This is a genomic window from Embleya sp. NPDC020886, from assembly GCF_044333915.1.
In the GTDB taxonomy this organism is placed as follows: Bacteria; Actinomycetota; Actinomycetes; order Streptomycetales; family Streptomycetaceae; genus Embleya.
Map to the genome: position 1 here is coordinate 1 of NZ_JBIRRX010000029.1, position 54,335 is coordinate 54,335.

Sequence of the window (54,335 nt, forward strand, 5' to 3'; positions counted from 1 at the left end):
ACCACTTTTTTGTTCCGTCGCGGGCTCCTCCACAAAAAAGTGGCCCCTCGCTCGTGACTTCGTGTCCCTGCGCTTCGCTCCGGGCCACGAAGTCTGTGTTTTGCGGCTCCGCCGCTCTCCGCGCTGCGCGCGTCGATCACCGGGGTGAGCCGGAGTCGGGGGCGCTGACGCGCCGGTGGGGGGTGTGGGGGTGGGGCTGGGGCGTGGGTTGGTGGGTGGTCTGTTGTCGTTGACGTCGGCTGCGCGTTGGCGTTCGGCTTCGGGGCGGTGTCGTGTGTTCGACGCTGCCGTGTGTCTGCCAGGCGTCGGCTGCGGGCTTGCCGCCGCTTGTTCGTTGTGGGGCGATTGCCTGGCTGATGCCGAGCGCTGGATGGTCGTTCGTGTGGGACCGATGCCGTCCGCTTATGTGCCTACCGCCGCCGGGCCTCGTGGTGTCGAGTGCCCGTTGTCTGTTTGGCCGTGCGGGCCGGCGGGTTGCCTGGTTGGGGTGATGGGGGTGAGGGGAGTCCCTCGGGTTAAAGTGATATCACTTTGCTATGGTTGTGATGACAGGTTGAATCAAGGGGAGTGATCGCATGGGTGACATCGGTTCCGAGTCCATAGTGGTGATGCCGGCGCCTCAGGTGCGGGAGCGGCTGGTGTCCGGGGTGTCCGGGTTTTGGGCTGTTGCGGTTGTGGCGCTTTGTGCGGGTGGTGGGGCCGGGCTCATCGGCCTTGGGCTGTTGTCGGAGGGTGGGCAGCGGACGGTGGGGATGGCGGCCGGGATTGTGGTTGCCGCGCTGGCGTTGGCCTCGCTTCTCGGGTTGACCACCGTGGCGCCGGGTGAGGCTCGGGTGCTTCAGCTTTTCGGGCATTACAAGGGGACGTTGCGTACCGACGGGCTGCGTTGGGTGAATCCGTTCACCGACCGGACCAAGGTCTCCACTCGGATTCGCAACCACGAGACGCAGACCGCCAAGGTCAACGACCACGACGGCAATCCGATCGAGATCGCCGCGGTCGTGGTGTGGCAGGTCAAGGACACCGCGCAGGCCAAGTTCGAGGTGGACGACTTCGAGGAGTTCGTCGCGATTCAGACCGAGACCGCGGTGCGGCACATCGCCAACAGTTATCCGTACGACGACCATGGCAACGGCGGTATGTCGCTGCGTGACAATGCCGACGAGATCACCGGCAAGCTCTCCGCGGAGATCGGTGCGCGGGTCGCCTCGGCCGGGGTCGGCGTGGTCGAGTCGCGGATCACCCGGCTGGCCTACGCGCCGGAGATCGCCCAGGCGATGTTGCGTCGCCAGCAGGCGGGCGCGGTGGTCGCGGCCCGGCAGCGGATCGTCGAGGGCGCGGTGGGTATGGTCGAACTCGCGCTGAACCGACTGGAAGAGGGCGACCTGGTGGAGCTGGACGACGACCGTCGCGCGGCGATGGTCAGCAACCTGCTCGTGGTGTTGTGCAGCGACCAGGCCACCCAGCCGGTGGTCAACACCGGTTCCCTCTACGCGTAGTCGGTCCCGGTGACCGAGCGCAAGAAGATCCTGCTTCGCCTGGACCCGGCGGTCCACGACGCGATCGCCAAGTGGGCCGCCGACGAACTGCGAAGCACCAACGCGCAGATCGAGTTCCTGTTGCGACGCGCGCTGGGCGACGCGGGCCGGATGCCGGGCAACGCCGGCCGTCCGGCCCGCCGGGGTCGACCTCCCAGGGCGAGTTCAGCGCCCACCGGTGATACCGAGCCCGTCGGAGGCGACGGTGGCGATCGAGACGACCCTGGCGGTGCTCGCGGCGGTGGCGGGAGCGGTGGCGACCCTGGCGACGTCGGTACCGCGCCGTGACCACAGACCCGAAGACGATGTGACGCCGTGGCGCCGAGGCGGGCGACGTGAACCCAATTCCGGAGGTCGACGTGCACGTGTCCCTGACCCGGCGAGTGTTCCTGCTCGCCTACAGTCCCGAGCGGCGACGGCTGTCGAGCCGGGAACGCCTCGGGGTGACGCTCCAGGCGGCGGCCCTGTACGAGTTGTACGCCCAGGGCCTGATCCGTGACCACACCGGCAAGGTGACCGCGACCGCGGTGCGAGGCCGTGCGCCCGACTGCGACCTGGCGGCGGACCTGTTGGCCCGGATCACCGCGAGCGAGCGCGCACACTCCTGGGGTTACTGGGTCCGCAAGGGCGAACGGCAGGCCACCGACCGAGTCGGGGCCACGCTCGAACGCGAGCGGGTGATCAGGTTCGAGCCGCACCGCCTGCTGGGCATCGTGCCGACCCGGCGCATGCTCCTGCGGCAACCGCGACTGCGCGCCGCCGCGACCAAGGCGGTGCGCGACGCCCTCAAGGCGACCCGGCCGGTCGACCGGGTCCCGGCGGTGGACGCGGCCCTGGTCGCGCTGACCTACGAGGGCGAACTGCGGGTGGTCCTCGGCCGCCGGGAACGCCGGGCCGCCCGGGGCCGCGTCGATGCACTGGAGGCCGGTCTGGGCCCGGTGCCCGAGGCGTTGCGCAAGGCGGTCCGGCGGCAGAAGAGCAGGGCCGCCGGGGCCGCCGGCTGATCCGGCTTGACCCGGTCCGTACTGTCGAAGGATGACCTCCCGCACCGCCACCGACGCGACCTCGCCTGCGCTGCCCGGATCCCTCGCGCGGTTGTTGCCCGGCCCGCAGGGACGCGCGGTGTGGTTGGTGCTGGCGAGCGCGTGCTCGATCCAGTTCGGTGCGGCGTTCGCGGCCCGGTTGTTCCCCTACGTCGGCCCGGCCGGCGCGGTCACGCTGCGCCTGGTGTTCGCCGCGACCATCCTGCTCGCCTTCGCCCGGCCCCGGCTGCGCGGGCGCAGTCGCGCGGACTGGGTCGTGGTGGTCGGCCTGGGCGTGACGTTCGCGGGCATGAACATGTTCTTCTACGAGGCGATCGCCCGACTGCCGCTGGGCCCGGCGGTCACGCTGGAGTTCCTCGGGCCGCTCGGCCTGGCCGTGGTGTTGTCCCGTCGGCTGCGCGACATGACGTGGATCGTGCTCGCCGCCGTCGGTGTGCTGCTCCTGGGGCGCGGCGGCTTCAGCGGGCTGGATCCGGTCGGCGTCGCCTTCGTGATGGCGGCGGCGGCCTGCTGGGCGGGCTACATCATGGTCGCCTCGAAGACCGCCGAACGCTTCGACGGCGTCGAGGGCCTGGCGCTCGGCTTCGCGGTGGCCGCGGTCCTGGTCACCCCGTTCGGCGTGGCCACCGCCAAAAGCGCCCTGCTGGAGCCCAACGTGCTCGCCCTGGGGGCCTGCGTCGCGCTGTTGTCCTCGGCGCTGCCGTACAGCTTCGAGATGCTCGCGATGAAACACCTGACGCCCGCGACGTTCGGGCTGCTGGCCAGCCTGGAACCGGCCGTGGCCGCGATCGCCGGATTCGTCGTGCTGCATCAGTCGCTCGTGCCGATCCAGATCGCCGGCATCGCGCTCGTGGTGATCGCCAGCGCCGGCGTCACCGTGGCCCAGTCGCCTCGGCGGGTTCGGGCGAGGTCCGATACAGCCGGGCCCGAGCCCGATCCACGACCAACTCCCCCCGCAGGTGCCATCCCCACTCCGGCCGCAGCACCGGACGCTTGTGTGGAGTCACCACCACGAACGCGGTCGTGACCTCGGTCAGCGCGTAGGCCAGCGCGGGCAGTCGGGACTCGGCGAGCAGGTGCAGTGCGTAACTGCACACCACGAGCGAGTACGCGCGGCCCGCCAGCGCACCCGCCGCGATCTCCTCGAAGCGCAGCGCCTCGGCCGGTGTCCCGGTCCGCTCGCGATAGGCGACCCCCGTGTACGGATCGATGCCGGAGATCTCGCGTGCGCCGAGCTCGCGCAATGCCAGCGTGGCCTCGCCACTGCCGCAGGCCAGGTCGAGCACGCGGTCGAGGAGCTCGGGCTCGGCAGCCACCGGCTGTGCCAACGCCTGCGCCAGCACCGCCCGTACCCGCGGCTCGTGCGGGTTGCGGTAGCGCGCCCCGTGGGTGGCGTAGAAGCCCTCGGCTCCCAGTTCCTCGTAGGCGGGGCGGATCTTGTCCATGACCTCGATTGTCCACCGTCTACTTCTCGGTATCGCGCTTCGCCCCGGGGGTACGGCCGAACCGCAACCAACGCTTCCAGGCGCCCTTCGGCTTGGGCTGGTCGCGCATCCGGACGTACGGCTCCAGGGTCGGCGGGTGGCCACCGGCGATCGCCCGGGCCCGCTCCATCTCGGCGTTGTACTCCGCGCCGAGCAGGATCGCCATGTTGGTCAACCACAACCAGACCAGGAAGACGATCACCGCGGCGAGCGTGCCGTAGGTCTTGTTGTAGGTGCTGAAATTGGCCACGTAGTAGGCGAACGCGGCGGAGAACAGGGCCCACAGCAGCACCGCGAGGACGCCGCCGGGAGTGATCCAGCGAAAACCCTGCTTGGCGTTCGGCGCCGCCCAGTAGAGCAGCGCGAACAGGAAGTTGACCACCACGATCAGCACCGGCCACTTCGCGTAGTCCCACAACAGCACGCCCGCCTCGCCCACCCCCAGCGCGTGGCCGGCCTGTTTGGCCAGTGAGCCGGTGAACACCACCGCGATCGCGCAGATCGACAGCAACAGCAGGGTCACCACGGTCACCGCGATCCGGGTGGGCACCGTCTTCCACAGCGGCCGGCCCTCGGGCACGTCGTAGATCGTGTTGCACGCGCGCATGAACGCGGCGACGTAGCCGGACGCCGACCACAACGCCAGGCCCAGGCCGGCCAGGGCGAGCGGGCCCGCGGCGCCCCGGCTGTGTTCGAGGTTGCGGATCGCGTCGATCACGATCTGGTGCGTCTCGCTGGGCGCCACGCTCTGCACGTTCTCGGTCAGCGCGTCGGTGGCGGAGCGACCGGCCAGGCCGACCAGCGAGACCACGACCAGCAGCGCCGGGAAGATCGACAACACGCTCTGGTAGGTGAGTGCGGCGGCCCAGATGTTGAGGTCGTCCTCCTTGAACTCGCGGATCGTGCGCCACGCGGCCTTGAACCACGACGAGGTCGGCAGGTCGGTCGGCCGGTCCGGGAGGTGCTCCTCGGCCGGCGGTCGGCCGGCGTCGGAGTGTTCGGTCTTGGCGAGGTCCACCGCGGCGGTGGGCGGAGGTTCGGGGTTCGGGCGGTGGGTCTCGCGTGGGCCCGGGACCTTCGCGGCCGGCGCGTCGGGCTCCTTCGACTGCTCGATGGGCGCGGCGGTACGGTCGCCGACGCCGCGTAACGAGCGGGCGATTTGCTCCTCGCGCTCGGCTCGTGCCCGGCGTTCGTCTCGTGCGTTCTGCCGCCTGCCCATGTGCCGGCCCCCAACGTCGTCCCGCGATGGCCGGCGTCTACCCGGCGGCGGTCGGCACATGCGGTGTGGGACACGGGTTGTGCCGCGGGGTCAGCGGCGCGGCGCGTACATGATCAGGGCGACGCCGGCCAGGCAGACGGTTGCCCCGGCCAGGTCCCAGCGGTCCGGCCGGAAACCGTCCACGGCCATCCCCCACGCGAGTGAACCGGCGACGAAGACACCGCCGTACGCGGCCAGGATCCGGCCGAAGTTCGCGTCCGGCTGGAGGGTGGCCACGAAGCCGTACACGCCCAGCGCGATCACCCCGAGGCCGGCCACCCACCACGGGCGATGCTCGCGTACGGACTGCCAGACCAGCCAGGCGCCGCCGATCTCGGCGAGGGCGGCGAGGACGAACAGGAGCAGCGAGCGCGCGACGATCATGGACGTACGGTAGGGGCGGGATCGGGAGCTCGGGGCTTCGCGTACGGGCGGGCCGCGGACCCGCGCGGGCCGGCGCGCGAGGCACGAACGTGGACGTACGTCGTGGGCGACGGCGAGGGCTCGGTAAACTCGCCGCTCGTGACGTCCCAGCCTGTGCGCAAACCCCGCATTCCGAACGTTCTGGCCAACCGCTACGCCTCCCCGGCGCTGGCCACGCTGTGGTCCCCCGAGCACAAGGTGGTGCTGGAGCGCCGACTGTGGCTCGCGGTGCTGCGTGCCCAGGCCGACCTGGGCATCGACGTGCCCGAGGGTGCGGTCGCCGACTACGAGCGGGTGATCGACCAGGTCGACCTGGCCTCGATCGCCGAGCGCGAGCGGGTCACCCGGCACGACGTCAAGGCCCGGATCGAGGAGTTCAACGCCCTCGCCGGCCACGAGCACGTGCACAAGGGCATGACCTCGCGCGACCTGACCGAGAACGTCGAGCAGTTGCAGATCCGCTCGTCGCTGGAACTGGTCCGCGATCGGGTCGTGGCCCTGCTGGTACGGCTGGCCGAGTTGTCCGCGCAGCACGCCGAGTTGGTGATGGCGGGCCGTTCGCACAACGTCGCCGCGCAGGCCACCACGCTGGGCAAGCGGTTCGCCTCGGCGACCGACGAACTGCTGGTCGCCTACCACCGCCTCGACGACCTGATCACCCGTTACCCGCTGCGTGGGATCAAGGGCCCGGTGGGCACCGCGCAGGACATGCTCGACCTGCTCGGCGGCGACGAGGAGAAGCTGGCCGAGTTGGAGGGGCGTGTCGCGGCGCACCTGGGCTTCGAGCACGCGTTCGTCTCGGTCGGCCAGGTCTACCCGCGCTCGCTCGACTACGACGTGGTGACCGCGCTGGTGCAACTGGCCGCGGCGCCCTCGTCGTTGGCCAAGACGATCCGGCTGATGGCCGGGCACGAGCTGGTCACCGAGGGCTTCCAGCCCGGCCAGGTCGGCTCGTCCGCGATGCCGCACAAGATGAACACGCGCTCGTGCGAACGGGTCAACGGCTTCACGGTGATCCTGCGCGGCTACGCGTCGATGGTCGGCGAACTCGCGGGCGACCAGTGGAACGAGGGCGACGTGTCCTGCTCGGTCGTGCGGCGGGTGGCGCTGCCGGACGCGTTCTTCGCGTTCGACGGCCTGATCGAGACGTTCCTGACCGTGCTGGAGGAGTTCGGCGCGTTCCCGGCCGTGGTCGCCCGCGAGCTGGACCGCTACCTGCCCTTCCTGGCCACGACCAAGGTGCTGATGGCCGCGATCCGCGGCGGGGTCGGACGCGAGGCCGGGCACGAGGTGATCAAGGAGCACGCGGTCGCCTCCGCGCTGGCGCTGCGCGAGGGCGTCGAGCGCAACGAACTGCTCGACCGCCTGGCCGCCGACGACCGCCTCCCACTGGACCGCGCGGCCCTGGACACGCTCCTCGCCGACCGGCTCTCCTTCACCGGCGCGGCGGCAGCCCAGGTGGCAGAGGTGGTCCGACGCGTGGAGACGATCGCCGCCAAGCACCCGGAAGCAGCGAAGTACCGCCCGGGCGCAATCCTGTAACCCCACACCCACGACCCCGCCCCAACCCGCCGGCCCCGCCCCACCCCACCGCGTCCCGACCCTGACCGCTTCGCCGGGCCCCGCGCCCGAGCCGTTTCGCCGGCCCCGCCCCCTGGCCGCCCCGCCCGCCCTCCCCACCCCGCCGCCGGATGGTTGCTCAGGGTGTGGACCGGGCGGAGTGGGGCGATGGTGCTGGGGGATGGCGTTGGCGTGAGGAGTGGTGGGTGTGGGGTTGTTGTTCGGTGATGTGGCCGTTGCGTCTCGGGAGATTGCCGGGGAGGCGGGGCGGAGTGCGAAGGCGGAGTTGGTGGCCGGGTGTTTGCGGCGCGCGGATCCGGCGGAGGCGACCGTCGTGGTGGCCTATCTGGCCGGTGCGTTGACCCAGCGGCAGATCGGGGTCGGGCCCGCCGCGTTGCGCGAGTTGCCGGCGCCGGCCGCCGAGCCGTCGTTGACGTTGCTGGAGGTGGATGCCGCGCTGGAGGCGATCGGGAGCACCACCGGCGCCGGGTCGCAGGCCGCCCGACGGGCGCTGCTCGAAGCGTTGTTCGCCCGGGCCACCGCCGTCGAGCAGCGGTTCCTGATCGGATTGCTGGTCGGCGAGGTGCGCCAAGGCGCGCTGGACGGCGTGATGGCGGACGCCGTCGCGCGGGCCGCCGAGGTCCCGCCGGCGGCGGTACGCCGGGCGCTGATGTTGCGTGGCGCCGCCGGCCCGGTGGCCGCCGCGGCGCTGGCCGGCGGCACGGCCGCGCTCGCCGCGTTCACGCTGGAGGTGGGCCACCCGGTGCGCCCGATGCTGGCCGCCTCGGCGCCGGACGTGCCCGCCGCGCTGGCCAAGCTGCGGGCCAAGGACCCGGAGGCCGAGGTCGCGCTGGAATGGAAGATCGACGGCATCCGGGTACAGATCCACCGTGACGGCGACCGGGTCGCGGTGTTCACCCGCAGCCTGGACGACATCACCACGCGCGTCCCGGAACTGGTCGAGCTGGTGCGCGCGCTGCCGGGGCGTACCGCGGTGCTGGACGGCGAGGCGATCGCCCTGCGCCCGGACGGCCGGCCGCACCCGTTCCAGATCACCGCGTCCCGGACCGGCACCCGCGACGCCGCGCGGCTGCGGGCCGAGACGCCGTTGACGGTGTACCTGTTCGACGTGTTGCACGTGGACGGCGCGGACCTGATCGACCGACCGGGCGCCGAGCGCTGGGCCGCGCTCGAAGCGCTCGCGCCGGCCGAGCTGTTGGTGCCTCGGCTGGTCACCGGGGACGACGCGGCCGCGAACGCGTTCTTCGCCGACGCGGTCGCGCGTGGGCACGAGGGCGTGCTGGTCAAGTCGCCGGACACCCCCTACACGGCGGGTCGGCGCGGCGCCGGGTGGGTCAAGGTCAAGCCGCGGCACACCCTGGACCTGGTGGTGCTGGCCGCCGAGTGGGGCCACGGGCGTCGGCGCGGGACGCTGAGCAATCTGCACCTGGGCGCTCGGGATCCGGGCGGGGACGGGTTCGTGATGCTCGGCAAGACGTTCAAGGGGCTCACCGACGAGTTGCTCGCGTGGCAGACCGAGCGGTTGCAGGAATTGGCCGTCCGCCGCGACGACTGGACCGTATGGGTACGGCCCGAACTCGTGGTCGAGATCGCCTTCGACGGCCTGCAGACCAGTACCCGCTATCCGGGCGGATTGGCACTGCGGTTCGCCCGGGTGCTGCGCTACCGCGAGGACAAGACCGCGGCAGAGGCGGACGACATGGACACGGTCCGCGCGTTGGCCGCCGATCGACCCGATCGACCCGATCGACCCGATCGACCCGATCGACCCGATCGACCCGATCGACCCGACTGAGCCGACCGAGTCGACCGACCCGACCGACCCGGCCGAGCCCAGTCCGCCGACGCCGCCCGGGTCACCCCGCCCCGCCCCCGCGCGGCCGATACAGGGCCCGCGCGTTGTCGTGCAGCACGGCGCCGGCCAGATCCGGGCCGGCCGCCTCCGCGATCAGGTCGAGATCGCTGTCCCGGAACGGCCTGGGCGCCCGGGTGGACGGCAGGTCGGTACCGGCCACCAGCGCGTGCGGGGCGACGGCGAGCACGGCCCGCAGCGCGGCGGGTACGTCCAGGTCGCCCCGGCCGAAACCGGTGGCCTTGACGTAGGCCCCGCGCTCGACCAGGCGCAGCAGTTGCGGCAGGCCCTCCCGGGACAGGCCCAGGTGGTCGATGCTCAGCTTCGGCAGCGTGGCCACGACGGGCGCCAGGTCGGGCAGGTCGCGGGCGTCGAGGTACAACTCGACATGCCACCCGACCAGGTCGTGCACCCGACGGGCGAGCCGGGGCAACTCCTCGATCCGCGCGGATCCGCCACGACGGATGTTGAACCGGATCGCCCGCACGCCCGCCGCGTCCAGCTCGCGGATCGTGTGATCCGCGACGTCGGCCGGGAGTCGGGCGACCCCCACGAAGCCCGGACCCAGCCGGCGCAGCGCGTCGAGCAGATGGGTGCGATCGAGGCCCTGGAACGAGCCGGACACCACCGCGCCACCGGTCACGCCGAGCGAGGCGACCCGGGCCAGGTAGTCGGCGACGGTGAAGGTCGGCGGCAGGTAGCCGTGATTGGCGACGAGCGGGAAGCGCGGATCGACGATGTGCAGGTGCGCGTCGAACACCGACCGCATGACCGCCGAACGCCCGGTCACCGGCTGCTCGCGGGTGTGCGCCGACGCGGATCGAACACGACACGGCCTCCGATGCGGCGCGGGAACGGCTCGGTCACGCATACCGTAATCGCTCGACCACGCCGCATCCGGTAACGGCTCGACGACGCCGGGCCACCGGAGCCGCATAACGTATCCAAGAGCCCGCCGGCAGGCGAGTATTGGTGCCGGCCGTTCCGGGCAGGCGCCTGGCGCGGAGAGCGTCGACGAAGGTGGGGAGGGCCGAGGACGATGGCCGAGTTGTTGCTCGGTCCCGTGCTGCGGCACGTGGATCGTACGAGTGCCACCGTGTGGGTGGAGACCGACGGGCCGTGCGTGGTGACCGTGGCGTGCGAGGACGGCGCGGCCGATGCCGGCACCTGGAACGTGTTCGGGCACCACTACGTGCTGGTGGTGCTCGACGGGCTGGCCCCCGGGCGGTCGCGGGAGTACCGGGTGCTGCTGGACGGGCGGGTGTGCTGGCCGCAGGAGCACTCGACCCAGCCGCCGAGCGTGCTGCGTACCGCCTCGGACGAGGTCCAGCGGGACCTGAACGTGGTGTTCGGGTCCTGTCGCTGGTCGAGTCCGCCGAGCACCGAGGCGGGCGAGGAGCGCCGGATGGACCCGGACGCGCTGGACACGCTGGCCCGCCGGCTGATGCGCTCGCCGGAGGAACCGCTGCCGGACGCCCTGCTGTTGCTCGGCGATCAGGTGTACGCGGACGAGACCTCGCGCGCGATGCGGAACCGGCTCGCGCGGCGGCGTGACCTGACCAAGGCGCCGGGGCCGCAGATCGCCGACTTCGAGGAGTACACGCTGCTCTATCACGAGTCGTGGTCCGATCCACAGATCCGTTGGTTGTTGTCCACGGTGCCGAGCGCGATGATCTTCGACGACCACGACGTGATCGACGACTGGAACACCTCGCACGCGTGGCGCACCGAGATGGCCGCCACCGACTGGTGGTCCGAGCGGATCGCGGGCGCGCTCGCGTCGTACTGGATCTACCAGCACGTGGGCAATCTCGACCCGGCCGCGCTGGCGCGCGACGAACTGCTCGCGGCGGTCCGGGCGGCGGCGCCGGGCGAGGATGTCGGGCCGCTGCTACACGAGTTCGCCCTGCGTGCGGACGCCGAGGCGGACGGCAAAAGCGGGACGCGGTGGAGTTATCGACGCGACTTCGGCCGGACCCGCCTGTTGATGGTCGACTCGCGCGCGGGCCGGGTGCTCACCGGCGACGGCCGGGCGATGATCGGCGCGGACGAGCTGGCCTGGATCACCGAACAGGCGGACGAGGGCGGCTACGACCACCTGCTGATCGGCACCTCGCTGCCCTGGCTGCTGCCGCACGGCATCCACGACCTGGAGTCGTGGAACGAGGCGCTGTGCGCGGGTGCCCGGGGGCCGCGGGTCGCGGCGTGCAGCGAGTGGCTGCGACGGGCGGGCGACCTGGAGCACTGGGCCGCGTTCCGTGAGTCGTTCGAGGCGTTGTCCGCGCTGATCGGCCGGATCGCCCTGCACGGGCCCCGCGCGGGTGGGCCGCCGCCGGCGACCGTGTGCGTGTTGTCCGGGGACGTGCACCACGCGTACGCGGCCGAGGTGTATTGGCCCGTCCCGGGGGAGGGGCCGGGGGCCGGGGACGACCCGGGCGAGTCGGCCCGGGTCTACCAGTTGACCTGCTCGCCGGTGCACAACTCGGTCCCGCCCGCGATCCGGGTCGGCTTCCGTTTCGGCTGGGGCCGCACCGCGACCGGACTGGGCCGCGTCCTGGCCCGACACGCGCGACTGGCCCCGCTGCCGGTCGAGTGGACGAAGCTGGGCGGACCATGGTTCGGCAACCATCTGATGACGCTCACGCTGCGCGGCCGCCGGGCCGGCCTGGCACTGGACCGCGCCCAGGGCGGCGGGCGAAACCGCGCCGCGTACCTGCGCCGGGTGGGCCGGGCGACCCTACGGGAGCGATGAGCGCGGTTCTCCACGCCGGCCCACCCCGGCACCCGCGACGGGCGCGCAGCGGGCTCAGGCGTGGTCGATCACCACATTGCCCATGAAGCCGCCCTGGCGGTAGAAGGATCATGCGAGCGGCGCCCGAGCCGGACGATTCCCGCGAGGGAATTGCCGGCGATACCCTCGGCTGCCTAGAACTGCCCCATGAGCACCACGACGACCCGGACCCACGGCCCGGACTTCCCCGCCGAGTTGCGCCGCTGGCGCACCGCCCGACGGCTGAGCCAACTCGAACTCGCCGCCCGCGCGGAGACCTCCCAACGGCATCTCAGCTTCATCGAGAGCGGCCGATCCCGCCCCGGCCGCACGATGATCATCCGACTCGCCGAATCGCTCGGCCTGTCCCTGCGCGAGCGCAACGCGCTGCTGCACACCGCCGGATACGCGCCGGTCTTCCCCGAATCCGACCTGGACGCACCGATGTTGCGCCCGGTCCACGACGCGCTGCGCGCGGTACTCGAAGGCCATCTGCCCTACCCGGCGATGGTGTTGCGTCCGTACGGGCAGATCGTGGCCGCGAACGCGGCGATCGACGTGCTGACCGAGGGAGCGTCCCCGGAACTGCTCCGGTCCCCGATGAACATGTTGCGGCTGATGCTGCATCCCGAGGGCATGGCGCCGCGGGTGCGCAACCTGAACGCGTGGGGCCGGCACGTGCTGGAGAACATGCGCGCCCAGGCGCTGCGCAGCCCGGATCCGCTGCTGGACGCCTTCATCGAGGAACTGCGCGGCTACGTCCCGGATGCCGAACTCGGCCCCGACCACCTGGGCTTCGCGGTCCCGCTGCGCCTGGCCGAGCCCGACGGCGCGGGCGAGCTGCGCCTGCTGACCACGCTGACGTCCTTCGCGACGGCCACCGACGTCACCCTGGCAGAACTGCATCTGGAGGCGTTCCTGCCCGCCGACGAGGCCACCGCCGCGGTCCTGCGCCGCCGGGCGACGGCACGCCCTTGAGCGGATCCGCCGGCACGGCCGCCCGCACACGACGAGAGCGCCGTGCCGGCCCGTTTCCGGGACGACAGGCGCTCTCGTCGTGTGCGGTGCCGCAGGCTCAGAAGTCCTCGTCGAAAGACACCGATCCGGTGACCGCGACCTGGTACGCGGAGACCCGCCGCTCGAAGAAGTTGGACAACTCCTGCACGTCCTGGAGCTCCATGAAGCCGAACGGGTTCGCCGAGCCGTAGACCGGGGCCATGCCCAACTGGGCCAGCCGGCGGTCGGCCACGTGCTCCAGGTAGGAGCGCATGTCCACGACCGTCATCCCGGACACGCCGCCCTGGAGCAGATCCTCGGCGAACGCCGTCTCCGCCTCGACCGCCTCGGCCAGCATGCGCCGGACGTCCTCGGCGAGTTCGTCGTCGAACAGGTCCGGCTCCTCGGCCCGCACCGTCTCCACGACGGAGAAGGCGAAGTCCATGTGCGCGGACTCGTCGCGGAAGACCCAGTTGGTGCCCGAGGCGAGACCGTTGAGCAGCCCGCGCGAGCGCAGGAAGTAGACGTAGGCGAAGGCGCCGTAGAAGAACAGGCCCTCGATGCACGCCGCGAAGCAGATCAGGTTGAGCAGGAACTGCCGCCGGTCCTCCCGCGATTCGAGCCGGTCCAGGCCCATCGCCGAGTCGATCCAGCGGAAGCAGAACTCCGCCTTGCGCCGGATCGAGGGAATGTGCTCGACCGCGGCGAACGCCTGCTCGCGCTCCTCGTGGTCGGGCATGTAGGTGTCCAGCAGGGTCAGGTAGAACTGCACATGGACGGCCTCTTCGAAGAGTTGCCGCGACAGGTACAACCGGCCCTCGGGCGAGTTGATGTGCCGGTACAGGTTCAGCACCAGGTTGTTCGCCACGATCGTGTCACCGGTCGCGAAGAACGCGACCAGGCGCTGCACGAGGTGGCGTTCGGCCGGGCTGAGCTTGTCCAGGTCGGCGAGGTCGCTGTGCAGGTCGACCTCTTCGACCGTCCAGGTGTTGCGGATCGCCGCGCGGTACTTCTCGTAGAAGTCCGGATACTGCATCGGACGCAGCGTGAGGTTCATTCCGGGATCGAGCAGGCTCACGTGCACGCCTCACAGGCTTCGGGGTTCTCCAGCGAGCAGGCGATGACCTCGAGGTCCGAGATCTCCTCGACCGGTGCGGCCGCCGCCTGGGCCGGCACGGTCGCCTGCTGGATCCGCGTCGCGGGGCGCGAACGCAGGTAGTACGTGGTCTTCAGGCCGGTCGACCACGCGTAGCGATACATCGAGGACAGCTTGCCGATGGTCGGGTCGGCCATGAACAGGTTCAGCGACTGCGACTGGTCGATGTACGGCGAACGAGCCGCCGCCAGGTCGATCAGCGCGCGCTGCGGAAGCTCCCACGCGGTGCGGTACAACTCGCGCACGTCGTCCGGGAGTTCGGCGATGCCCTGGACCGAGCCCTCGGCACGCTTGATCCGGTCGCGGACCTGCGGGGTCCACAGGCCGCGGGCCTTGAGCTCGCGCACCAGGTAGGCGTTGATCTGGAGGAACTCGCCGGACAACGTCTCGCGCTTGAACAGGTTCGACACCTGCGGCTCGATGCACTCGTAGGCGCCCGCGATCGAGGCGATCGTCGCGGTCGGCGCGATCGCCACCAGCAGCGAGTTGCGCAACCCGTGCTCGGCCACCCGGGTGCGCAGCGCGTCCCAGCGCTTGGTCTGCGTGGGGTACACGCCCTCCCACAGGTCCGGCTGGAGCCGACCGCGCGCGGCGTGCGTCTCGGCGTAGGCCGGGTGCGGGCCGTGCACCTCGGCGAGCGCCGAGGAGGTCTCCAGCGCGGTGAGGTAGATCTCCTCGGAGATCAGCGTGGACAACTCGCGCGCCTCGGCCGAGTCGAACGGCAGGCCGAGCGTGAAGAACACGTCCTGCAGGCCCATCAGACCCAGACCCACCGGACGCCAGCGCGGGTTGGACGCGGCGGCCTGCTCGGTCGGGTAGTAATTGATGTCGATCACGCGGTCCAGGAAGACCACCGCGGTGCGGACCGTCGCGCGCAGCTTGTCCCAGTCCATGCCCTCCCCGGCGACCACGTGCGCGCCGAGGTTGACCGAGCCGAGGTTGCACACGGCCGTCTCGCCGTCGCTGGTGACCTCCAGGATCTCGGTGCACAGGTTGGACAGGTGCACCACGTTGCCCGGCTCCGCGGCCTGGTTGCAGGTGCGGTTGGCGGCGTCCTTGAAGGTCATCCAGCCGTTGCCGGTCTGCGCGAGCGTGCGCATCATCCGGGCGTACAGGTCGCGGGCGGGCAACTGCCGGACGAACCGGCCGTCCCGCTCGGCGGCTTCGTAGACCTTGTCGAACTCGGCGCCCCACAGGTCCGGCAGTTCGGGCAGCTCGTTCGGGTCGAACAGCGACCAGACGCCGTCCTCCTCGACCCGGCGCATGAACAGGTCCGGCACCCAGTTGGCCAGGTTGAGGTTGTGCGCGCGGCGCGCGTCCTCGCCGGTGTTCTCGCGCAGTTCGAGGAACTCCAGGATGTCCGGGTGCCAGGTCTCCAGGTAGACGCAGGCCGCGCCCTTGCGCCGGCCGCCCTGGTTGACCGCGGCCACCGACGAGTCGAGCGTCTTGAGCCACGGCACGATGCCGTTGGAGTGCCCGTTGGTGCCCCGGATCAGCGAGCCGCGCGAACGCACCCGCGACCAGGCCACACCGATGCCGCCGGCGAACTTCGACAGCCGGGCGATCCGCCCGTACATCTCGTAGATCGACTCCAGCTCGTCCTTGGGCGAGTCGAGCAGGTAGCACGAGGACATCTGGGTGTGCACCGTGCCGGAGTTGAACAACGTCGGCGAACTGGGCAGGTAGGCCAGCGAGGACATCAGCCGGTAGAAGCCGATCGCCTCGCCGGGCTCCTGGGCCAGGCCGCATGCGACGCGCAGCAGGAAGTGTTGCGGCGTCTCGACCACCTTGCGCGAGACCGGGTGGCGCAGCAGGTAGCGGTCGTACACGGTGCGCAGGCCGAAGTACTCGAACCGGCGGTCGCCCTCGACGTCCACGGCGGCGTCCAACTCGGCGGCGTGCCGCGCGACGAACGCCGCAGTCTCCGCACCGATGATGCCCTCCCGGCGGCCCAGCGCGATGCCGGCGCTGAACGAACCGGCGCCGGCCTCGAACGCCTCGTCGGCGATCCGGCCGGCGAGCAGGCGCGCGGCGAGCCGCGAGTAGGCGGGCTCCTCGGCGATCAGTTCGGCGGCGGTACGCACCGCCAGGTCCGCGGCGGCGGCCCGGTCCGCGCCCTCGTTCAGACCCGCGACGACCCGGCGGACGACCCGATCCGGATCGACCTCCGGCAGATCGCGCGCCTGGGTGCGCACCAGGGTCGCCAGTTGCTCCTCGGGGCTTTCGTCGATCCGCATCCGGGTCGTGCCCACGCTGTCCACAACGGTCACGTGCTCTCTCCTCGCGAGCTCGTACGTACAGTGACCCCGCGCCCGAGGGCACGGGCAGCCGGCAGGTATTCGGACTCGCGGGCATGCCGGGGCACCACCGGGCACGACGTGCTCGGCGGACCGCGGAGTTCCCCATGGTCGTCGGGCCCCGAATGCCTCTCGGCGTTCGGTGCTCCAGGACGACGTTCGTTCCCGCTCACCGTTGCGGGGCAGTCCCGGCTTCGCACCGGGTTCCCTCTTGCCTCGCCGTTCCGCTGAACTCGGAACGGCGAACCAGCTACGTCGCAGAGCATATATGTAGTGGCGGGGTGGTCGTCGCACCCCCAGGTGTTGTGTCGTGTCGCGGTTCTCGACGTACCACGGACCGCCGCCGGGGCGGCGGTGGGGTGGTTCGCCCCGGGACGCGTGGGACGCGCGGTGCGCGGATCAGGGGCGACCGGTGCGCGGCCCGGGCCGGGCCGGGCGCGCGTGCCGGGCCGGTCGGTCGTGCGGTCGGTCCACCGGTCGCGGCACCTCCCGACCCGAGTCGCGCCACTCGGCGACCAACGCCTCGTAAACGGGGGTCTCGAACGTCTCGGTGGGCCACGGCCCGAACGGGGCTCGCAGGATCTTCATGCCGACCCAACCGTGCAAGACGGCGTGAAGTAACCACCAACCGGGTGATGCCACTCGGTCGGTTGACGTGTCGACTCGGATACAGGTCGTCGAAACGGCCCGACCCGCCCGTCACGCGGGCGGCGCGTCGCCCGGTCCGGGTGGGGCCGCCGAATCCGGGCCCGGGTCCGGATCGCTCGCCACCCGCAGTTCGGCGAACGCCTCGGCCAGCGCCGCCGCCGTCCAGTGCGCGTTCAGGCCGCTGGGATTGGGCAACACCCAGATCCCGGTGTCGCCGATCGTCTCGGGCTGCCGGCCGACCACCGCCTTGGGCCGGCCGAAGCCGGTCCGGTACGCACCGATGCCCAGCACCGCCAGCCAGGCCGGTCGGTACGCGTGCACCCGGGCGGTGAGCGCCGCGCCGCCCGCCCGGTACTCGTCCTTGGTCAACTCGTCCGCGCGGGCGGTGGTGCGGGCCACCACGTTGGTGATGCCGAGGCCGAGCGCGAGCAACCGCTGCTGCTCGGTCGGCGCGAGCAGCCGGGGCGTGAACCCGCTCGCGTACAGCGCGGGCCAGAACCGGTTCCCGGGCCGGGCGAAGTGCCGGTCGGTGGCCCCGGACCACAGGCCCGGGTTGATCCCGCAGAACAACACCCGAAGGTTGGGCCCGATCACGTCCGGGATGCTCCGGCCGTGTGCGGCGGCCATCTCGGCGGCGGTGGGATTGCGGCCCGGCGGGATCGGCAGCACGAGCGGCCGCTCGGGAGCCGGCTCGGGTTCCGGCCCGCTCACGGCGCGTCCGCGATCATCGAGGTGCCCACCGACCGGAAGCCGAGCCGGCCGTACATCCGGGCCACGTCCTCGTCGCCCGCGGACAGGAACACCGTCTCGCTCCCGTCGTCGAGCGCGTGCCCGGCCAGTTCCCAGGTCACCGCCGCCGCGAGGCCGCCGCGTCGGGCCGCGGGGAGGGTGGCCACGCCGACGATCTCGGTGGTGTCGTACAGATGCTGGTAGCTGCCCACGCACAACGGTCCGGTCGGGCCGTACGCGGCGTACATCACCGTCTCGCCGGAGCGCAGCCGCTCGTTGAGGTAGGACAGCAGGTCCGGGTCCTGGCCCAGGGCGGCGGTGTCCCGCTCGGTCGGACCGTCGGTGCCGGACGCGGTGCCCGGATTCGCGAAGCCGACCGCCGCGACGCTGTGCACGATCGCCAGGTCGGTCGCGTCCGCCCGGATCCGACGCACCGTCACCAGGTCCGGCAGGAACGGTCGTTCGGCGGGGCGTTCGGCGGGATCGAGCACCATCAGCGGGTGCTCGTGCACATGCAACTCGGCCTCGATCGCGGCCGCGCGCAGCGCGGGGGTGGTCTCGTCGACCCATTCGAACGACTCGGGCACTTTCAACTCTCTCTGTCGTGCCCGCACCGCGCGTACATCCGCGGCGGTGGGCTCGACGGAGCCGCCGAGCGTGGGACGTGCGTACCGGGGCCAGCCCTGGCCATCCCGGACGAACAGGGTCAGTCCGCCGAATGTCTCCGCGTGAGCGGCCCGACGTGCGACCGCGTCGTAGAACGTCTCCAGATGTGCGCGCACCTCGGCGGCGGACTTCGGCATGCGGGCCAGTGTGACACGAACACCCTTTTCGCCACCGGCGGAGGCCGCGCCGGCGACGCAACGAGCGGCCGCGCCCGCGGGCGGTAATCCCGTTGGCCCGCTCGATCCCGCGGCACACGATGGCGGGCATGGCCATTTCGCTGCATCACATCGTGATCGACGCACACGACCTGCCCGGCCTCGCCCGCTTCTGGGCCGACGTGCCGGGATGGGAGATCCTGTCGGAGCGCGAGCGCGAGGTGGTCGTCGGGACCGAGCCGGGCGCGCCGATCGGCATCTGTTTCATGCCGGTGACCGAGGTCAAGGCGGTCAAGAACCGGCTGCACCTGGACCTGACCCCGGGCGCCGGACCCGGCGAGCGCGAGGCGGAGATCGAGCGGATCCTCGCCCTCGGCGCCCGCCGCGTGGACGTCGGCCAGACCGGCGACGAGTCGTGGACGGTGCCGGCCGACCCCGAGGGCAACGAATTCCGTGTCGTGCGAGCCGAACGCACCCTGATCGGATGAGCGTCGCCGCGCTCGATCACGGAGACCCGGGGCGCCCGCCCGTGAACCCGGGCCGCGCGCACGCAAATCCGGGGTGAACGCACCGGACTCGCCGACGAGCGCGGCGCGTTCACCCCGGATCGTCGGATCAGCCGGTGTTGGTCGGCGGGTTGCCCGGGCCCTGCCCGCTGCCGCCGCGCCGACGGCCGAGCCGGTCGCGCACGAGCCGACGGCCCTGCTCGACCTGCCGCGGATTGCGGCGGATGTAACCCTGGATCTTCTTGAGCGTCTTCGACAGCGAACTCATGTCGTGGTCCCTCCCTGAAGCCCGGACAGACGGGCCGCGGCGTCCCCGAGGGCGCCGATATCAGCCTTTTGCCCCGGTCCGGCCCGGATACGCGGTCGGCGCTCGCGCAATCGGCCCGATCCTGGCCGCCGCCGGCCCGGTAGCCTGCGGACATGCCGCACGTGATATCGGTGAACCTGGCCCGGCCGCGCCCCAACCCGACCGGGTCCGGGGTCGAAACGACCGGGATCGACAAACGACCCGTCGACCACGCGGTCTCCGTGCGCCCGCCCGGACCCGGACCCGGACCCGGAGCCGAGGAACCGGGCAGCGGGCTGGTCGGCGACCGGGTATTCGACCGACAACACCACGGCGGACACGATCAGGCCGTCTACGCCTATGGCCGCGAGAACCTGGACATGTGGGCCCGCGAGCTCGGGCGCGAACTGGGCAACGGCAGCTTCGGCGAGAACCTCACCACCTCCGGCCTGGACCTGGAGGCCGCGCTGATCGGTGAGCGCTGGCGAGTGGGCGCCGCCGGACCGCTGTTGGAGGTGTCCGCCCCGCGCATCCCGTGTGCGACCTTCGCGCTGTGGCTGGACGAGCGGCGCTGGGTACGCAGGTTCACCGAACGCGCCCTGCCGGGCACCTACCTTCGGGTGATCGAACCGGGCGAGATCGTCGCGGGGGACGGGATCACGATCGTCTCCCGCCCCGCCCACGACCTCACCATCGGCGAGTGTTTCCGGGCCCTGACCACCGAGGCCGACCTGCTGCCACGACTGCTCGACGTCGCGGAACTGCCCGAGTACGCACGCGAGGTGGCCCGCAAGCGCACCGCCCCGGCACCCGCGCCCGAGCCGGCACCCGCGCCGGACCGGGCCGGATAGGCCGCGGCGCCGGTTACGCGGTGGCCGGGTGGCTCCGATCGGTGGCCAGCTTGATCGCGAGTCCGCCCAGGACGGTGCCCATCAGGTAGCGCTGGATCCGCAGCCAGGACGGCCGCCGGGCCAGGAACACCGCGATGGTGCCGGCCGCGAGCACCAGGATCGTGTTCACCGTGAGACTGATCAGGATCTGGATGCTGCCCAGCGCGAATCCCTGGAGCAGCACGTGTCCGGCGGCCGGATCGACGAACTGCGGGATCAGCGACAGGTACATGATCGCGGCCTTGGGGTTCAACAGGTTCGTCAGCAGACCCATGGTGAACAGCCGCCGATTCGAGTCCGGCGCCAGTTCCTGCGGCGCGAACGCCGACACGCCACCGGGCCGCAGCGCCTGCCAGGCGAGCCAGCCGAGATAGGCCGCGCCGGCGAGCTTGACCGCCGTGTACAACTCCGGCACCACCAGGAACACCGCGGACAGACCGAGGTTGGCCATCGACATGTAGATCAGGAAGCCGAGCCCCACGCCGAGCAGCGACACCAGGCCGGCCCGGCGACCCTGGGTGATGCTGCGCGAGGTCACGTACATCATGTTCGGCCCGGGCGTCAGCACCATCCCGAGCGCCACCGCGCTCACCCCGAGTATCGCGCCGGTCCCGATCACACGTGCCCCCGCTGGTGGTACGGGCGGTCGCCGCAACCGTCGCCGCCGCCGTTCGTTGGTCGGGCAATTGTGTCCGGCCCCCGCATTTCCCGGCAACCGGGTTCTCCAAGAGGGCGTCGGGCAGGCTGCCCGGCGGCGCGAAAAAAACCCGTGGCAGGCTCGGCGCTCATCCGTCATCCTGGTGCGCGATGGGGATGATGGACAGCATGGCCGCCAAGGTGGCGCACGGCGCCACCGTCGAGTTTCGCCCGCGCGGGGCCTCCATGGTCCCGCTTATTCGCAGTCGCCAACTCGTGACCGTCGCGCCGGTCGACCCGGCCCGCCTCGAAATCGGTGACATCGTGCTCGCCCGGGTCGCCGGAAAGATGTACCTCCACCTGGTCTCCGCGCTGGACGGCGCCCGTGCGCGCGTGCAGATCAGCAACAACCGGGGCCGCGCCAACGGCTGGACGTCGCAGGCCCGGGTCTACGGGATCTGCGTGTCGGTGGACGGCGTCCCGCGCCCGAGCGCCTCCCGGAAGGTGCGTGCGCCGGTGTCGATGGAGTAACAGGCACCGGGGTCGGCCGGGGCACCGGACAACGCACCCGATCGCGCGTGATCCGCGCGCCCCCGATGGGGTTGGTCCGGTGCGCTTGAAGGTAGAGATTCAGCCATGAAGAAGCTGATCAACGCCGCCCGCGACGTCGTCCCCGAGATGCTCGAGGGACTGGCCCTCGCCCATCCCGACATCGCGCTGCTGGCCGATGCGAACGTCGCGCTGCGCGCCGACGCCCGGGCCCACGCCGAGCGCGGCCGAGTCGCGGTGATCTCCGGTGGCGGAGCCGGCCACGAACCCGCGCACGCGGGCTACGTCGGGCCCGGGATGCTCACCGCGGCCGTGTCGGGGGACGTGTTCACCTCCCCGTCCACCGACACCATCCTGGCCGCGATCCGCACGGTCGCCGGGCCGGCGGGCGTGTTGCTGGTGGTCAAGTCGTACACCGGGGACCGGCTCAACTTCGGGCTCGCCGCCGAGCTGGCGCGGGCCGAGGGGATCGCGGTCGAGACCGTCGTGGTCGCCGACGACGTGGCGCTCGCGACCGGCGACGACACCGCGGGCCGACGCGGGATCGCCGGGACGGTGTTCGTGCACAAGGTCGCGGGCGCGGCGGCGGAGGCCGGCGCGAGTCTGGCCGAGGTCGCGGCCGAGGCGACGGCCGCGGCGCGCGCGGTCGGCACGATGGGCGTCGCGCTGACCCCGTGCACGGTGCCGGCGGCCGGCCGGCCCGGGTTCGAACTCGGCGAGGACGAGGTCGAACTGGGCCTGGGCATCCACGGCGAGGCGGGCGTGCGGCGGGACAGGATCGCCCCCGCCGACGAGTTCGTCACCGAACTGCTCGACCGGATCGTCGGGGAGACCGGCCTGGCCGCCGGCGACCGGGTCGCGTTGCTGGTCAACAACCTCGGCGGCACGCCCACGATGGAACTGGACATCGTGCTGCGCGGCGCGGTGCACGACCTCGCGCGTCGGGGCCTGGTCCTGGAACGAGCCTGGCGCGGCCCGTTCCTGACCGCGCTGGAGATGGCCGGCATGTCGCTGTCCCTGCTCCGGGTCGACGACGCGCGGTTGGCCCGACTGGACGCGGCCACCTCGGCGCCGGCCTGGCCGACCCCGGTGGTCGGCCGGGTGGGCGCGGTCACCGTGCTGCCGGCCGCGCCCGCGCCCGGCAGCGCCGACGCCGGCACCCCGCTGACCGAACCGACCCCGCTGACCCGCGCGATCGAGGCCGTGTGCGCGGCGCTGACGGAGGCCGAACCGCACCTGACCGAGCTGGACCGGATCGTCGGCGACGGCGACCTGGGCATCAGCCTGGAGCGCGGGGCGGAGGCGATCCGGCGCGAGTTGCCCGGGTACGGCGGCGGTACGCCGGCCGCCGTGCTGCGCGGCCTGGCGGACACCGTGCGGCGGGCGCTCGGCGGCACGTCCGGTCCGCTGTACTCGGTGCTGCTGCTGCGTGCGGCCGCGGTCGTCGCGCAGGACACCGGGCCGCGCGGGTGGCGCGAGGCACTGGCCGCGGGGGCGCGGGCGATCGGCGAACTCGGCGGTGCGCAGGTCGGCGACCGGACCATGCTGGACGCCCTGATACCGGCGGGTGAGGCGCTCGTGGGCGGCGCGAGTCTGGCCGAGGCGATCGACGCGGCCGCGGCCGGCACCGAGGAGACGGCCGGCCACAGCGCCCGCCGGGGCCGCAGCAGCTACCTCGGCGACCGGGCGATCGGCACCGTCGACCCGGGCGCCGAGGCGGTGGTGATCTGGCTTCGCGCGATCGCCGACGCGCTGGACGGCGAGGGGGAGAACGGGTAACCACCGATCCGGCCGGGCCGCCCACCCCCGCGCCCACCGGCGCCGGGACGTGGCCGGCGGCCCGGCCGGGTACACCGATCGCTCGGCCGGGCAGCGGAGTTCGAGCCGCGTTCCCGGCTGTCCGGGACACGACCGGATCCCGCCGCCGGTGCCGAGACACCCGCCCGTGCCTTCGAACCTCGATACCCGGCGCGCCGGTTCGGGTTCAGTCCGCCATCGCCGTCGCCGCGAGGTCGCGCAGGCATTCGTAGGCGACCTGGACGAACGGTGCCCGCGGCCCCGCCGCAGTGTTCACCAGTGCCGCCAGCCCGACCCCGGCCTGCGGGCTGAAACCGACGAACGCGCTGAAGCCGCGCGTCGCTCCACCATGGAAGATCAGATCGTGCCCGGTGCGCGGACGCAGGTTCCAGACCAGACAGAGCCGATCGTCGGAGTGCGGCGGGATCAACCGCGGTTGCCGCACCCGGACCAACGCCTCGGCGAGCGTGGCCGGTTGCACGTCGGCCGGCGCCAGGTGCGCGGCGAGATACCGGGTCAGGTCCGTCCCGGTGCTGCGCAGTGCCCCCGCCGCCGGCAGCCCCGGCATCCGCCACGGCGGTCGCGGCCGGCCGTGCAGATACCCGGTCACCTGCGGCCCGTTCGGGTCGCACGTGGTCATCGTCAGGCCCAGCGGCACACCCAGTCGGGCGACCAGCAGATCCGGGTAGGGCTGCCCGGCGGCCCGCGCGAGCGCGTGCCCGAGCAGGCCCACGCCCAGGTTCGAATAGCACACCCGGGTGCCCGGACGCGCGTGTGGCCGAGCCCGGTCCAGCAGCGCGAACAGCCGCTTCTCGTCGTAGCCCGCGTACGGATTCGAGTACCACGCCGGCAGCGCCGTGCGCAGCGAACCGCGCGGGAGCCGGGGCAGTCCCGAGGTGTGCGTGGCCAGGTGCAGCAGCGTGACGTTCGAGGACCAGCGCGGTCGCGCGGTCGGCGGCAGGTAGGTGATCAGCGGATCGTCCAACCGGGCCTCCCCGCGCGCGACCGCGTCGGCGAGCAACAGCGCGGTGAACGTCTTGGTCACCGAGCCCAGTTCGAAGCGGGAGTCCGCGTCCACCGCCGACCCGCGACACACCACCGAGGGTTCCCCCGCCCGGATGGTGGCCACCACGAGCGCACTCGACGCCGGGGTGGCCCGCAGCAGCGGCACGATCGGCGCCGCGTACGCGTCGCTCACCCGAGTGTGGGCGCGGGCGCGGTGCCCAACGAACGGGCCAGCGTGACGGTGCCGGCCACGATCGCCACCACCGCCGTGTGTTCGTGGTCCTTGAACGCCCGCTCCGGATCCTCGTCCACCGGGTCCGCGTCGCGCGGGAGCAGTCCGCTGGGGTGTTGCGCCGCCGCGAGGGTCTGCCAGCCCTGGGCGTCGCACACCGGTTCGGCCAGGCACGCGTCGACGATCAACAACTCGCCCACCAGGTCGTATTGGGCGACCTCGGCCCACACGTCGACCCAGACCGGCAACCACACCCGCAGGTAGTCGCGGATCTCGGTGGGCAACAGCTCGGGGTGCGCCCCCCAGTCGGTGATGTGGAACACCGCGTGCGTCATGTGGTACGCGGTCATCCAGTCGATCACCCACGGCTCGGGGGTCATCCCCAGCCATGTATCGGCGGCGAGCGCGGGCCAGTCCGGTCGATGGGTCAACCCCGCGACCCGACTCGCGTTGGCCACCGCGAGTCGGCGGTTGGGCATCATCTCGATCGCGTGCACCGACCGCAGCTCGCTCAGATGCGCCAGCAGACGATCCATCCGCTCGTGTCGGATGCCGGCCCGGACGAAGTGCGCGTACGTCTCCAGCGGATCGGTCACCAACGGGTGCCGAACCTGGCGTTCGTACAGGAAGTCCCCGTCGCGGAACTGTCCCCACGCGAACTCGACCAACGCGCGGGCGGCGGCCAGGTCACCGGGCCCGGCGACGCCCTCGCGCAGCACCAGCGAGCAGGCCAACGCCATTTCGCCGAGCGGCTTGTACGCGCTGTCCTGGTCGTTGAAGTCGACCACGGTGTGCGTGGGCAACGGGCCGAACCGCGCGTTGTCGTGCAACCAGCGCAGGGCCCGCGAGCCGATCGTGTGGGCGGTCTTGAGCACGTCACCGCGCGCGAGTCCCCCGGTCATGAGTCCTCCAGTCCGGTGACGTGTTGGGCGATACGGGTGTCCAGCACGGTGCGGGTGCTGCCGCCGCCGAACAGGCGCACGTGCCGCAGCAGTGGGTCCAACTCCAGGGGGAAGGCGACGCCGTCGGCGGCCAACAGCGCGAGCCAGCGGGCGATTCGGGCGGCGGTGCGGTAGTCGCGGCGCAACATCGCGCGCACCACACCGCGGGCCAGTGACTCGGCGTTGCGCCGCGCCGCGGCGTGGATCGGGCCGTCCAGGCCGGGCAGGGCCAGGGAGGAGAGTTGGGCCATCCGTACCGACCAGGACTGCCAGGTCGACGCGTCGGCGACCTGTGCGCCGTCGCCCGGCGTGGGTACGTCCATGGCCAGGCCGAAGCGGGTCAGCGTGTGGGCGGTGGCCCAGTCGCGCCAGGTGATGATCCACGCGGTCTCGGGCGAGGCACCCAGCGTGTCGGGCGGGAACACGGCGAACGCGCGGGCGGCGGCCTCGACCTGGTCGGTCGGCAGCGGCGTGCCGCGCAGTACGTGCGGGGCGAGTGCGTCGGAGCCCAGGACACGCAGGCCGGGCAAGTCGGCGTCGGGGTCGTGGGGTTCGGCCAAGCGAGGATCGGCGGGGGCGAATCCGGCGGGCACGACCGTGCCCTCGGCGTCCATGAGGACACCGAGGGCACGGCCTGCCACTCGCTCGACCGCCGCCGTGTAGTCCTCGTGTGGCGAGGTGTCGGCGAAGGGCATTTGTGTGATCAACTTCCCGTCGGTACCGGTGATGTCAAGGACATCCGAGCCGGTTCAGCGCTCCTTCGGGGGCTTCGGCGACAACAGCAAGCCAAGCACCAGGAGTCCGCCACCGAAGTCTTCGGGTGCGAACAGCGGCGCGTCACTGATGGTCGTCTCCTCCTCGATCATGAGCGTCGCGACGGTACCGGCCTGGGTCGGCGTGGCCGCCGCGGGCTGACGGATGTATTGGGTAAGCATCGGGTGCTCCCTCATCGTGACTTCATCGCCGGGCTCGACGATGCCCCCGTGTCTCGACCATAGGCACTTTTCAGGCCGATTTGCATCATTTGACAAGGGGTCGCGTGTCTTGTCCGCGCGTTGCGCGCGGGCGCGTGACAGGGCGCATTCGGGGAGTGCGGCGGGTCCGCCGAGGGTCGGACCGGGGGTGTTCGCGGAGTTCGCCGTGACCGGGTGAATCGGCGCTCACCAGGGCGTTTTCCGGTCGTTCAGGGAGTGATTCGGGCCAGTGCGCCGACCTCCAGGGCGACCCAGATCGCGCCGTCCGGGCCCTGGACGAGGCCGTGCGGTTCGGCTCCGGGGGTCGGCAAGTCGTACTCCGTCAGAGTGCCGTCACCGGCGAGTCGTCCGACCCGATTGGTACCCCATTCGGTGAACCAACAGTCGCCGGCCGTGTCCAGCGCCACCGCGTGCGGGCGGGACTGCGGGTCCGGCAGCGGGAATTGCCGGTACTCGCCGGTGCGGTCGAGTCGACCGATCGCGCCCGCGCCGATTTCGGTGAACCACAACGAGCCGTCCGCGGCCGCCGCGATGCCGACCGGGGCGGCACCCCGGGTGGGCAGTGGGTGCACGGTCACCTCGCCGGTCGTGGTGATTCGGCCGAGTGCGTCGGCGGCGTTCAGGGTGAACCACAGTGCGCCGTCGGCGCCGGTGGTGATCGCGGACGGAAACGCGTCCGCGATCGGCAGCGCGAAGCCGGTGACGCGGCCGGCCGGGTCGATGCGCCCGATGCGATTGGCGACGGTCTCGGTGAACCACAGCGCGCCGTCGGGTCCGGCGGTGATTCCGTACGGGCCGGAGCCCGGGGTGAGCGGGTCGAAATGGGTCACCGCGCCGGCGGTGGTGATCCGGCCGATGCGATGCGCCTTGTATTCGGTGAACCACAGGGCGTCGTCGGGTCCCGTGGTCAGTACGGTCGGGCCGCATTCGGGGTCGCCGAGGTCGTGGCCGGTGTGCGTTCCGTCCGGGTCGAGCCGGCCGATCCGGCCGGAGTGCACGAGGGTGAACCACAGTGCGCCGTCGGGGCCGAGGGTGATCGCGTACGGCCCGGACTCGGGTCCGGTGAGCGGGAATTCGCGGACGGTGGGGGTCGCCATACGGTTCCTTCGGTCGAGCGGGGTCCTGTCGTTAATGCAACCTGGTTGCGTTAGTATGAGTATGACGAATGGGGAGGCGCTAATGCAACCGGGTTGCCTTTGGTCGGCTCGCATGTGGTCGGCGCGGATGCGGATGTCGGGGTGGATCGTGGTGGGTTCGGTGCGATCGGAGGACGGCCGGTGAGCGGCGTGGGTGGGGTGCGGCCCGGTGGGCGGACCGCGCGCACGCGGGATGCGGTGCGGCTGGCCACGTTGGCCGAGTTGGCGGACAAGGGCTTCGACGGGCTGACCGTGGAGGCCGTCGCCGCGCGGTCGGGGGTGCACAAGACCACGGTGTATCGACGTTGGCGCAACGCGGCCGGGTTGGCCGCGGACGCGTTGGACTCGGCGGCGGAGGAGCCGTGGCCGCTGCCGGACACCGGCACCGTGCAGGGTGATCTGCGGGCGATCGCCGCGATGGTGGTGAGCGGGTTCGAGGACCCCGATCGGGGGCCCACCGCGCGAGCGTTGGTGGCCGCGGCGGTGTACGAGCCGACCACGGCCGAGGCCCTGCACGGGTTCCTGCTGGGCCGGCTCGGGCAGGCCGAGCAGGTGGTCGAACGGGCGGTGACCCGGGGCGAGTTGCCCGTCGGTACCGATGCGGGGGAGGTGGTGCGCACGGCCGTGGGCTCGCTGTACTACCGGTTGTTCATCACGCACGAGCCGGTCGACGCCGGGCAGGCGCGGCGCGCGGCCGACGCGGCGGTGGCGGCGGCTCGGGCGGGGGTCTTCGTAACCGAACAGGGGTGAGCGGGCAGCGGCCCGTGGACCGAGGCAACCGGTCGAGCACGGGCCGGAGGAGATCTTTGATCGACTACCACTCGACGATGTGCGGATGCGTGCGCGGCTGCCTGGGTCGGCCGCGCTCTCCCCGGGCCGGGCCGGGGATCGAACCGGCCTTCGCCCGATGCGTGTTCAGCAGAATTCGTCGAGCAGGCGATAGAACTTCAGGCGCTCGGGGTCGAGGGCGCCCGGTGGGTCGTAGCGGGTCAGGAAGCGGGCCGCGTGGGCGGGGGAGTACTGCGCGTTGTCGTCGTCGAGGAGGCTGCGGGTGAGCAGGGCCGGGTCCGCGTGGCGGTCCGTGCGGCCCAGCCGGCCAAGGTCGATCAGGCCGGTCACCCGCAGGGTTTGCGGGTCGAGCAGGATGTTGGGCGGGCAGTAGTCGCCGTGGCCGACGACCGGGTCCTCGTCGGCCGGTGTGGTCGCGACCAGTTCGGCCAGGAGTTCGGCCTCGGTGCGTCCGACGCGGTCCTCGTCCAGGTCGTCGAGGTCGACCAGGCCGGCCGCGAGCGCCTGTTCGGCGGCGGGCACGGTGACCGCGAGGCCGCGGTCGAACGGGCAATCCTCGACCGGGAGTTCATGCAGGGCGCGAGCCATGTCGGCGAGCGCGTCGACGACCGCGTCACGTCGGTCGACCGGCCACGGCTCTGCCGCCGAGCGGCCGGGCACGGCGCGGGTCAACAACCAGCCGCCGCCCGGCGCCTCGACGTCGTGGTCGAGGATCTCCGCGACGGGGATCCCCTGCTCGGCCGCCCACAGCCCGCGAGCCACCTCGGCGGCGAGATGGAATCCGGAATCCGGGTGCGCGCTGGGCGTCCCGATCTTGAGGTAGAACTCCTCGCCCCGCCGGCACAGCCGATGCACGCCCGCCCCGGACGCGCCGACCGTGATCGACTCCCACTCATACGCCGCGAACCGGCGCCGAAGATCGTTCGTCATCCCGGCATCCTCACCTACGACCCACCTGCCCCGCCGGCGAATTCCCCGCCTGCGCCCGAGCGGTCGCAGGTGCTCCCGGAAGCGGCATGATGAGCCCATGACGGATCTCACGCTCGTCCTGGGCGACCTCACCGACCAGCACGTGGACGCGGTCGTCACCGCCGCCAACGCCTCGCTGCCGGGCGGTGGTGGGGTGGACGGGGCCGTGCACCGGCGCGGCGGACCGGCCGTCTTCGAGGCGTGCCAGGAGCTGATCGCCTCGACCTACGGTCCGGCCGGCCTGCCGACCGGCGAGGCGGTGGCGACCACGGCCGGAGCGCTGCCTGCCCGATGGGTGATCCACACGGTCGGCCCGGTCCACGGCGAAGACGAGGACGGCCCGGCCCTGTTGGCCTCCTGCCATCGTGAATCGCTGCGCGTGGCCGAGGAATCGGGTGCCACCACGATCGCCTTCCCGGCGATCTCCACCGGCTCGCACGGATGGCCCCTCGAACAGGCCGCCGCGATCGCGATCGAAACGGTGCTCGACACCGGAACCACCCTCGACGAAGTCCGCTTCGTGCTTTTCGACCGGGAAACCCATGCCGCCTACGAGGCCGCGCGGGCCGCTGCCACACGCTGACCGGGGCGGAACGGCCGTGTCGCGTCCCGGGTTCGTCCCGGGCGGGGCCGGCCGGTGGGTGGGTGGGTTCGGGGGCCGTGACGACGATGTGATGCCGGATCGAAGAACCATCGACCGAACGCCCGGCGGCGGGCTCAGAGTTCGAACCAGCCGGTGCGGACGTGCCAGTGCCGGCCGGCGCGCAGGTGGTCGCCGATCGCCCGTTGCAGGGAGGTGTCACGGGGGAGGGATTCCGGCGACAGGTCCGGGTCGCCGAAGACGAAGCCGATCGCGGCGGTGTCGTCGGTGGTGCGCTCGGCCGACTCGGTGGGCAGGTGGAAGCGGCGCTGGAAGCGGACGATGTTGGAGTGCTCCGGCAGGTATTCGCGCAGTTGCGGATCCAGCAGCCACGAACCGCACACCGCCGCCCGGTAGCGCTCGGTCGGGAAGTGACGCGGGAAGAACTCACGGGCCACACGCAACGAATCGTCACAGGCCGCCGGAGTCAGCGGCCCGTGGAAGTCCGGGATGTGCAACGCGAGCGCGGGATCCTGCGGCCGGTAGGCCAGACCGAGTTCGACAGCGCTGGTCGCGGCCCGCTCCCACAGGAACGAGCGTTGGAACTGCAGTCGGCCGAGCTGATACAGCTCACCGCGAAAGTGCAGTTTGGGCCAGTGCAGCGCGAGCAACCCACCGGTGCCGCGCCGCCGCCGGTGCACCGCGAGGTGCCGGCCGAGGTCGCCGAGGGTGCGGCGGGAGACCTCGACGGGGATGCCGAGCGAGTGATGGTAGGCCAGCACGAACGGGCGTGCCGCGATGAACACGAACACGTGGAACCAGCGCCCGACCGGGCCCGATGCGGCCGGCAACGGCGGGACCTCCAAGTGCTGTTCGACCGTGCCGATGCCCGCGACCAACGCCCGGACGGCCCGTTCGAACACCTCGCGCAGTTCGGGATCGGCGAGCAACATCGCCCGGGTCGCCATCAGTTCGTTGACGTCCTCGTGCGGGACGGCCAGCTCCGAAAGCACCGCGACCAGGTCGTCGTCCGCCGGCAGGGTCACCTCGACGCCGGTCGCGAAATCGGCCAACCCGTCCATCCACGCGGCCAACCGCGGGTCCGCTCGAAGCGCCTGCGCGCCGCCCGGCGTCGGGTCGCCCGGCCGGCGCCGATCGACATCCACCCCGGACCCGGTCCGCCCGCGCCACCGCCGGCCGGCCGTCCCACGCCACCCGGTCACGCGCCGGGTGTCCGCAGGTCCAGGGAACAGAAGACCTTGTCGTAGCGGGCCGAGCCGATCGCCACGAAGTCGTGCAGCCGACCGTATTCGACGAATCCGAGCGAACGGTAAAGGTGCAACGCGTTCGCGTTGTCGCCGCGGGCGTCGAGGGTGAGGATCTCGATCGCCTCGGCGCGGGCGTCCTCGATCAGCGCCGCGGTGAGCAATCGGCCGATGCCGCGACCGTGCGCGGACCGGGCCACCGCGAGCTTCTCCAGATCGGCGTTCGGGCGGTGGGTGGGCCGGGTGTACCGGCGCCAGTAGCCGAACCCGAGCAGATCCTCGCCCGCGTAGGCGAACCGCACCGACGCGTTGCCGGCGCGCTGGGCCTCGGCCAGGTCGGTGAGCAGCGCGGCCACCTCGGCACGCGGCGGCGGGGTGACCCAACCGAGCGCGGCGCCGCCCAGAACCAGCTCGGCCAGGATCGTATGCACCGGCTCGACCGCGTGCTCGACGGAATCCGGCGCCCGCAGCACGACCCGGCGGCCGTCCCGGTACTCGTCCGGGTTCGCGCTCGTGCCCGCCGTCGTGGTCCCGGGGGTGGTAGCCGCATTCGTGTTCACCGTCACGAAGGCAAGGCTATTGAGTCCGGGCGGATCGTGGGTAGCGGGCCTGCCGGCCGGATCCGGCAGACTGTGCGGGTGAGTGGAACCGTATTGGTCCTCGGGGGCCGCAGCGAGATCGGACTGGCGGTCGCCGAGCGGCTGGCCGCGCGCGGGGCGCGCACCATCGTGTTGGCGGCGCGCCGCAGCCACGACCTCGACGACGAGGAGGCGCTGCTGCGCAGGGCCGGTGCCCGGCACGTGGACCGGATCGAGTTCGACGCCGACGACCTGGTGGGGCATCGGCCGATGCTGGACGAGGTGATCGCCCGGCACGGCCCGCTGGACGTCGTGGTCACCGCGTTCGGCATCCTCGGCGATCAGCGCCGGGCCGAGCTGGACGCCACCCATGCGGTCGCCGTCGTGCACACCGACTACACGGCGCACGTGAGCGTCCTGACCCACCTGGCCACCGTGTTGCGGGCGCAGGGGCATGGTCGGTTGATCGTGTTCTCGTCGGTGGCGGGCGTGCGGGTGCGGCGCGCGAACTACGTTTACGGCTCGGCCAAGGCGGGGCTGGACGGCTTCGCGAGCGGCCTGGCCGACGCGCTCGCGGGCAGCGGGGTGCGCCTGCTGTTGGTCCGGCCCGGCTTCGTGGTGGGCCGGATGACCGAGGGCATGTCGCCGGCACCCCTGTCCAGCACCCCGGACCAGGTGGCGGACGCGACGATCCGGGCGTTGTTGCGCGGGAAGGGCGAGGTGTGGGTGCCGGCCGTACTGCAGCCGGTGTTCGCGGGCATGCGGGTGCTGCCGCGGCGGGTGTGGCGCAGGTTGCCGCGCTGAGCCGGGGTGGGCGCCGACGTCGGGTGCCGGTGGTTGTGCCGCGGCGAGTGGTGCGGACGGTGGTTCAGAGCAGCAGTGTGTCCACGTCGATCGTGGTCAGGAAGTCGTCGAGGCCCTGGAAGGTCTCCCAATCGGGGCGTCCGGAGGCGGTCGCGAGCAGCGCGGTCAGGGCCTGTTCCAGGGCGACGTCCCGCTTGCCCTTCCACGCCTTGTCGGCCAGGCTCACGAGCAGTTCGTCCGGATCGCTCGGATCCCACGCCGCGTGGGTGCGGGCGAAGCGGGCCCGGGCGGGCGGCACGCCGTGGGCGGTCAGCAGGTCGTAGCCGGCCTGCTCGTGGCACGAACCGGGCCCGGCCAACTCCGCCGGGTGCAGGGTTTTGCCGATGTCGTGGGTGGCGGCGCCGAACAGCACCGCGTCGCGGTCGAAGACCAGCTCCGGGTGGCTCGCCGCGACCCAGTCGCACAGTCGGTGGGCGACGTCGTGCACGATGCGCAGGTGTTCGACCAGGCGTGGACAGGGCGTGAGTTGATCCAGGAGGACGGCCACTTCGGGGGGCAGCGGACGAAGCTTGGCGGAGGTCACCCGCACAGGGTAAGAGTCCTGCGGCGGCATCAGGAAGCGGGGCCGCCCAGCGCCAGGGTCGACACGTCGCCCATCACCACGATCGGGTGCGCCGCCGGATCCAGCGCACGCAACAGCACCGGCAGGGCCTCGGCGGGCAGCGTCACACAACCGTGGGTGGGCCCGCCGTGGTCGATGTGCAGCCAGATGCCGCCGCCGAGGTCCTCGCCGCGCGGGCGGGTGGGGTCCAGGGGCGAGGTGCCGGGGACCCGGTTGTAGTCGATCGCGATCACCTGGTCGAAGGTGCCGGCGAGCGGCTCTCCGGCGAATCCGGTGCCCTCGACGGCGAAGTCGTCCGACCGGTCGTAGGACAGCCGAGTGCCGGGGTCGGGTTGCAGGCCGCCCGCGTCGGTGAGGGTGAAGACGCCGATCGGCGAGCGGAGATCGCCCTCGTGGTGGTCGGGCGTCCAGCCGAGCCGCCCGTTGCGTGCGGGCAGGGGGCCTTCGGTGCGCCAACCGCTTGCGTCGCGGGTCCAGAACGAGGCCGTGGCGCGGTCGCCGTCCGGGCTGTTGCCGACGACCAGCAGCAACTGGCTTGTCTCGGCCGGGATTTCGGCCGCCCAACCGGGCCCGATGCCGGTCGGGACGGCGACCGGCAGCGGCGGCCGGCCCTGGAAGGGAACGGTGTTCGGGTCGCCGGCGGTGCCGTCGGCGGGGCCTGCGACCGTACCGGCTGCGTTGCCGGCGTCGTTGCCGGGACGGGGTCCGGCGGCGGAGGCGTTCCGGGCGCCGGGCACGGCGATCAGGGCGAGCGCGATCGGTGTGGTGCGCAACAGCGAGCGTCGGGAGATCGTCATTCGTCCACGACTACCCGCTCTCCGTGAGCTACTCGTGCACGGTGGTGGGTGTGTCCGGGGGCGCCACCCGGTCGGCCCTGCCCGGTGTCACTCGTCGGTGGACGCCTCGGGGGTACCGGGGCATCGGCGGCGGGGCCGGGTGTCGGGTGGGACCGCCCCGATGGGAGGGTCGACGGGATCGGATGTCGGAAAGGGGAACAATGCGGGTCGGCGTGCTTGGGGTCGGGCGGATCGGGGCGTTTCACGCCCGGGCGCTGGGTGGGATGGCGGAGGTCGAGCAGGTCGTGGTCGCGGACGCGGACCACGGGCGGGCCGAGGAGTTCGCCGCGCGGTCCGGGGCCGAGGCGGCCCGGTCGACCGAGGTGTACCGCCGGGTCGACGCGGTCGTGATCGCGGCACCGACGGCGGTGCACGTGGAGCTGCTGCGCCGGGCGGCGGACGCGCGGCTGCCGATCCTGTGCGAGAAGCCGATCGCGCTCGACCCGACGGTCGCGCGCGAGGCGGTCGAGTACGTACGGGCACGCGGGGCGGAGCTCCAGGTCGGTTTCCAGCGTCGGTTCGATCCGATGTACCTCGCCGCGCGCGAGGTGGTGCGCGCGGGCACGCTCGGCACGGTGACCCGGGTGCACGCGGTGAGCGTGGACCGCCGGCCGCCGCCGCCGGAGTTCGTGCCGACCTCGGGTGGCATCTACCGGGACACGCACATCCACGACTTCGACATCGTGCCGTGGGTCACCGGCCTGCCGATCGTGGAGGTGACCGCCATCGGCGCGAACCGCGGCGCGGCGGTCTTCCGCGAGCACGACGACGTCGACGTGTCGGCGGTGCTCTTCCGGCTCGCGGACGGCACCCTCGGCACGGCGCACGCGGGCCGCCGGCACGAGCCGGGATACGACGTACGCCTCGAACTGGCGGGCACACACGGCACGCACGCGTGCGGCGGCGTCACCGAGGGCGATTTCCTGACCCGCTTCGCCGACGCGTACCGCGCGGAACTCGCCGCCTTCGTCGCCCTGGCCGCCGGCCGCATCGACAACCCCTGCCCCGCTCCCGCCGCCCTCGCCGCCCAGGCCGTGGCCGAAGCCTGCGTGGTATCCCGCCGAGAAGGCCGCACGGTACGGGTCGAGTAGACGAGGAGGGCGCCGCCCGGCCTCGGTTCGAGCAGACGCCGACGTCCGCTGATCCGTCGCGCCGGTCGGCCGGGGCGGCACCGGCCACGCGCCGGGGCGACGCGGTGTGTGCGATTCCGGATCCGACGTACTGTCCGGGTAGCGACGCGGCGGGGGAGCGGAGCAGGCGTGTCCGAGGAAGCGGAACAGGAAAGAGGAAGAGGAGTGCCGTCCGTGTCGATGCCCGATGGGGAGACCCTTGCCTGGTTGCGTGAACTCGTGGGCGACGTCCCGGTCGAGCCCATGGGAGTGGGGGCCAACCGGCTCTACGCCGTTGGCGACCTGGTTCTGCGGGTGTTTCACCATGCCGAGCGGCTGGCCGCCGACCCGTGGTACCGGCCCGAGCAGGAGGCGCGGGTGTTGCGTCTGCTTGCCGATACCGCGGTGCCCGCACCGGAGTTGATCGCGGCTCGGTTGGTCGGTCCGGCCCCGGCGTTGCTGACCACGCGGCTGCCGGGCACGCCCGAGCCGCCGAGCGATCCGGCCGTACTGCTGTCGGGCGCGGCCGAGTTGTTGGCGACCGTGCACGCGGTGGATCCGGCCGCCGCCGATCCGGTGGCGTACGCGCCGTACTACGACCCCGCGGTCGACGGTGCGCGGACCGTGCCGACCTGGACCACGCGCCCGCACGTGTGGCAGCGGATGTTCGTCGCGCTGGCCGAGGAACCCCCGGACGCCGCACCGGGCTTCATCCACCGCGACTTCCACGCCGAGCAACTCCTGTGGCTGGACGAGCGGATCGTCGGCGTCGTGGACTGGACCACCGGGTGCGTCGGTCCGCGCGGCATCGACCTGGCGCGGTTTCGGCTCAATCTCGCACTGAGCCACGGGGTGGCCGTCGCGGAGGAGTTCCTGTCCGCGTACGCGAAGGCGTCCGGCCGGACCGAGGAGCACCATCCCTATTGGGATCTGCTCGACGCGGGCGACGCGCTGCTCGATTGGCCGGAGCCGAGGACCGGTCCGGAAATCGTCGAGTGGCAGCGCTTCGAGGCGTGGGTGGGGCGCGCGGTACGGACCCTGCCCAGGGGCTGACCCGGCCGGCGGGGCACGCGCGAGGGTCGGAGAACGCCGACGGGCGGTCGACGCGAGGTCGACCGCCCGTCCGCCGTGCGGCGAGCTCAGCCCACCGGCTCCTTCTGCCGCTCCGCCGCGGCGGCGCCCGCGCCCGGCTCCGACGTGTCCGCGCGCGCGGCCTGGGTGCGGGCGCGGTTCGGCAGGATCAGGCCGACCAGGATCGTGCCCGCGGCGAGCACGATCCCGCCGATCAGGCTGGTGTGCGCGACCGCCTGGGTGAACGCGTGGTCGGCGGCCTGGACCAGCGCGTGTGCCTGCTGCGGACCCGCGACCTGGCCGACCTGCTCGGCCGCGGCGAGCGCGCCGCCGATCGAGTCCTTCGCGACGTCCATCGCGGCCGGCGGCAGCTTGCCGTCGACGGCCTTGGTCAGTTCGGACTCGTACGAGGTGGCCAGCACCGAGCCCAGGATCGCGATGCCCAGTGCGCCGCCCAACTCGACCGCGGTGTCGTTGACGCCGCCGCCCGCACCCAGTTCGTTCTCCGGGAACGAACCCATGATCGCCTCGGTGCACGGCGACACGCTCAGCCCGATCGCGACGCCGAGCAGCAGCAACGGGGCCAGGAAGTCGCCGTAGCCGGAGCCGTCCGAGACGCGCGTCATCAGCAGCACGCCGATCGTGCCCAGCGCCATGCCGGTGGTCACCGTCACCCGCATGCCCAGCCGCGGGGTGAGTTGCCCGGTGGCGATCGCGCCCAGGCACACCGCACCGGCCAACGGCAGCAGCCGCACGCCGGTCTCCAGTGGCGTGTAGCCGAGCACGAACTGCAGGTGCTGGGTGAGGAAGTAGATCGCGCCGAAGGTGCCCAGGAAGAACAGCAGTACGGCGAGCATCGAGCCGGAGAACACCCGCTCGCCGAACTTGCGCAGGTCGAAGATCGGGCGCGGGTGCCGCAGTTCCCAGGCGACGAACGCGGCCAGCCCGAGGACGAACACGACCAGCGCGGTCACCGGACCCGTGCCCCAGCCGAAGTGCGGACCCTCGATGATCGCGTACACCAACGAGCCCAGCGTCGCGATCGACAGCGCGCCGCCGACCAGGTCGAGTCGGCCGTAGTCGTGCGCCTTCGACGGCGGGACCACGAACAGTGCGGCGATCACGGCGATCAGCGCGATCGGCACGTTGATCAGGAACGTGGAACCCCACGCGTGGCTCTCCAACAACCACCCTGCCAACAGCGGGCCGAGCGCGATCGCCAGGCCCGAGGTCGCCGTCCACGCGGTGATCGCCTTGGCCCGCTCGCTGCGCGGGAAGGAGGCGACCAGCAGGGACAACGTCGCGGGCATGATCACCGCGGCCCCCAGACCCATCACCGCGCGGGCGATGATCACGCCCGAGGTCGAGTCCACCAGCGAGCCGCCGACCGAGCCGGCCGCGAAGATCACCAGGCCGGTGATCAGCGCGCCGCGCCGGCTGTACTTGTCGCCGATCGCGCCCAGGATCAGCATCAACGCCGCGTACGGCACGGTGTAGGCGTCGATCACCCATTGCAGGTCGCGGCCGGACAGGCCCAGGTCGCGGGTCATGTCGGGAGCGGCCACGATCAGCGACGTGTTGGCCATGACGATGATCAGCAGGCTCAGGCAGAGCACGCCCAGGGCCCACCAACGGCGTGAGTACGGCCGGTCCATCCGGTCGACCGGCGTGGTGGCGAATACGGACATCGGAACGCCTTTCGGAGCAGGCGGCCGGCGCAGCCGCAGTAATTGCACAACGATGTGCAACTTAGTTGATTGCACATCAGTGTGCAAATATGCTGGAACGAGTCGGGTCAATCGGGTGATTCGCCCACTTGTCGCAGGGTTCGGTGCCACCGGGAGCGGATTTCTGAGAGGCTCCGGGTCACCCCGGGAAGGAATGCGCGATGCAGACGAAATCGGGAGCCGAACAGGCTCCGGCCGAGGCCGGCCACGCGGAGGCGGGCGCCGCGCCGCCGCGCCGGCGCCACGCGCAGTCCAATCGGGAGCGCATCCTGGCGGTGGCCCGGACCGAGCTGATCCGGGACGCGGACGCGTCGATGGACGACATCGCGCGGGCGGCGGGTGTGGTGCGGCGCACCGTCTACGGCCACTTCCCCAGCCGGGAGGCGCTGGTCGCCGGACTGGCCGAGGAGGCGCGGCGGGACATCCTGGGCGCGGTCGAGGGCGCCAAGCGGGACGGGGACTCGCCCGAGGAGGCGGTGGCCCGCTTCGATCTCGCCGCCTGGCGCGGCGGCGATCGATATCGGCTGCTGATCAGCTTCGCCCAGCGCAATCTGGGCGACGGCGGGATCCCGGCGATGCTGGCTCCGGTACGGGACCGCTCGATCGAACTGATCGCCTCGGGGCAGCGCAGCGGTGTGTTCGCCGACTACCTGCCGGCGCCGGTGCTGGCGTTGGCGCTGGAGGGGATGTGCGTGGCACTGCTCCAGGCGGTGAACGAGGACGTGCGGGTGACCGCCGTGGACCAGGCGGTGGCCTCGCTGGTGGCGCTGGGCGTGCCGGCCGCCCGGGCGATCGAGGTGGTCACCCGGGTTGCCGCCTCGGACGAGGCCGAGGCCGAGGCGGCGCGCTGATCATCGCGAGGTCGCCGTCCCGGCCGGCCCGGTGAAGTCGGTGATCAGGGCCGGCAGCTCGCGCATGGACTTGAACACGGTGGTGCCCGGCCCCTCCAGCAGGTGCGTGGCGATCAGGTCCGTCGCGTAGGCGAACGAACGCATGCCGGCCGCGCGGGCCGCGAGCAGGCCGTTGACGCTGTCCTCGACCACGACGCACTGCTCCGGGGCCACCCCCATCCGGGCCGCGGCGTGCAGGAACACGTCGGGCGCGGGCTTGCCGTGGGCGACCTCGCTCGCGCTGAAGATCCGACCGGCGAACCGGTCGTGGAGGCCGGTGCGGCCCAGGGTGTGCGCCATCTTGTCGTGACTGCCGCTGGAGGCCACACAGGTGGGCAGGCCGAGGTCGGCGAGTGTGTCCACCGCGTACTCGATGCCGTCGACCGGACTCAGCGCGCGATCCACCTCGATCCGGGCTAGGCGCTCGAAGCCGCGTGTCCACTCGGCGGCGGTGTCCGCCCCGGCGCGCTCCGCGATCTGCTCCGCGATCGACACCGAGGAACGACCCACGAACCGCTCGATCACGTCGGCCGGGGTGAGCGGCCAGCCGTGCTCGGCGCCCAACGCCACGTGCACGCGGATCGCGATCGGCTCGCTGTCCACCAGGACGCCGTCGCAGTCGAAGATGACGAGTCGAACAGGGTTGATCATGAAGGGAGCGTAGAGCGGCACCCCGTCCGCGAGCGGTGCGGGTGGCAGGAGCGAATTCGGGCGGAGTTCCCGTGAAGATTTACTGGATTCTGTCAAGGTAATCCGGCATGGTCGGCGCATGCCTCAGCACACACCAGTCGCCTTCGTCACCGGAGCCAGCCGCGGTATCGGCCGTTGTGGAGCCATCGCCCTGGCCCGAGCCGGCTACGACGTGGTACTCACCGCCCGCACCGTGCGCGAGGGGGAGGGCCGGGGCGGGCCCACCTCGTCCACGGCGGATCCCACCACGTTCGCGATCCCCGGCAGCCTGGAGACGACCGCCGCGCAGATCGAGGCGCTGGGCCGGCGGGCGCTGCCGATCCGGATGGACCTGATGGACCGGGGCTCGATCCTCGACGCCTGCGACACGGCCCTGGACGCGTGGGGCCGGGTCGACCTGCTCTTCAACAACGCCATCCACCAGGGCCCCGGCGCGATGGATCGTATCCTCGACCTGCCGATCGAAGCCGCGCAGAACCTGCTCGTGGGCAACTACCTGCACCAACTCGTGCTGATCCAACGGCTGTTGCCGCACCTGCTCGAACAGCCGCGCAGCCACGTCGTGAACATGACCTCGGGCTCGGCCCGACTGAATCCGCCCGGGCCGGCGGGCGCGGGCGGCTGGGGCGTCGGCTACGCCGCGTCCAAGGCCGCGTTCGGGCGGGTCGCCGGCGTCCTGCACGCGGAGTATCGCGAGCGCGGGCTGCGCGCGTTCAACGTCGACCCCGGCTTCGTGCTCACCGAGTCGCAGAAGGCCCGCGGCTCCAGCGGCCACCTCCAGGCCAGCTTCACCGCGGCCACGCCCGACATCCCCGGCGAGATCGTCGGCTGGCTCGCCACCGCCGCCGACGCCGATCGCTACGCGGGCGAAACGGTGTTCGCGCAGCGGGTCTGGAAGGAACTGCACCCGGCGGACGCGTGAGCGTCGCGCCCGATCGCGTCGTCGCACCCGCCCGGGCCGGCCCCGGCGGGTGGCATCGGCGTCGATAGGGTCGCCCGATGGCCACCGTCGTCGAACTGATCCGCTATCCGATCAAGGGCTGTGCCGGCACGCCGTGCGATCGGGCGCTGCTGACCCCCGCCGGGCTCGCGCACGACCGCGCCTTCATGGTGGTCGACGCGGACGGCGTCTTCCGCAGCCAGCGCCGCGATCCGCGACTGGCGCCGATCCGCCCGGAGATCGACGCCGCCGGCGAACGCCTCACCCTGCACCGACCGGGCGCCGACCCGGTGACCATCGACGTGGACACCACCGGCCCGCGGCGCGACGTGCGGCTGTTCGACAGCGCCTTCCGGGGCATCGACCAGGGCGACGCGGCCGCCGACTGGCTCTCGCACGCACTCGGCGCGGACAGCCGACTGGTCCGGGTGCCGCCGGAGCACGAACGGGTGACCGACGGCGCGATCCCGGGCACCGCCGGCTACGCGGACAGCTCGCCGCTCCACGTGCTCTCGCGCACCTCGCTCGCCCTGCTCGACGCGCGCCTGGCCGAGCGCGGCGAGGCGCCGTTGCCGATGACCCGCTTCCGGCCGAACGTCGTGGTCGAGGGCTGGGTCGAGCCGCACACCGAGGACCGGGTCCGCCGCTGCACGGTCGGCGAGGCCGAACTCGGCTACGCCAAGCTCGCGATCCGTTGCGCGGTCACCATGGTGGACCAGGAGACCGGTGCCAAGGCGGGTCCGGAGCCGCTGCGCACCTTCGCCGACTACCGGCGCGCGCCCCGGGGCGGGGTGGCCTTCGGCGGCAAGTTCGCCGTGCTGCGCCCCGGCAGGTTGGCGGTCGGCGACGAACTCGTCGTCACCGAGTGGGGTCCGGCCGAGCTGTAGCGCCGCGGGCGGTGGTGTCCGGGCGGGTGGGCAGGAGCACGACGCCGATGAAGCGGGTGGGGCTCGGGGCCTCGTTGCGATAGCTGTGCGGGCGGTCGGCGGCGAAGCGGGCGGCGGCGCCCGCGGGGACCAGGACGGGTTCGCCGGCCACTTCCAGGGTGAGGGTGCCGTCGAGGACGGTGACCAGCTCGCGCACCCCCGCGCCGTGCGCCGCACTGACGTGCGCGTCGCCGGGAGCCAGCGTCCAGCGCCACAGTTCGGCCGAGACCGGCGGGTCGCTGCCGATCAACAGGTCGCCGTGGCCGCCGTGTTCGCCCTGCCACAAGCGGGTGCCCGCGCCCGCCGGGGCCACCTCGACGAGCGGCGCGGGGGCCCGGTCGACCAGGCCGGTCAGGGGCAGGCCGAGCGCGTCGGCGATCCGGGCCAGGGTGAGCACACCCGGGTTGCCGCGGCCCTGTTCGACGCCCACGAGCGCGCCCTTGCTCAGGCCGCTGCGTGTCGCGAGCGCCTCCAGGGACCAGCCGCGCGCGGTGCGGGCGGCTCGCACGTTGGTCGCGATCGCGCGACTGACCGCGGTTTGACCGGGATCGGCCGACGGGTCATTATTCTGCTCCATGCGGTTCACTGTAGTGGACCGTGGCCCGATCGGGCCGCCGGCTCGCGGAGGAGAATCCGAACGTGCTCACGTCCATCACCATCGACCCGGCCGTGCACGCGCTGCGCCCCGACGCGGTTGTCCTGGCCCTGATCGCCACCGGCCTGCCGGGCGGTCCGAGCGACGAGGGCTCCCGCGCCGCGCTGGCCGAGGCGACCCGGTTCCTGCCCGAGACCCCGCCCGAGGAGCACCCGAACGTGGTCGCGTGGCGCGAGGCGTATCGGGCCTTCGGCGCCAAGCCGCAGCGCACCCGCTGCTCGGTGGAGGCGCTGATGCGGCGCGGCGGGCTGCCCGAGGTGAACCGGCTGGTCGACCTGTACAACGCGGTCTCGGTGCGGCACGTGCTGCCGGTCGGCGGCGAGGACCTGTCCCGCTACCGTGGCGCGGCCCGCCTGCTCCGCGCCGAGGGCACCGAGCCGTTCGAGGTCCTGGAGGCCGGGGTGCCCGCGATCGACCACCCCGTGCCGGGCGAGGTGGTGTGGTGCGACGACGAGGGCGTCACCTGCCGTCGGTGGAACTGGCGCCAGTGTGTGCGCACCCGGATCACCGAGGACACCACCGAGGCGCTGTTCCTGTTCGAGCGGCTGGCGCCGATGACGATGGACGCCCTGCACGAGGCGGGCGAGGACCTGACCCGGCGGCTGCGCGACCTGTCCCCGGCGGTGCGGATCGAGAGCCGGTTGATCGGCGCCTGAAGCCTTCAGCGAGGCAGCGGGCCGACGTACACCCAGGCGCCGTCGTGGCGGACGAAGCGGCTGTGTTCGCGCAGTGAGTCCCGGTGGCCGTGTTCGCGATGGCTCGCGACGAACTCGACGGTGCCCTCCTGATGAAACGGCCCGCCGCCGGTGCTCGCGAGCACCTCCAGACCCAGCCACCGGGTGTGCTCGTCCAAGTCGAGCCGCTCCGGCCGGGTGTCGGGATGCCAGGTGCGCAGCAGATAGGCCGCGTCGTGCACGACGAACGCGCTGTAGCGCGAGCGCATCAGCGCCTCGGCGGTGGGCGCGGGGGAGCCGGCGTGTCGGGCGCCGCAACACGCGCCGTAGGTGTCGGGCAGGCCGCAGGGGCACGGCGAGCCGGCGGTGACGGCCGGGCCGGCGTTCGATCGGGGGCGTGCGGTGCGTCGGGACATGCCCCGATTCTGGCCCAACCGGACCACGTCGCGGCTACCCGGTCCGCTCCGGCGGCGAGGGCGCCAGACACGGGCCGGGCAGCAGGTCGCGGATCATCGCCTCCCACTCGTCGGTGCTCGGCGGCGCGTCGGTGAGCAGGGCCTGGATGAGCAGGCCGTCCAAGGCGCCGACGAAGACCCGGACCCGAACCGGGTCGGTGCTGAAGCGTCGCGCGAAATCGGTGACCGCGGCCATCCAGTGATCGGTGGACTCGCGCAACTCCGGTCGCCGGGCGGCGAGCAGGAACAGCTCGTACTCGGCGACCAGCAGGCCGGGCGCGGTGCAGATGTGGTTCAGGTGTTCGGCCAGCGCGCGCCGGGTGTCGCCGGGGGCGGCGGCGATCGAGCGCACGTGCACCGCGTCCGCGGTCATGCAGGACGTGAGCGCCGCGGTGAGCAGGTCGTCGACGCCGGCGAAGTAGTACGTGGAGGCGCTGGTCGGCAGGCCCGCCTCGCGGGAGACGGTGCGGTGGCTGACCCCGGCGGCGCCGTCGCGCTCGACCACCCGCAGGGTGGCCTCGATCAGCGCTCGACGGCGGCGTTCGCCCTTGGCCCGGCGGCCGTCGACGGCTTCCTCGATCAGTGGGATTCACCTTCTCGTACGGGGGCGACGTCGGCCGGCGAGGCACTGTCGGGGACGACGTCGGCCGGCGACGCGCTGTGCACGATGGTGGTCTCGGTCGCGCGCGGCGCGGTGCGGCGCAGCACACGGTATCCACCGGCGGCCGCCGCGGCGGCGAGCAGGGCCGCGCCGGCGGCCACGCCGAAGCCCGCCCGGGCCCCGAAGTGGTCGACGACCATGCCGGACAGCGAGGCGCCGGTCGCGACGCCGATCCCGATCCCGGTGCTGATCCAGGTCATGCCCTCGGTCAGCCGCGCGGGCGGGACCAGACGCTCGACCAGACTGACCGTCAGGATCATGGTGGGCGAGATCGACATGCCCGCGACGAACACGGTGGCGGCGAGCATGAACAGGTTGGCGGCCAGCAGCAGCGGCAGGATGGTTACGGCGGTGACGCCGACGCTGATCAGCAACATCCGGGGCAGCGGGGCGGCGAACTTGAAGGCGCCGAAGGCGATGCCGGCCAGGCAGGAGCCGGCCGCGTAGGTGGCCAGCACGAAGCTCGCCGAGCCGCGTTGTCCGTGCTCCTCGGCGAACGCGATGGTGACCACGTCCACGGTGCCGAAGATCGCGCCGATCGCGATGAGGGTGACCACGAGCACCTGGAGGCCGCGGATGCGCATCACCGACGTGCTCTTGCCGGCGACGCGCGGGTGCGGCGGGGGCTCGGTGCCGCGCTGCATGGTGAACAGCAGCACGCCGATGGTGAAGAAGACGATCGCGGCCAGCGGGCCGGCCTCGGGGAACGCCGCGACGGAGAGCTGTACGGCGATGATCGGGCCGAGGATGAAGCACAGTTCGTCCACGACGGACTCGAACGAGAACGCGGTGTGCAGGTGCGGGGAGCCCCGGTACAACACCAACCAGCGGGAGCGCACCATGGCGCCCATGCTGGGCATGCAGCCGGCGGGTATTGCGCAGGCGAACAGGGTCCAGGACGGGGCGTCGTAGCGCGCGCAGAGCAGCAGCACGCCCATCGCCAGGACGCTGACCGCGGTGGCCGGGACGAGCACGCGGCTCTGGCCGTAACGGTCCACCAGGCGCGAGATCTGCGGTGCGATCAGTGCGGTGGCCAGCGCGAACGTGGCGGCCACGGCACCGGCGAGGCCGTACTCGCCGCGCAGTTCGGAGAGCATGGTGACGATGCCGATGCCGGTCATCGAGATGGGCATGCGGGCGATGAAGCCGGCTGCCGAGAATCCCTTGGCGCCGGGCGCGGTGAAGATGTCTCGGTAGGGGTTGCGCACGGGAGTTCCCGTCGATAGAAACAGAAAGTGGGACGTTCGTTCCGGTTTCTATCACGGGTTGTGCGCTGGGCCAAGCCGCTTTCCGTTCCGCCTCGGCGGGCGGCCCCCGTCGCGACCTGCCGACGCGGCGGTCGGCCTGGCGCCCGGCCGCCGCGTCGGTGGTTCGGTTCGGTCAGGCCGGGTCGACGGTCCAGTCGGGGTGGCCGGGCATCGGCGGCGTGTGCGCGCCGTACAGCCACGGGTTCAGGAACGGGGCCAGGTCGCGATGGGCGACCTCGGACGCGAGCTCGATGTAGTCGGACGTGCTCGCGGCGCGGCCCCGATAGCGGGTGGTCCAGGCGCGTTCGATCGCGGCGAAGGTGTCCGCGCCGACCTCGATGCGCAACGCGTACAGGACCAGCGCCGAGCCGTCGTAGCGCATGCGCTTGAACAGATTGGGCTCGGTGGGCTCGGCCGGCGCGCCGGTGTCCCGGCGCCAGATGTCGTGTTGCCGGTAGGCGTCGCGCATCAGCGCCTCCATGTCGGCGCCGCCGTTCTCCTCGCTGTAGACCCGCTCGTAGTAGCGGGCGTGCCCCTCGCTCAGCCACAGGTCGGACCAGCGCTCCATGGACACGCTGTCGCCGGTCCACTGGTGCACGAGTTCGTGCACCATGTTGCGCTCGGCGTTGACCTTGTCGCCGAGCAGATCGGCCTTGGGGATCAGGGACAACGACTGGGTCTCCAGCGCGACGCCGAGGTCGGTGTCCGCCACGAGCAGCCCGTAGCTGTCGAACGGATAGGGGCCGAGCCGGCTCTCCACCCAGGCCAGATGACGGGGCGTCAGCGAGCGGTATTGCTCGACCCGGTCGACCAGGTCCGGCGGAACCGCGTCGCGCAGCCGGGTGCCGTCGGCGGCCTTGCCGTCGATCAGCGTGTACTTGCCGACGGCGAGCTGGAAGAGCTGGCCGGCCACCGGCTGCCGGCTGTCGTAGGTCCAGCGGGTGCGGCCCGGCGCCGCCCGGCGCTTGTGCGTGAGGGTGCCGTTGGACAGCGCGACGAGGTCGTCGGCGGCGGTGATGTTGACCTTGGTCCGGGCCCGCAGGCTGGGATGGTCGTTGCTCGGGAAGATCATCTTGGCGCCGTCGGGCTGCGGGTAGATCACCGTGCCGTCGGGCGTCGGGATCCAGCCGAACGTCTCGATCGCGTCGTCGCGGTGCCGCTGCTGGGTGGGATCGGCGATGTACTCGACCCGCACCGTGAACGGGCGGCCCTTGCGCAGCGGCCGGGCCGGGGTGATCACCAGCTCGTCACCCTCGCGGGTCGCCGTCGCGGTCCTGCCGTCGACCGTGACCCGGCCCAGCGTGTTGCCCGCGAAGTCGAGGTCGAACCGGGACAGCGCCTGGGTGGCGGTGGCCTCGATCGTGGTGGTCGCCGGGAACGCCGTGCCGGGCGCCTGCCAGTCGAAGTCCAGGGTGTAGTGGTCGGCGCGGTAGCCGCCGTTGCCGCTCAGCGGCAGCAGTGGGTCGCCGATGCCGGATGCGCCGGGAGTGGGCCGGGCGTCGCTCGCGTGCGCGCCGGCCGCACCGGCCGCGGTGAGGACGAGGGCGGTCGCGATGGCGAGGAGGGCGTGTGGTGGACGTCTCATGCGCCCCACCCTGTGCCGGCCCGGTCGCTCGCGGTAGTGCCCGACGCACGCTTTCACCCGGGTGGCTCGGCCTGCTCCGGGGTTTGCCGCAATTGTCGGCGGTCGGACGGGTGAACGATCCCGCGCGAGACCCGACCGGCCGACCCGCCGGGCGGCCCGGGACCGTTGCCGGGTCCCGGGCCGCCGACTTGTCGGATGCGGGTCAGGCGCGCTGTTCGGCGGCGCGTTCGGCCGCCTTCTCGGCGGCCTTGTCCGCCTGGAAGCCGTCCTCGTCGCGGCCCTTGCGCCAGTAGCCGGAGAAGGAGATGTCGGTGCGGTCGACCCCGCGCTCGTCGACCAGGTGTCGGCGCAACTCCTTGACCACGCCGGCCTCGCCGTGCACGAACGCGTGCACCCGGCCGGTGGGGAAGTCGAGCGTGCGCAGCGCCTCTAGCAGACCGGGGCCCGCGTCGCGGGTGATCCAGGTGAGGTCCAGATCCAGCCCCGGGTGGGTGGCCGGCAGCGTGCCGGTGGGGGCCTCGGCGGAGGTGCCCACCTCCAGAAACGCGATCGCCTTGGCCGCGGCGGGCAGGCGCTCCAGCGAGGCGCTGATCGCCGGGTACGCGCTCTCGTCGCCGATGAACAGGTGCCAGTCCGCCTCGGGGTCGGGCGCGTAGGCCCCGCCGGGGCCGATCAGCCGCAGCGGGTCGCCGGGGCGGGCGTTCGCCGCCCACGGGCCGGCCAGGCCCTCGTCGCCGTGGTGGACGAAGTCGATGGTCAGCTCGCCGGTGTTCGGGTTGTGCGCGCGCACCGTGTAGGTACGGGTGCGCGGCCAGTCCTCGCGCGGGAGTTCGGCGCGAATGGTCTCCATGTCGAACGGCTCGGGATAGGTCACCCCGGGCAGCGGGAAGAGCACTTTGACATACGCGTCCGTGAAGCCGTTGTCGGTGAAGTGTCGGTATCCGTCGCCACCGGCGACGATCCGGACCAGATGTGGGCCGACCCGCTCGCTGCTGCGCACCTGGAGGTCGATCAATTTGCGGGTCTTGCGGACCGGGCGTTCGGCCATGGAGGTTCTCCTCACCTGCACTGGGCGACTGCTGCCGTGCTAGTTAGGTAAACCTAACCAGCACGGGTCGCGGGGTGTTCCCCCGGGGTGCGCCTTTGTTGCCTGGTGTGCCCGGCCGGGCCCCTATTCACCGCCACGGGGTGAGATCGGCGCGCTTGGGCGGGCGGCCGTCGCCGGAGGAGCGGCCGGTGGCCCGGCGGGCGAGCCACGGGCCCAGATGGGTCCTGGCCCAGCGCACGTCGGCGCGCCGGCGATCGCTCCAGGCCGCCGGCGCGGCGGCGGGCAGCGGGGCGCGCCAGTCGAATTCGGCGGGTAGCCCCAGGGCCTGGGCGGTGGCCTCGGCGACCCGGCGATGCCCCTCGGTGGACAGGTGCAGGCGATCGTCGGCCCACATCCGGGGGTCGTCGAACGCGCGCACGGTGAACAGGTCGACCACGGTGGCGTCGTGCCGCGCGGCGACGGTGTCCACGAAGGCGACCAACTGCTCGATCCGGGGCATCAGTCGGGCCGACGAGCGCAGTCGGCGAGTGGGGTCGGTGCTGCGGAACAACACCAGATGCCCGCCGCCGGCGGCCAGCTCGGCGGCGGCCTGTTCGAACACCGCGCAGACCGCGCCGACGTCGCAGCGCGGGCGCAGCACGTCGTTCAGGCCGCCGGCCAGGGTGATCAGGTCGCCGCCGAGCGCGGCGGCGATGTCGATCTGTTCGTCGGCGATCTGGCGGATCAGCTTCCCGCGCACGGCGAGGTTGGCGTAGCGCAGGGTCGGCGTGTCGACGGACAACCGGTCCGCGAGCAGGTCGGCCCAGCCGCGGTAGCTGCCGTCGGCGGCGAGGTCGGACATTCCCTCGGTGAAGGAGTCACCGACCGCGACGAAACTCGTGAAGGTGGGATGTGGTGTGTGCATGGCCGGAAAAGCCTAGCCGCCGGCGCGAACGGGTCGGCGCGGGGCGGCGGATCGGGGCCGGGGTTCCCCTGATCGTCGCAACACCCGAGACCGGGGCGGGCGCGCCGCGCGGGCCCGACGCTCAGCGCCGGCGGGCCACGCCGAAGAAGTAGTCGCCCAGCAGGGACTTGCTGCCGACCACGTCGAGCCCGTGCCGGGGGAGTTCGTCGAGGAAGTCCCGGTCGCCGAAGCGATCCTCGGTGGGATGGTCGAACAGGAACGCGAGGCTGGGCCGGGCCAGCGCGCGAGCGGTCATCTCGGAGAAGTAGAACCGGCCGCCGGGGCGCAACACCCGGCCCACCTCGGCCAGGCACGCGCGCCAGTCGGTGATGTGGTGCACGATCGCGAAATCGAAGACCGCGTCGTAGCTCGCGTCCGCCGCGCCCAGGCCCGCCCGCAGGTCGGTGGCCGAACACTCGACCAGCGCCACCCGGCTGTTGCCGTGCCAGCGCCGGCGCGCCCGGGCCAGCGAGGCGGAGTCCAGGTCGATGCCGTCCACTCGCGCCGCGCCGAACCGGTTCAGGATCAGGTCGATGCCCCGGCCGGTGCCGCAGCCGATCTCCAGGGCATGCGCACCGGGATCGAGCCGGCCACCCAGGCGCAGCAACAACGGCGTCTCGTACCAGACCTGCGGGGCCCGGCGAAGGGGGCTGGCGACGACGATCTTCTCGACCGTGTTCATCCGCATGGCGTACTCCCCTGATTGCCGAGTGTGGCCGGCGCACCACGATGGGCCATCTCGTGGACGACGTCAAGGACGCGGGGGCGGGTCGGGTGGGCACTCCTGTGCGACGGACGGGAGGCGTTAGCCTTCGGACGTGGGTCGGTGGTGCGAGCGCGCCGAATTCGCCGAGTGATGCCGGTCCGGGGCGCGGGTCGGTCGGGGCCGTGACCGAAGGTGGTGCGATGAGCCGGACCGCGATGACAGGAACGTTGACGGTGTTGCTGGTGGAGGACGATCCGGGCGACGCGTTGATGATCGAGGAGGCGTTGCTCGATCGGGAGCGGGGTCACTCGTTGAGCCGGGCCGCGGACGGCATGGAGGCGCTGGAGTGGTTGCGCACCCACCCTCGGCCGGACCTGGTGATCCTGGATCTGAACATGCCCCGGATGGACGGCCGTGAGTTGTTGTCGGCGATGAAGGCCGACGAGCGGTGGCGGACGATCCCGGTGGTGGTGCTGACCACGTCGGCCGCGCCGGACGACGTGCGGCGCAGCTACGACCTGCACGCCAACGCCTTCGTGACCAAGCCGGTGGAGTTGGAGTCGTTCCTGGCGGCGGTGCGGGGCATCGACGAGTTCTTCCTGCAGTTGGTGACGCTGCCGCGCGGCTGAGGGGTGGTCGACCGGTCGGCGGCCCGCGTCCCGCCATTCGGGTGCGGCCCGTTCACCCGGTCGGGGGGACCAGCGGCGCGATGCCGTCCAGCAGGCGTTCGAGTCCGAAGTCGAACAGTGAATCGAGATCCATTTCCAGCTCCGGATCCGTCAGCGCGGCGGCGTACATCGGGAAGTGGCCGCTGCGCAGAATCAGGTCCATCGTCGCGTCCTGGGCCTGCATCCACTCGTCGCTGGAGATGCCGGTGGCCCGCTCCGCCTCGAACTCGGTCGCGATGTTGACGGCGGTACCCCGGACGTAGTTCAACAGCGTCACCGCGATGTGCATCATCACCTTGGGCGGCAGCCCGGTGAATTCGGCCATCGCCCACTCCACGTGCGCCATGCCGCGCACGGTCGGCAGCGGACGCGTCATCGACATGACGTGGGCCAGCCACGGGTGCCTGCGATACATCTGCCACTGGAGCCGGGCCGAGGTCTCCAAACGGACCCGCCAGCCCACCTGTTCGTGCGACGGGAGGGGCGGTTCGCCGAACACGCTGTCGGCCATCGCCGCGAGCAGGTCCTCCTTGCCGGGCACATGCCGGTACAGGCTCATCGCGGCCACGCCCAGTTCGGCGGCGATCTGGCGCATCGACACCGCGGCCAGGCCGCGTTCGTCGGCGATCGCCACGGCGGCCGATACGACGCGCTCGCGGGTGAGTTCGGCGTCGGTGCGTGGGGGGTGCGCGGGCGGTACGGCGATGGTCGCGGCGCGCGGGCGGTGGCGGTCCTGGGGGGCCGAGGGGCCCGGGTGATCTGGGTGGTCGGCGCGGCCCGGGTGGTCGGCGTGGCCGGGGCGCTCGGCGACCACGGTGCCGATGCCGCGTACGGCACGGACCAGGCCGGCCTCGCGCAGCGCGGTGAGGACCTTGGTCGCGGTGGCCATCGCCACGCCCCATTCGGCGGTGATCGCCCGGGTGGAGGGGACCCGGTCGCCGGGCCGCAACTCGCCGGCCTCGATGCGGCGGCGCAGCTCGGCGGCGATCCGGGTCGAGGGGGTGGCCGGGGCGGTGGGGGCCGGGGCGGCGGGGGGAGTGGGGTGGGTCATCGAGGTCTCCCGGGCGGTTGGGCGGTTGGGTCGTTGGGTGGTGGGCGGGCCGGCGGTTGTGGTGGCAGGGCCGGCGTCGGTGGTGCGTGCTCGTGGTGCCGGTGCACTAGGGCGGTGATGGGTGCACTATAGGGTGCGGATGGCCTCGGTGGGTAGTGCAGTCGTTTTGGTGCACTACTTGGTGAAGGCTTTATCTGCCTTGGATTCAAGGCCGTTGCGTGGGTCTGTGGATGCTGCTTACTCTGTACGCGTTCAGCGCGTACGCCGTATAGGTGCATCACTGGGGGAGATTTTCGTGACGACCGTCGAGACATCCGAGCAGCCCGGGGCGGTGCCGTTGGCAGGGCGGCGGGAGTGGGTCGGGCTGGCTGTACTGCTGCTGCCGCTGCTGTTGGTGAGCATGGACGTGTCGGTCCTCTACTTCGCGGTGCCGTTCATCGGCCGCGCGTTGGAGCCGACCGGCACGCAGCAGTTGTGGATCCTGGACATGTACGGATTCGTGCTCTCCGGCCTGCTGATCGTGATGGGTGCGCTCGGCGACCGGATCGGCCGGCGGCGACTGCTGCTGGTGGGCGCGGCGATGTTCGGCGGCGCGTCGCTGGTGGCCGCGTATGCGCACAACGCGGAGACGTTGATCGCGGCCCGGGCGCTGCTGGGCGTGGGCGGCGCGGCGTTGATGCCGTCCACGCTCGCGCTGATTCGCACCATGTTCCTCGACCCCAAGCAGCGCGGGACCGCGATCGCGATCTGGACGGCCGTGATGACCGGCGGGATCTCGCTCGGGCCGATCCTGTCCGGCGTGCTCGTCGAACACTTCTGGTGGGGCTCGATCTTCCTGATCAACGTGCCGGCGATGGCGTTCCTGCTGTTCCTGGTCCCGGTGTTCGTGCCGCGCCATCGGGGCCTGGCCCGGGGGCCGTTCGATCTGATCGGCGCGGTGTTGTCGCTGGGCACGTTGTTGCCGGTGGTCTACGGGATCAAGGAGATCGCCCGCTCCGGAGCGGCCACCCTGCCGGTGCTGAGCATCGGCTTCGGGCTGATCGTCGGCGCCCTGTTCGTGCGTCGCCAACTCACCGCCACGCACCCGCTGTTGGATCTGGAACTGCTGCGCATGCGGGCGTTCGGCGGGTCGGTGGTGGCCAATGTGTTGTCGATGTTCGCGATCGTCGGCTTCGCCATCTTCACGACGCAGTACCTGCAATCGGTGCTCGGGATGAGTCCGTTGCGGGCCGCGCTGTGGAGCCTGGTGCCCTCGGGAGCGGTGGCCGTGGCGACTCCGGTGGCCACCGTGCTGGCCCGGCGGATGGACAGGGTGTGGGTGATGTGTGGCGGGTTCGTGCTCGCCGCGGGCGGCTTCACGGTGTTGGCCGGGGCTCGGCCGGACTCCCCGTTGGTGCTGCTGCTCGGCGGGTCGGCGGTGTACGCGGCGGGCGTGGTCGCGGTGATGACCCAGGTGACCGAGATGGCGATGGGCGTCGCGCCGGCCGACCGCGCCGCGTCCGCCTCGGCGGTGTTGGAGTCCGGGAGCGAACTGGGCGGCGCGCTGGGCATGGCGCTGCTGGGCACGATCGGCGACGCGGTCTACCACCGCGCGATGGCGGATACGGCGCCGAGCGGGCCGGCCCGGGAGACGCTCGGCGGCGCGCAGGCGGTGGCGGCGCACCTGCCGGAGGATTCCGGCCGGGCACTGGTGGACTCGGCTCGGGAGGCGTTCTGCGACGGGATGAACTCGGCGGCGATCGGGGCGGTGGTGGTGATGATGGTCGCGGCGGTGTACTGCGCCCGGTTCTTGCGGGGGGTGCCGGTTGCGAACGGTGGTGGCGTGAGCGTCGAGGACGGTGTGGGTTCGGGGTCGGAAGCGGATTCCGGTTTGGGTGATCGGGCGGCGGTCGGGTCGGGGGAGGCGTCGCAGGTGCGGTGAAACGACGTGCGGGGCAGGGGGCACGATCGGCTTGGTGCCGGTCGTGCCCCTTCCGCCTGTCGGGGGTCCGCCGACGAGGTCACCTGCGGGCGCAGGCGCGGGCGGTGTGGATGGTGGTGGCGGCGAGGTAGAAGGCGTCCGGGCGCCACAGGATGCCGGTGTCGGCGTCGGTGTCGAGCAGGGCGTCCAGCGTGGCCAGGTCACGCTCGTCGAGGCGGTCGGCCAACAGGGCTCGGCGGTGCGACAGTTCGGCGTACAGGTGTTCGCGCGGCGCGGCGTCCAAGGGCGAGGGCAGGTCGATCAGGAACGAGTGCGAGCCGGTGGGCACCAGGCCGGCGCGGGCCAGCATGGCGGGCCAGTCCTCGACCTCGGCGCGCGCACCGGGCAGGGACGCGCGCAACTCGGCGAACCAGTCCTCGTGGGCGGCGTCCAACCGGGCCTGGAGCCCGGGCCGGCCGATGCCGATGTCGCGGGGCAGGAAGCGCGGGGCCAGGCTGCGTTCGGCGACCGCGATCACCCCGCCGGTGCGCAGCACCCGGGCCAGCGCGTCCAGGGCTGCCTGCTGGTCGCCCAGGTGGTGCACGACGTCACCGGCCCAGACCACGTCGGCGCTGCCCAGGGCGGGCAGGTCGGCGGGCAGGTCGACCCGGTGGGTACGGACCCGGTGGCCCAGCCCCTCGCGCCGTGCCCGGGCCCCGGCTCGGGCGAGCAGGGTCGGGCTGGGCGCGCCGGCGACCACGTCGGCGTTGGGGAAGTAGCGGGCCAGCAGGCAGGAGGCGATGCCCGGACCGCCGCCGAGGTCGAGGATGCGATCCACCCGGGCCAGCGTGTGGTCGCCGTGGAGCGCCAGATCGCGCAGGCGCGTGGCGGCCTGTTCCAGGAAGGGCGCGTGCAGCTCGGCCTCGCGTTCGAGGTACGACCCGGCGGCGTCCCGATCCAGGTCGTCCGGGCTGGGGTGGCTGGTCATCGCTGGGTCTCCCGAGGTCGGGGCGCTCATCGTGGTGGGCGGCCGGGGCGATCTTGTGTGGTGGGGGGTGCAACGTCGGGGGAGGGGTGCGGTAATCCGGGGGCGGGCGGGCGGGTGGGGGTGGGTCGTGGGTTGGGGGTGGGGGCGAGTCGGAGGGCTGGGGCGTGGGTCGGGTGCGGAAGCTGGGTTGGGGTGGAGAGGGTGGTGGGTGGGTCTGAGTCGTGGGTCGGGCGCGGCAGGCGGGCCGGGGTGGGGAGTGCGGCGAGTCGGAGGGCTGGGGCGTGGGTCGGGTGTGGAAGCTGGGCTGGGGTCGTGAGGGCAGCGAGGGGGTGGGGCTGGGGTGCGAGCGGAGCGAGCCGAGAAGCCCGAGACGCGAGCCTGACCCGGCACCGGGGCTGGGGTCGTGAGCG

At 72.3% G+C, this 54,335-nt stretch carries 55 protein-coding genes, 1 pseudogene and 1 riboswitch; of the genes and pseudogenes, 23 read left to right on the plus strand and 33 right to left on the minus strand.

Annotated elements, in window-relative coordinates:
* The first annotated feature begins 575 nt into the window (after window positions 1–575).
* From ACH4U8_RS44905 to ACH4U8_RS44920, 4 genes are read left to right on the plus strand one after another with little or no spacing between them, the layout of a single operon-like run.
* Window positions 576–1,499: an SPFH domain-containing protein gene (locus ACH4U8_RS44905; protein ID WP_395784435.1), complete on the plus strand. Its 924-nt coding sequence runs from the start codon at window positions 576–578 to the stop codon at window positions 1,497–1,499.
* Window positions 1,500–1,508: 9 nt separating this feature from the next.
* Window positions 1,509–1,826: a hypothetical protein gene (locus ACH4U8_RS44910; RefSeq protein WP_360320481.1), complete on the plus strand. Its 318-nt coding sequence runs from the start codon at window positions 1,509–1,511 to the stop codon at window positions 1,824–1,826.
* Window positions 1,827–1,873: 47 nt separating this feature from the next.
* Window positions 1,874–2,542, plus strand: a complete 669-nt coding sequence (locus ACH4U8_RS44915; protein WP_395784437.1) for a GPP34 family phosphoprotein — start codon at window positions 1,874–1,876, stop codon at window positions 2,540–2,542.
* A gap of 31 nt (window positions 2,543–2,573) precedes the next feature.
* On the plus strand, window positions 2,574–3,608 hold the full coding sequence (locus ACH4U8_RS44920; RefSeq protein ID WP_395784439.1) for an EamA family transporter: 1,035 nt from the start codon (window positions 2,574–2,576) through the stop codon (window positions 3,606–3,608).
* A 16-nt stretch (window positions 3,609–3,624) separates the two neighbouring features.
* Here ACH4U8_RS44920 and ACH4U8_RS44925 read toward each other — a convergent pair.
* The 3 genes and pseudogenes from ACH4U8_RS44925 to ACH4U8_RS44935 form a co-directional block, all read right to left on the minus strand.
* A pseudogene (locus ACH4U8_RS44925) lies at window positions 3,625–4,026 on the minus strand (class I SAM-dependent methyltransferase); the annotation flags it as partial.
* A 19-nt stretch (window positions 4,027–4,045) separates the two neighbouring features.
* Entirely contained in the window at window positions 4,046–5,284 is a 1,239-nt protein-coding gene (locus ACH4U8_RS44930; RefSeq protein WP_395784441.1) for a YihY/virulence factor BrkB family protein, read from the minus strand.
* A 90-nt stretch (window positions 5,285–5,374) separates the two neighbouring features.
* On the minus strand, window positions 5,375–5,707 hold the full coding sequence (locus ACH4U8_RS44935; RefSeq protein ID WP_360320493.1) for a YnfA family protein: 333 nt from the start codon (window positions 5,705–5,707) through the stop codon (window positions 5,375–5,377).
* 138 nt (window positions 5,708–5,845) lie between these two features.
* Between ACH4U8_RS44935 and purB the strand changes: the two genes are divergently transcribed.
* Together purB and ACH4U8_RS44945 are read left to right on the plus strand one after the other, a co-directional pair.
* Window positions 5,846–7,288 carry an adenylosuccinate lyase gene (purB, locus tag ACH4U8_RS44940; protein WP_360320496.1) on the plus strand — a complete coding sequence of 481 codons (1,443 nt, stop codon included), beginning with the start codon at window positions 5,846–5,848 and terminating at the stop codon, window positions 7,286–7,288.
* 232 nt (window positions 7,289–7,520) lie between these two features.
* Entirely contained in the window at window positions 7,521–9,122 is a 1,602-nt protein-coding gene (locus tag ACH4U8_RS44945; protein WP_395784507.1) for an ATP-dependent DNA ligase, read from the plus strand.
* Window positions 9,123–9,183: 61 nt separating this feature from the next.
* Here ACH4U8_RS44945 and ACH4U8_RS44950 read toward each other — a convergent pair whose 3' ends face one another.
* The gene (locus ACH4U8_RS44950) at window positions 9,184–9,969 is read right to left on the minus strand and encodes an amidohydrolase family protein (protein ID WP_395784443.1); all 786 of its coding nucleotides are present in this window, start codon (window positions 9,967–9,969) and stop codon (window positions 9,184–9,186) included.
* A 249-nt stretch (window positions 9,970–10,218) separates the two neighbouring features.
* On the opposite strand from ACH4U8_RS44950, the gene ACH4U8_RS44955 reads away from it, so the two are divergent.
* Together ACH4U8_RS44955 and ACH4U8_RS44960 are read left to right on the plus strand one after the other, a co-directional pair.
* On the plus strand, window positions 10,219–11,931 hold the full coding sequence (locus ACH4U8_RS44955) for an alkaline phosphatase D family protein (RefSeq protein ID WP_395784445.1): 1,713 nt from the start codon (window positions 10,219–10,221) through the stop codon (window positions 11,929–11,931).
* A 186-nt stretch (window positions 11,932–12,117) separates the two neighbouring features.
* Window positions 12,118–12,927, plus strand: coding sequence for a helix-turn-helix transcriptional regulator (locus tag ACH4U8_RS44960; protein WP_360320508.1), 810 nt, complete (start codon window positions 12,118–12,120; stop codon window positions 12,925–12,927).
* 97 nt (window positions 12,928–13,024) lie between these two features.
* Here the strand turns inward: ACH4U8_RS44960 and ACH4U8_RS44965 are convergent, their stop codons facing one another.
* The 5 genes from ACH4U8_RS44965 to ACH4U8_RS44985 all read right to left on the minus strand — a co-directional run bounded on the left by ACH4U8_RS44965 (window position 13,025) and on the right by ACH4U8_RS44985 (window position 18,578).
* A complete protein-coding gene (locus ACH4U8_RS44965) occupies window positions 13,025–14,002 on the minus strand; it encodes a ribonucleotide-diphosphate reductase subunit beta (RefSeq protein WP_395784509.1) in 978 nt (325 codons plus the stop codon).
* Window positions 14,003–14,019: 17 nt separating this feature from the next.
* Window positions 14,020–16,338, minus strand: coding sequence for a ribonucleoside-diphosphate reductase subunit alpha (locus ACH4U8_RS44970; protein WP_395784511.1), 2,319 nt, complete (start codon window positions 16,336–16,338; stop codon window positions 14,020–14,022).
* A 75-nt stretch (window positions 16,339–16,413) separates the two neighbouring features.
* Window positions 16,414–16,664, minus strand: a riboswitch (cobalamin riboswitch).
* 133 nt (window positions 16,665–16,797) lie between these two features.
* The gene (locus ACH4U8_RS44975; protein ID WP_360320511.1) at window positions 16,798–16,986 is read right to left on the minus strand and encodes a hypothetical protein; all 189 of its coding nucleotides are present in this window, start codon (window positions 16,984–16,986) and stop codon (window positions 16,798–16,800) included.
* 111 nt (window positions 16,987–17,097) lie between these two features.
* The gene (mug, locus tag ACH4U8_RS44980; protein WP_395784513.1) at window positions 17,098–17,673 is read right to left on the minus strand and encodes a G/U mismatch-specific DNA glycosylase; all 576 of its coding nucleotides are present in this window, start codon (window positions 17,671–17,673) and stop codon (window positions 17,098–17,100) included.
* An 80-nt stretch (window positions 17,674–17,753) separates the two neighbouring features.
* Complete coding sequence (locus ACH4U8_RS44985; protein WP_360320514.1) at window positions 17,754–18,578, minus strand: GNAT family N-acetyltransferase; 825 nt, start codon at window positions 18,576–18,578, stop codon at window positions 17,754–17,756.
* A gap of 128 nt (window positions 18,579–18,706) precedes the next feature.
* Here ACH4U8_RS44985 and ACH4U8_RS44990 point away from each other — a divergent pair, with 128 nt between their 5' ends.
* On the plus strand, window positions 18,707–19,084 hold the full coding sequence (locus ACH4U8_RS44990) for a VOC family protein (protein ID WP_395784447.1): 378 nt from the start codon (window positions 18,707–18,709) through the stop codon (window positions 19,082–19,084).
* A gap of 127 nt (window positions 19,085–19,211) precedes the next feature.
* On the opposite strand, the gene ACH4U8_RS44995 is transcribed toward ACH4U8_RS44990, so the two are convergent.
* A complete protein-coding gene (locus ACH4U8_RS44995) occupies window positions 19,212–19,370 on the minus strand; it encodes a hypothetical protein (protein WP_395784449.1) in 159 nt (52 codons plus the stop codon).
* Window positions 19,371–19,522: 152 nt separating this feature from the next.
* Here ACH4U8_RS44995 and ACH4U8_RS45000 point away from each other — a divergent pair, with 152 nt between their 5' ends.
* Window positions 19,523–20,239: an MOSC domain-containing protein gene (locus ACH4U8_RS45000; RefSeq protein ID WP_395784451.1), complete on the plus strand. Its 717-nt coding sequence runs from the start codon at window positions 19,523–19,525 to the stop codon at window positions 20,237–20,239.
* Between the two features lie 13 nt (window positions 20,240–20,252).
* Here the strand turns inward: ACH4U8_RS45000 and ACH4U8_RS45005 are convergent, their stop codons facing one another.
* Window positions 20,253–20,849, minus strand: coding sequence for a LysE family translocator (locus ACH4U8_RS45005; protein WP_360320631.1), 597 nt, complete (start codon window positions 20,847–20,849; stop codon window positions 20,253–20,255).
* A 254-nt stretch (window positions 20,850–21,103) separates the two neighbouring features.
* Here ACH4U8_RS45005 and ACH4U8_RS45010 point away from each other — a divergent pair, with 254 nt between their 5' ends.
* Complete coding sequence (locus ACH4U8_RS45010; protein ID WP_360320526.1) at window positions 21,104–21,445, plus strand: S26 family signal peptidase; 342 nt, start codon at window positions 21,104–21,106, stop codon at window positions 21,443–21,445.
* 105 nt (window positions 21,446–21,550) lie between these two features.
* Window positions 21,551–23,242, plus strand: a complete 1,692-nt coding sequence (locus ACH4U8_RS45015) for a dihydroxyacetone kinase family protein (RefSeq protein WP_395784453.1) — start codon at window positions 21,551–21,553, stop codon at window positions 23,240–23,242.
* Between the two features lie 205 nt (window positions 23,243–23,447).
* Here the strand turns inward: ACH4U8_RS45015 and ACH4U8_RS45020 are convergent, their stop codons facing one another.
* From ACH4U8_RS45020 to ACH4U8_RS45040, 5 genes are all read right to left on the minus strand, one after another.
* The gene (locus ACH4U8_RS45020; RefSeq protein ID WP_395784455.1) at window positions 23,448–24,458 is read right to left on the minus strand and encodes a serine hydrolase domain-containing protein; all 1,011 of its coding nucleotides are present in this window, start codon (window positions 24,456–24,458) and stop codon (window positions 23,448–23,450) included.
* Entirely contained in the window at window positions 24,455–25,399 is a 945-nt protein-coding gene (locus tag ACH4U8_RS45025; RefSeq protein ID WP_360320535.1) for a DUF6895 family protein, read from the minus strand. The genes ACH4U8_RS45020 and ACH4U8_RS45025 overlap by 4 nt, the downstream gene beginning before the upstream one ends.
* Window positions 25,396–26,133: a hypothetical protein gene (locus tag ACH4U8_RS45030; protein ID WP_380017849.1), complete on the minus strand. Its 738-nt coding sequence runs from the start codon at window positions 26,131–26,133 to the stop codon at window positions 25,396–25,398. Before ACH4U8_RS45030 ends, ACH4U8_RS45025 begins: the two co-directional genes overlap by 4 nt.
* 54 nt (window positions 26,134–26,187) lie before the next feature.
* Window positions 26,188–26,373 (minus strand): hypothetical protein, encoded by a 186-nt coding sequence (locus ACH4U8_RS45035; RefSeq protein WP_360320541.1) that lies wholly within the window; start codon window positions 26,371–26,373, stop codon window positions 26,188–26,190.
* 248 nt (window positions 26,374–26,621) lie between these two features.
* Window positions 26,622–27,509 (minus strand): virginiamycin B lyase, encoded by an 888-nt coding sequence (locus ACH4U8_RS45040; RefSeq protein WP_395784457.1) that lies wholly within the window; start codon window positions 27,507–27,509, stop codon window positions 26,622–26,624.
* Between the two features lie 180 nt (window positions 27,510–27,689).
* On the opposite strand from ACH4U8_RS45040, the gene ACH4U8_RS45045 reads away from it, so the two are divergent.
* Window positions 27,690–28,298 (plus strand): TetR/AcrR family transcriptional regulator, encoded by a 609-nt coding sequence (locus ACH4U8_RS45045; protein WP_395784459.1) that lies wholly within the window; start codon window positions 27,690–27,692, stop codon window positions 28,296–28,298.
* A gap of 165 nt (window positions 28,299–28,463) precedes the next feature.
* Here the strand turns inward: ACH4U8_RS45045 and ACH4U8_RS45050 are convergent, their stop codons facing one another.
* The gene (locus ACH4U8_RS45050) at window positions 28,464–29,267 is read right to left on the minus strand and encodes an APH(3') family aminoglycoside O-phosphotransferase (RefSeq protein WP_360320550.1); all 804 of its coding nucleotides are present in this window, start codon (window positions 29,265–29,267) and stop codon (window positions 28,464–28,466) included.
* A 97-nt stretch (window positions 29,268–29,364) separates the two neighbouring features.
* Here ACH4U8_RS45050 and ACH4U8_RS45055 point away from each other — a divergent pair, with 97 nt between their 5' ends.
* The gene (locus ACH4U8_RS45055) at window positions 29,365–29,889 is read left to right on the plus strand and encodes an O-acetyl-ADP-ribose deacetylase (protein ID WP_395784461.1); all 525 of its coding nucleotides are present in this window, start codon (window positions 29,365–29,367) and stop codon (window positions 29,887–29,889) included.
* Window positions 29,890–30,023: 134 nt separating this feature from the next.
* On the opposite strand, the gene ACH4U8_RS45060 is transcribed toward ACH4U8_RS45055, so the two are convergent.
* Entirely contained in the window at window positions 30,024–30,968 is a 945-nt protein-coding gene (locus tag ACH4U8_RS45060; RefSeq protein WP_395784515.1) for an acyltransferase domain-containing protein, read from the minus strand.
* A 137-nt stretch (window positions 30,969–31,105) separates the two neighbouring features.
* Complete coding sequence (locus ACH4U8_RS45065) at window positions 31,106–31,717, minus strand: GNAT family N-acetyltransferase (RefSeq protein WP_395784463.1); 612 nt, start codon at window positions 31,715–31,717, stop codon at window positions 31,106–31,108.
* Window positions 31,718–31,789: 72 nt separating this feature from the next.
* Between ACH4U8_RS45065 and ACH4U8_RS45070 the strand changes: the two genes are divergently transcribed.
* A complete protein-coding gene (locus ACH4U8_RS45070; RefSeq protein WP_360320556.1) occupies window positions 31,790–32,533 on the plus strand; it encodes an SDR family NAD(P)-dependent oxidoreductase in 744 nt (247 codons plus the stop codon).
* A 64-nt stretch (window positions 32,534–32,597) separates the two neighbouring features.
* Here ACH4U8_RS45070 and ACH4U8_RS45075 read toward each other — a convergent pair whose 3' ends face one another.
* A complete protein-coding gene (locus tag ACH4U8_RS45075) occupies window positions 32,598–33,122 on the minus strand; it encodes an HD domain-containing protein (protein WP_395784465.1) in 525 nt (174 codons plus the stop codon).
* Window positions 33,123–33,145: 23 nt separating this feature from the next.
* Entirely contained in the window at window positions 33,146–33,952 is an 807-nt protein-coding gene (locus ACH4U8_RS45080) for a hypothetical protein (RefSeq protein ID WP_395784467.1), read from the minus strand.
* A 200-nt stretch (window positions 33,953–34,152) separates the two neighbouring features.
* Here ACH4U8_RS45080 and ACH4U8_RS45085 point away from each other — a divergent pair, with 200 nt between their 5' ends.
* Together ACH4U8_RS45085 and ACH4U8_RS45090 are read left to right on the plus strand one after the other, a co-directional pair.
* Window positions 34,153–35,082, plus strand: coding sequence for a Gfo/Idh/MocA family oxidoreductase (locus ACH4U8_RS45085; protein WP_395784469.1), 930 nt, complete (start codon window positions 34,153–34,155; stop codon window positions 35,080–35,082).
* Window positions 35,083–35,301: 219 nt separating this feature from the next.
* Window positions 35,302–36,153: a phosphotransferase family protein gene (locus ACH4U8_RS45090; RefSeq protein WP_395784517.1), complete on the plus strand. Its 852-nt coding sequence runs from the start codon at window positions 35,302–35,304 to the stop codon at window positions 36,151–36,153.
* A gap of 86 nt (window positions 36,154–36,239) precedes the next feature.
* Here ACH4U8_RS45090 and ACH4U8_RS45095 read toward each other — a convergent pair whose 3' ends face one another.
* Window positions 36,240–37,859: an MFS transporter gene (locus ACH4U8_RS45095; RefSeq protein ID WP_395784471.1), complete on the minus strand. Its 1,620-nt coding sequence runs from the start codon at window positions 37,857–37,859 to the stop codon at window positions 36,240–36,242.
* A 200-nt stretch (window positions 37,860–38,059) separates the two neighbouring features.
* Between ACH4U8_RS45095 and ACH4U8_RS45100 the strand changes: the two genes are divergently transcribed.
* Entirely contained in the window at window positions 38,060–38,749 is a 690-nt protein-coding gene (locus ACH4U8_RS45100; protein ID WP_395784473.1) for a TetR/AcrR family transcriptional regulator, read from the plus strand.
* Here ACH4U8_RS45100 and ACH4U8_RS45105 read toward each other — a convergent pair whose 3' ends face one another.
* A complete protein-coding gene (locus ACH4U8_RS45105) occupies window positions 38,750–39,439 on the minus strand; it encodes an HAD family hydrolase (RefSeq protein ID WP_395784475.1) in 690 nt (229 codons plus the stop codon). It abuts the gene before it with no gap.
* A 118-nt stretch (window positions 39,440–39,557) separates the two neighbouring features.
* On the opposite strand from ACH4U8_RS45105, the gene ACH4U8_RS45110 reads away from it, so the two are divergent.
* Entirely contained in the window at window positions 39,558–40,400 is an 843-nt protein-coding gene (locus tag ACH4U8_RS45110) for an SDR family NAD(P)-dependent oxidoreductase (RefSeq protein WP_395784477.1), read from the plus strand.
* 77 nt (window positions 40,401–40,477) lie between these two features.
* Window positions 40,478–41,305, plus strand: a complete 828-nt coding sequence (locus ACH4U8_RS45115) for an MOSC domain-containing protein (RefSeq protein ID WP_395784479.1) — start codon at window positions 40,478–40,480, stop codon at window positions 41,303–41,305.
* Here the strand turns inward: ACH4U8_RS45115 and ACH4U8_RS45120 are convergent.
* The gene (locus ACH4U8_RS45120; RefSeq protein ID WP_395784481.1) at window positions 41,277–41,921 is read right to left on the minus strand and encodes a helix-turn-helix domain-containing protein; all 645 of its coding nucleotides are present in this window, start codon (window positions 41,919–41,921) and stop codon (window positions 41,277–41,279) included. The two genes, ACH4U8_RS45115 and ACH4U8_RS45120, sit on opposite strands and share 29 nt — an antisense overlap.
* Window positions 41,922–41,983: 62 nt before the next feature.
* Here ACH4U8_RS45120 and ACH4U8_RS45125 point away from each other — a divergent pair, with 62 nt between their 5' ends.
* The gene (locus ACH4U8_RS45125; RefSeq protein ID WP_395784483.1) at window positions 41,984–42,655 is read left to right on the plus strand and encodes a B3/4 domain-containing protein; all 672 of its coding nucleotides are present in this window, start codon (window positions 41,984–41,986) and stop codon (window positions 42,653–42,655) included.
* Window positions 42,656–42,660: 5 nt separating this feature from the next.
* Here the strand turns inward: ACH4U8_RS45125 and ACH4U8_RS45130 are convergent, their stop codons facing one another.
* The 7 genes from ACH4U8_RS45130 to ACH4U8_RS45160 all read right to left on the minus strand — a co-directional run bounded on the left by ACH4U8_RS45130 (window position 42,661) and on the right by ACH4U8_RS45160 (window position 49,300).
* The gene (locus tag ACH4U8_RS45130; RefSeq protein ID WP_395784485.1) at window positions 42,661–43,089 is read right to left on the minus strand and encodes a YchJ family protein; all 429 of its coding nucleotides are present in this window, start codon (window positions 43,087–43,089) and stop codon (window positions 42,661–42,663) included.
* Window positions 43,090–43,123: 34 nt separating this feature from the next.
* A complete protein-coding gene (locus ACH4U8_RS45135; protein ID WP_395784487.1) occupies window positions 43,124–43,633 on the minus strand; it encodes a TetR/AcrR family transcriptional regulator in 510 nt (169 codons plus the stop codon).
* Window positions 43,634–43,707: 74 nt separating this feature from the next.
* Complete coding sequence (locus ACH4U8_RS45140) at window positions 43,708–44,997, minus strand: MFS transporter (protein ID WP_395784489.1); 1,290 nt, start codon at window positions 44,995–44,997, stop codon at window positions 43,708–43,710.
* A 172-nt stretch (window positions 44,998–45,169) separates the two neighbouring features.
* On the minus strand, window positions 45,170–46,621 hold the full coding sequence (locus ACH4U8_RS45145) for a M1 family metallopeptidase (RefSeq protein WP_395784491.1): 1,452 nt from the start codon (window positions 46,619–46,621) through the stop codon (window positions 45,170–45,172).
* Between the two features lie 202 nt (window positions 46,622–46,823).
* The gene (locus ACH4U8_RS45150; protein WP_360320601.1) at window positions 46,824–47,669 is read right to left on the minus strand and encodes a siderophore-interacting protein; all 846 of its coding nucleotides are present in this window, start codon (window positions 47,667–47,669) and stop codon (window positions 46,824–46,826) included.
* Between the two features lie 127 nt (window positions 47,670–47,796).
* Window positions 47,797–48,573 carry an SGNH/GDSL hydrolase family protein gene (locus tag ACH4U8_RS45155; RefSeq protein ID WP_379992070.1) on the minus strand — a complete coding sequence of 259 codons (777 nt, stop codon included), beginning with the start codon at window positions 48,571–48,573 and terminating at the stop codon, window positions 47,797–47,799.
* A gap of 121 nt (window positions 48,574–48,694) precedes the next feature.
* Complete coding sequence (locus ACH4U8_RS45160) at window positions 48,695–49,300, minus strand: class I SAM-dependent methyltransferase (RefSeq protein ID WP_360320607.1); 606 nt, start codon at window positions 49,298–49,300, stop codon at window positions 48,695–48,697.
* 218 nt (window positions 49,301–49,518) lie between these two features.
* On the opposite strand from ACH4U8_RS45160, the gene ACH4U8_RS45165 reads away from it, so the two are divergent.
* Complete coding sequence (locus ACH4U8_RS45165; protein ID WP_360320610.1) at window positions 49,519–49,947, plus strand: response regulator; 429 nt, start codon at window positions 49,519–49,521, stop codon at window positions 49,945–49,947.
* A 52-nt stretch (window positions 49,948–49,999) separates the two neighbouring features.
* On the opposite strand, the gene ACH4U8_RS45170 is transcribed toward ACH4U8_RS45165, so the two are convergent.
* Entirely contained in the window at window positions 50,000–51,037 is a 1,038-nt protein-coding gene (locus ACH4U8_RS45170) for a TetR/AcrR family transcriptional regulator C-terminal domain-containing protein (protein WP_395784493.1), read from the minus strand.
* A gap of 295 nt (window positions 51,038–51,332) precedes the next feature.
* Between ACH4U8_RS45170 and ACH4U8_RS45175 the strand changes: the two genes are divergently transcribed.
* Window positions 51,333–52,958: an MFS transporter gene (locus ACH4U8_RS45175; protein WP_395784495.1), complete on the plus strand. Its 1,626-nt coding sequence runs from the start codon at window positions 51,333–51,335 to the stop codon at window positions 52,956–52,958.
* Between the two features lie 79 nt (window positions 52,959–53,037).
* On the opposite strand, the gene ACH4U8_RS45180 is transcribed toward ACH4U8_RS45175, so the two are convergent.
* The gene (locus ACH4U8_RS45180; RefSeq protein ID WP_395784497.1) at window positions 53,038–53,925 is read right to left on the minus strand and encodes a class I SAM-dependent methyltransferase; all 888 of its coding nucleotides are present in this window, start codon (window positions 53,923–53,925) and stop codon (window positions 53,038–53,040) included.
* Between the last annotated feature and the right edge of the window lie 410 nt (window positions 53,926–54,335).

What these genes read in the sequence shown, in the direction of transcription:
- ACH4U8_RS44905 (WP_395784435.1), top strand. Translation starts at nt 576, where the DNA reads ATGGGTGACATCGGTTCCGAGTCCATAGTGGTGATGCCGGCGCCTCAG.
- ACH4U8_RS44920 (WP_395784439.1), top strand. Translation starts at nt 2,574, where the DNA reads ATGACCTCCCGCACCGCCACCGACGCGACCTCGCCTGCGCTGCCCGGA.
- ACH4U8_RS44930 (WP_395784441.1), bottom strand. Translation starts at nt 5,284, where the DNA reads ATGGGCAGGCGGCAGAACGCACGAGACGAACGCCGGGCACGAGCCGAG.
- ACH4U8_RS44935 (WP_360320493.1), bottom strand. Translation starts at nt 5,707, where the DNA reads ATGATCGTCGCGCGCTCGCTGCTCCTGTTCGTCCTCGCCGCCCTCGCC.
- ACH4U8_RS44955 (WP_395784445.1), top strand. Translation starts at nt 10,219, where the DNA reads ATGGCCGAGTTGTTGCTCGGTCCCGTGCTGCGGCACGTGGATCGTACG.
- ACH4U8_RS44960 (WP_360320508.1), top strand. Translation starts at nt 12,118, where the DNA reads ATGAGCACCACGACGACCCGGACCCACGGCCCGGACTTCCCCGCCGAG.
- ACH4U8_RS44965 (WP_395784509.1), bottom strand. Translation starts at nt 14,002, where the DNA reads ATGAACCTCACGCTGCGTCCGATGCAGTATCCGGACTTCTACGAGAAG.
- ACH4U8_RS44970 (WP_395784511.1), bottom strand. Translation starts at nt 16,338, where the DNA reads ATGCGGATCGACGAAAGCCCCGAGGAGCAACTGGCGACCCTGGTGCGC.
- ACH4U8_RS44975 (WP_360320511.1), bottom strand. Translation starts at nt 16,986, where the DNA reads ATGAAGATCCTGCGAGCCCCGTTCGGGCCGTGGCCCACCGAGACGTTC.
- mug (WP_395784513.1), bottom strand. Translation starts at nt 17,673, where the DNA reads ATGGCCGCCGCACACGGCCGGAGCATCCCGGACGTGATCGGGCCCAAC.
- ACH4U8_RS44985 (WP_360320514.1), bottom strand. Translation starts at nt 18,578, where the DNA reads ATGCCGAAGTCCGCCGCCGAGGTGCGCGCACATCTGGAGACGTTCTAC.
- ACH4U8_RS44990 (WP_395784447.1), top strand. Translation starts at nt 18,707, where the DNA reads ATGGCCATTTCGCTGCATCACATCGTGATCGACGCACACGACCTGCCC.
- ACH4U8_RS44995 (WP_395784449.1), bottom strand. Translation starts at nt 19,370, where the DNA reads ATGAGTTCGCTGTCGAAGACGCTCAAGAAGATCCAGGGTTACATCCGC.
- ACH4U8_RS45000 (WP_395784451.1), top strand. Translation starts at nt 19,523, where the DNA reads ATGCCGCACGTGATATCGGTGAACCTGGCCCGGCCGCGCCCCAACCCG.
- ACH4U8_RS45005 (WP_360320631.1), bottom strand. Translation starts at nt 20,849, where the DNA reads ATGGTGCTGACGCCCGGGCCGAACATGATGTACGTGACCTCGCGCAGC.
- ACH4U8_RS45010 (WP_360320526.1), top strand. Translation starts at nt 21,104, where the DNA reads ATGGCCGCCAAGGTGGCGCACGGCGCCACCGTCGAGTTTCGCCCGCGC.
- ACH4U8_RS45015 (WP_395784453.1), top strand. Translation starts at nt 21,551, where the DNA reads ATGAAGAAGCTGATCAACGCCGCCCGCGACGTCGTCCCCGAGATGCTC.
- ACH4U8_RS45025 (WP_360320535.1), bottom strand. Translation starts at nt 25,399, where the DNA reads ATGACCGGGGGACTCGCGCGCGGTGACGTGCTCAAGACCGCCCACACG.
- ACH4U8_RS45030 (WP_380017849.1), bottom strand. Translation starts at nt 26,133, where the DNA reads ATGCCCTTCGCCGACACCTCGCCACACGAGGACTACACGGCGGCGGTC.
- ACH4U8_RS45035 (WP_360320541.1), bottom strand. Translation starts at nt 26,373, where the DNA reads ATGCTTACCCAATACATCCGTCAGCCCGCGGCGGCCACGCCGACCCAG.
- ACH4U8_RS45040 (WP_395784457.1), bottom strand. Translation starts at nt 27,509, where the DNA reads ATGGCGACCCCCACCGTCCGCGAATTCCCGCTCACCGGACCCGAGTCC.
- ACH4U8_RS45050 (WP_360320550.1), bottom strand. Translation starts at nt 29,267, where the DNA reads ATGACGAACGATCTTCGGCGCCGGTTCGCGGCGTATGAGTGGGAGTCG.
- ACH4U8_RS45055 (WP_395784461.1), top strand. Translation starts at nt 29,365, where the DNA reads ATGACGGATCTCACGCTCGTCCTGGGCGACCTCACCGACCAGCACGTG.
- ACH4U8_RS45060 (WP_395784515.1), bottom strand. Translation starts at nt 30,968, where the DNA reads ATGGACGGGTTGGCCGATTTCGCGACCGGCGTCGAGGTGACCCTGCCG.
- ACH4U8_RS45080 (WP_395784467.1), bottom strand. Translation starts at nt 33,952, where the DNA reads ATGACGATCTCCCGACGCTCGCTGTTGCGCACCACACCGATCGCGCTC.
- ACH4U8_RS45085 (WP_395784469.1), top strand. Translation starts at nt 34,153, where the DNA reads ATGCGGGTCGGCGTGCTTGGGGTCGGGCGGATCGGGGCGTTTCACGCC.
- ACH4U8_RS45090 (WP_395784517.1), top strand. Translation starts at nt 35,302, where the DNA reads ATGCCCGATGGGGAGACCCTTGCCTGGTTGCGTGAACTCGTGGGCGAC.
- ACH4U8_RS45095 (WP_395784471.1), bottom strand. Translation starts at nt 37,859, where the DNA reads ATGTCCGTATTCGCCACCACGCCGGTCGACCGGATGGACCGGCCGTAC.
- ACH4U8_RS45100 (WP_395784473.1), top strand. Translation starts at nt 38,060, where the DNA reads ATGCAGACGAAATCGGGAGCCGAACAGGCTCCGGCCGAGGCCGGCCAC.
- ACH4U8_RS45105 (WP_395784475.1), bottom strand. Translation starts at nt 39,439, where the DNA reads ATGATCAACCCTGTTCGACTCGTCATCTTCGACTGCGACGGCGTCCTG.
- ACH4U8_RS45110 (WP_395784477.1), top strand. Translation starts at nt 39,558, where the DNA reads ATGCCTCAGCACACACCAGTCGCCTTCGTCACCGGAGCCAGCCGCGGT.
- ACH4U8_RS45115 (WP_395784479.1), top strand. Translation starts at nt 40,478, where the DNA reads ATGGCCACCGTCGTCGAACTGATCCGCTATCCGATCAAGGGCTGTGCC.
- ACH4U8_RS45120 (WP_395784481.1), bottom strand. Translation starts at nt 41,921, where the DNA reads ATGGAGCAGAATAATGACCCGTCGGCCGATCCCGGTCAAACCGCGGTC.
- ACH4U8_RS45130 (WP_395784485.1), bottom strand. Translation starts at nt 43,089, where the DNA reads ATGTCCCGACGCACCGCACGCCCCCGATCGAACGCCGGCCCGGCCGTC.
- ACH4U8_RS45145 (WP_395784491.1), bottom strand. Translation starts at nt 46,621, where the DNA reads ATGAGACGTCCACCACACGCCCTCCTCGCCATCGCGACCGCCCTCGTC.
- ACH4U8_RS45150 (WP_360320601.1), bottom strand. Translation starts at nt 47,669, where the DNA reads ATGGCCGAACGCCCGGTCCGCAAGACCCGCAAATTGATCGACCTCCAG.
- ACH4U8_RS45155 (WP_379992070.1), bottom strand. Translation starts at nt 48,573, where the DNA reads ATGCACACACCACATCCCACCTTCACGAGTTTCGTCGCGGTCGGTGAC.
- ACH4U8_RS45160 (WP_360320607.1), bottom strand. Translation starts at nt 49,300, where the DNA reads ATGCGGATGAACACGGTCGAGAAGATCGTCGTCGCCAGCCCCCTTCGC.
- ACH4U8_RS45165 (WP_360320610.1), top strand. Translation starts at nt 49,519, where the DNA reads ATGAGCCGGACCGCGATGACAGGAACGTTGACGGTGTTGCTGGTGGAG.
- ACH4U8_RS45170 (WP_395784493.1), bottom strand. Translation starts at nt 51,037, where the DNA reads ATGACCCACCCCACTCCCCCCGCCGCCCCGGCCCCCACCGCCCCGGCC.
- ACH4U8_RS45180 (WP_395784497.1), bottom strand. Translation starts at nt 53,925, where the DNA reads ATGACCAGCCACCCCAGCCCGGACGACCTGGATCGGGACGCCGCCGGG.